The 57,671-nt window shown below is 38.4% G+C and carries 48 protein-coding genes (2 of these 48 cut by a window edge); 29 read left to right on the top strand and 19 right to left on the bottom strand.

The genetic code is table 11. From position 1 onward, the window contains the following. Positions 1–129: the end of a PhzF family phenazine biosynthesis protein gene (locus tag ACO6UW_RS01830; protein WP_032063308.1), read on the top strand. 687 nt of this gene lie to the left of the window's left edge; the window shows 129 of its 816 coding nt (coding positions 688–816); its start codon lies off the left edge, out of view; its stop codon occupies positions 127–129. Between the two features lie 122 nt (positions 130–251). Next, positions 252–3,014 (top strand): M16 family metallopeptidase, encoded by a 2,763-nt coding sequence (locus tag ACO6UW_RS01825; protein WP_057062832.1) that lies wholly within the window; start codon positions 252–254, stop codon positions 3,012–3,014. Between the two features lie 61 nt (positions 3,015–3,075). On the opposite strand, the gene ACO6UW_RS01820 is transcribed toward ACO6UW_RS01825, so the two are convergent. Further along, positions 3,076–3,459 carry a DUF3144 domain-containing protein gene (locus ACO6UW_RS01820; protein ID WP_002118682.1) on the bottom strand — a complete coding sequence of 128 codons (384 nt, stop codon included), beginning with the start codon at positions 3,457–3,459 and terminating at the stop codon, positions 3,076–3,078. 107 nt (positions 3,460–3,566) lie between these two features. Between ACO6UW_RS01820 and ACO6UW_RS01815 the strand changes: the two genes are divergently transcribed. Further along, complete coding sequence (locus tag ACO6UW_RS01815; protein ID WP_002118705.1) at positions 3,567–4,199, top strand: hypothetical protein; 633 nt, start codon at positions 3,567–3,569, stop codon at positions 4,197–4,199. Positions 4,200–4,234: 35 nt separating this feature from the next. Here ACO6UW_RS01815 and ACO6UW_RS01810 read toward each other — a convergent pair whose 3' ends face one another. Further along, complete coding sequence (locus tag ACO6UW_RS01810) at positions 4,235–5,698, bottom strand: CYTH and CHAD domain-containing protein (RefSeq protein ID WP_057062831.1); 1,464 nt, start codon at positions 5,696–5,698, stop codon at positions 4,235–4,237. 165 nt (positions 5,699–5,863) lie between these two features. Between ACO6UW_RS01810 and ACO6UW_RS01805 the strand changes: the two genes are divergently transcribed. The 6 genes from ACO6UW_RS01805 to rapA all read left to right on the top strand — a co-directional run bounded on the left by ACO6UW_RS01805 (position 5,864) and on the right by rapA (position 12,835). Beyond that, positions 5,864–6,247 (top strand): DUF962 domain-containing protein, encoded by a 384-nt coding sequence (locus ACO6UW_RS01805; protein WP_081037775.1) that lies wholly within the window; start codon positions 5,864–5,866, stop codon positions 6,245–6,247. A 115-nt stretch (positions 6,248–6,362) separates the two neighbouring features. Further along, the gene (gene thiE / locus ACO6UW_RS01800) at positions 6,363–6,974 is read left to right on the top strand and encodes a thiamine phosphate synthase (RefSeq protein ID WP_031949016.1); all 612 of its coding nucleotides are present in this window, start codon (positions 6,363–6,365) and stop codon (positions 6,972–6,974) included. Between the two features lie 42 nt (positions 6,975–7,016). Next, positions 7,017–8,315: a glutamate-1-semialdehyde 2,1-aminomutase gene (hemL, locus tag ACO6UW_RS01795; RefSeq protein ID WP_057062830.1), complete on the top strand. Its 1,299-nt coding sequence runs from the start codon at positions 7,017–7,019 to the stop codon at positions 8,313–8,315. A 62-nt stretch (positions 8,316–8,377) separates the two neighbouring features. Continuing rightward, positions 8,378–9,082: a hypothetical protein gene (locus tag ACO6UW_RS01790; protein ID WP_016146071.1), complete on the top strand. Its 705-nt coding sequence runs from the start codon at positions 8,378–8,380 to the stop codon at positions 9,080–9,082. A gap of 132 nt (positions 9,083–9,214) precedes the next feature. After that, entirely contained in the window at positions 9,215–9,853 is a 639-nt protein-coding gene (locus ACO6UW_RS01785; RefSeq protein ID WP_005307342.1) for an RluA family pseudouridine synthase, read from the top strand. A 144-nt stretch (positions 9,854–9,997) separates the two neighbouring features. Further along, the gene (rapA, locus tag ACO6UW_RS01780) at positions 9,998–12,835 is read left to right on the top strand and encodes an RNA polymerase-associated protein RapA (protein WP_005073250.1); all 2,838 of its coding nucleotides are present in this window, start codon (positions 9,998–10,000) and stop codon (positions 12,833–12,835) included. A 57-nt stretch (positions 12,836–12,892) separates the two neighbouring features. On the opposite strand, the gene ACO6UW_RS01775 is transcribed toward rapA, so the two are convergent. Both ACO6UW_RS01775 and fabR read right to left on the bottom strand, forming a co-directional pair. Further along, positions 12,893–13,909: an AI-2E family transporter gene (locus ACO6UW_RS01775; RefSeq protein ID WP_057062829.1), complete on the bottom strand. Its 1,017-nt coding sequence runs from the start codon at positions 13,907–13,909 to the stop codon at positions 12,893–12,895. Positions 13,910–14,075: 166 nt separating this feature from the next. After that, entirely contained in the window at positions 14,076–14,771 is a 696-nt protein-coding gene (fabR, locus tag ACO6UW_RS01770; protein ID WP_002118668.1) for an HTH-type transcriptional repressor FabR, read from the bottom strand. A gap of 140 nt (positions 14,772–14,911) precedes the next feature. On the opposite strand from fabR, the gene ACO6UW_RS01765 reads away from it, so the two are divergent. Both ACO6UW_RS01765 and ACO6UW_RS01760 read left to right on the top strand, forming a co-directional pair. Beyond that, entirely contained in the window at positions 14,912–15,982 is a 1,071-nt protein-coding gene (locus ACO6UW_RS01765) for a ferredoxin reductase (RefSeq protein WP_057062828.1), read from the top strand. Positions 15,983–15,994: 12 nt separating this feature from the next. Continuing rightward, positions 15,995–17,089, top strand: a complete 1,095-nt coding sequence (locus tag ACO6UW_RS01760; protein ID WP_002118415.1) for a fatty acid desaturase family protein — start codon at positions 15,995–15,997, stop codon at positions 17,087–17,089. Positions 17,090–17,136: 47 nt separating this feature from the next. Here the strand turns inward: ACO6UW_RS01760 and ACO6UW_RS01755 are convergent, their stop codons facing one another. Then, complete coding sequence (locus ACO6UW_RS01755; RefSeq protein WP_005803821.1) at positions 17,137–17,838, bottom strand: SIMPL domain-containing protein; 702 nt, start codon at positions 17,836–17,838, stop codon at positions 17,137–17,139. A 467-nt stretch (positions 17,839–18,305) separates the two neighbouring features. Between ACO6UW_RS01755 and ACO6UW_RS01750 the strand changes: the two genes are divergently transcribed. The 3 genes from ACO6UW_RS01750 to ACO6UW_RS01740 all read left to right on the top strand — a co-directional run bounded on the left by ACO6UW_RS01750 (position 18,306) and on the right by ACO6UW_RS01740 (position 22,930). Beyond that, entirely contained in the window at positions 18,306–19,679 is a 1,374-nt protein-coding gene (locus ACO6UW_RS01750) for a diaminobutyrate--2-oxoglutarate transaminase (RefSeq protein ID WP_002118718.1), read from the top strand. Between the two features lie 2 nt (positions 19,680–19,681). Continuing rightward, positions 19,682–21,214 carry a pyridoxal phosphate-dependent decarboxylase family protein gene (locus ACO6UW_RS01745; RefSeq protein WP_057062827.1) on the top strand — a complete coding sequence of 511 codons (1,533 nt, stop codon included), beginning with the start codon at positions 19,682–19,684 and terminating at the stop codon, positions 21,212–21,214. 285 nt (positions 21,215–21,499) lie between these two features. Next, positions 21,500–22,930: an aldehyde dehydrogenase family protein gene (locus ACO6UW_RS01740; RefSeq protein ID WP_057062826.1), complete on the top strand. Its 1,431-nt coding sequence runs from the start codon at positions 21,500–21,502 to the stop codon at positions 22,928–22,930. A 70-nt stretch (positions 22,931–23,000) separates the two neighbouring features. Here ACO6UW_RS01740 and ACO6UW_RS01735 read toward each other — a convergent pair whose 3' ends face one another. Continuing rightward, positions 23,001–23,486 (bottom strand): Lrp/AsnC family transcriptional regulator, encoded by a 486-nt coding sequence (locus ACO6UW_RS01735; protein ID WP_033847793.1) that lies wholly within the window; start codon positions 23,484–23,486, stop codon positions 23,001–23,003. Positions 23,487–23,620: 134 nt separating this feature from the next. Between ACO6UW_RS01735 and ACO6UW_RS01730 the strand changes: the two genes are divergently transcribed. The 8 genes from ACO6UW_RS01730 to blp2 all read left to right on the top strand — a co-directional run bounded on the left by ACO6UW_RS01730 (position 23,621) and on the right by blp2 (position 35,714). Beyond that, positions 23,621–25,342 carry an alpha-keto acid decarboxylase family protein gene (locus ACO6UW_RS01730; protein ID WP_057062825.1) on the top strand — a complete coding sequence of 574 codons (1,722 nt, stop codon included), beginning with the start codon at positions 23,621–23,623 and terminating at the stop codon, positions 25,340–25,342. A gap of 140 nt (positions 25,343–25,482) precedes the next feature. Then, the gene (locus ACO6UW_RS01725) at positions 25,483–26,862 is read left to right on the top strand and encodes an amino acid permease (protein ID WP_014207315.1); all 1,380 of its coding nucleotides are present in this window, start codon (positions 25,483–25,485) and stop codon (positions 26,860–26,862) included. A 476-nt stretch (positions 26,863–27,338) separates the two neighbouring features. Next, the gene (locus ACO6UW_RS01720) at positions 27,339–28,370 is read left to right on the top strand and encodes a substrate-binding domain-containing protein (protein ID WP_005073265.1); all 1,032 of its coding nucleotides are present in this window, start codon (positions 27,339–27,341) and stop codon (positions 28,368–28,370) included. A gap of 99 nt (positions 28,371–28,469) precedes the next feature. Further along, positions 28,470–29,849 (top strand): phosphate ABC transporter permease subunit PstC, encoded by a 1,380-nt coding sequence (pstC, locus tag ACO6UW_RS01715; RefSeq protein WP_044100411.1) that lies wholly within the window; start codon positions 28,470–28,472, stop codon positions 29,847–29,849. After that, complete coding sequence (gene pstA / locus ACO6UW_RS01710) at positions 29,846–31,243, top strand: phosphate ABC transporter permease PstA (RefSeq protein ID WP_005073268.1); 1,398 nt, start codon at positions 29,846–29,848, stop codon at positions 31,241–31,243. Before pstC ends, pstA begins: the two co-directional genes overlap by 4 nt. A gap of 13 nt (positions 31,244–31,256) precedes the next feature. Then, positions 31,257–32,159 carry a phosphate ABC transporter ATP-binding protein PstB gene (pstB, locus tag ACO6UW_RS01705; RefSeq protein WP_005067963.1) on the top strand — a complete coding sequence of 301 codons (903 nt, stop codon included), beginning with the start codon at positions 31,257–31,259 and terminating at the stop codon, positions 32,157–32,159. A gap of 149 nt (positions 32,160–32,308) precedes the next feature. After that, positions 32,309–33,271 (top strand): protease SohB, encoded by a 963-nt coding sequence (gene sohB, locus ACO6UW_RS01700; RefSeq protein WP_005067965.1) that lies wholly within the window; start codon positions 32,309–32,311, stop codon positions 33,269–33,271. Between the two features lie 253 nt (positions 33,272–33,524). Continuing rightward, a complete protein-coding gene (blp2, locus tag ACO6UW_RS01695; protein ID WP_057062847.1) occupies positions 33,525–35,714 on the top strand; it encodes an Ig-like repeat protein Blp2 in 2,190 nt (729 codons plus the stop codon). Positions 35,715–35,753: 39 nt separating this feature from the next. Here the strand turns inward: blp2 and ACO6UW_RS01690 are convergent, their stop codons facing one another. The 10 genes from ACO6UW_RS01690 to ACO6UW_RS01645 all read right to left on the bottom strand — a co-directional run bounded on the left by ACO6UW_RS01690 (position 35,754) and on the right by ACO6UW_RS01645 (position 44,073). Next, positions 35,754–36,392 carry a DUF2238 domain-containing protein gene (locus tag ACO6UW_RS01690; RefSeq protein WP_057062848.1) on the bottom strand — a complete coding sequence of 213 codons (639 nt, stop codon included), beginning with the start codon at positions 36,390–36,392 and terminating at the stop codon, positions 35,754–35,756. A gap of 79 nt (positions 36,393–36,471) precedes the next feature. Beyond that, a complete protein-coding gene (gene purB, locus ACO6UW_RS01685) occupies positions 36,472–37,860 on the bottom strand; it encodes an adenylosuccinate lyase (protein WP_002118712.1) in 1,389 nt (462 codons plus the stop codon). Positions 37,861–37,915: 55 nt separating this feature from the next. After that, positions 37,916–38,647, bottom strand: coding sequence for a high frequency lysogenization protein HflD (gene hflD / locus ACO6UW_RS01680; RefSeq protein WP_002118587.1), 732 nt, complete (start codon positions 38,645–38,647; stop codon positions 37,916–37,918). A 13-nt stretch (positions 38,648–38,660) separates the two neighbouring features. Further along, positions 38,661–39,794 carry a tRNA 2-thiouridine(34) synthase MnmA gene (mnmA, locus tag ACO6UW_RS01675; RefSeq protein ID WP_057062849.1) on the bottom strand — a complete coding sequence of 378 codons (1,134 nt, stop codon included), beginning with the start codon at positions 39,792–39,794 and terminating at the stop codon, positions 38,661–38,663. Positions 39,795–39,798: 4 nt separating this feature from the next. Further along, the gene (locus ACO6UW_RS01670) at positions 39,799–40,287 is read right to left on the bottom strand and encodes an NUDIX hydrolase (RefSeq protein ID WP_032063058.1); all 489 of its coding nucleotides are present in this window, start codon (positions 40,285–40,287) and stop codon (positions 39,799–39,801) included. Between the two features lie 99 nt (positions 40,288–40,386). Then, positions 40,387–41,145: a DUF4262 domain-containing protein gene (locus tag ACO6UW_RS01665; RefSeq protein WP_057062850.1), complete on the bottom strand. Its 759-nt coding sequence runs from the start codon at positions 41,143–41,145 to the stop codon at positions 40,387–40,389. Between the two features lie 71 nt (positions 41,146–41,216). Further along, the gene (locus tag ACO6UW_RS01660) at positions 41,217–41,759 is read right to left on the bottom strand and encodes a gamma carbonic anhydrase family protein (protein WP_057062851.1); all 543 of its coding nucleotides are present in this window, start codon (positions 41,757–41,759) and stop codon (positions 41,217–41,219) included. Positions 41,760–41,849: 90 nt separating this feature from the next. Further along, a complete protein-coding gene (gene dacC / locus ACO6UW_RS01655; RefSeq protein ID WP_002118558.1) occupies positions 41,850–42,998 on the bottom strand; it encodes a D-alanyl-D-alanine carboxypeptidase PBP5/6 in 1,149 nt (382 codons plus the stop codon). Between the two features lie 126 nt (positions 42,999–43,124). Next, on the bottom strand, positions 43,125–43,547 hold the full coding sequence (locus ACO6UW_RS01650) for an MCR_0457 family protein (RefSeq protein ID WP_081037773.1): 423 nt from the start codon (positions 43,545–43,547) through the stop codon (positions 43,125–43,127). Positions 43,548–43,701: 154 nt separating this feature from the next. After that, positions 43,702–44,073 carry an MCR_0457 family protein gene (locus ACO6UW_RS01645; protein WP_057062852.1) on the bottom strand — a complete coding sequence of 124 codons (372 nt, stop codon included), beginning with the start codon at positions 44,071–44,073 and terminating at the stop codon, positions 43,702–43,704. A 101-nt stretch (positions 44,074–44,174) separates the two neighbouring features. Between ACO6UW_RS01645 and surE the strand changes: the two genes are divergently transcribed. The 3 genes from surE (at position 44,175) to ACO6UW_RS01630 (ending at position 46,916) form a co-directional block, all read left to right on the top strand. Further along, positions 44,175–44,945 (top strand): 5'/3'-nucleotidase SurE, encoded by a 771-nt coding sequence (surE, locus tag ACO6UW_RS01640; protein ID WP_017387263.1) that lies wholly within the window; start codon positions 44,175–44,177, stop codon positions 44,943–44,945. 111 nt (positions 44,946–45,056) lie between these two features. Continuing rightward, entirely contained in the window at positions 45,057–45,884 is an 828-nt protein-coding gene (locus ACO6UW_RS01635) for a peptidoglycan DD-metalloendopeptidase family protein (protein WP_002119027.1), read from the top strand. A gap of 102 nt (positions 45,885–45,986) precedes the next feature. After that, positions 45,987–46,916: a LysR family transcriptional regulator gene (locus ACO6UW_RS01630; RefSeq protein ID WP_002118686.1), complete on the top strand. Its 930-nt coding sequence runs from the start codon at positions 45,987–45,989 to the stop codon at positions 46,914–46,916. A gap of 51 nt (positions 46,917–46,967) precedes the next feature. Here the strand turns inward: ACO6UW_RS01630 and ACO6UW_RS01625 are convergent, their stop codons facing one another. Further along, on the bottom strand, positions 46,968–49,586 hold the full coding sequence (locus tag ACO6UW_RS01625; RefSeq protein ID WP_348891881.1) for an ATP-binding protein: 2,619 nt from the start codon (positions 49,584–49,586) through the stop codon (positions 46,968–46,970). A 165-nt stretch (positions 49,587–49,751) separates the two neighbouring features. On the opposite strand from ACO6UW_RS01625, the gene ACO6UW_RS01620 reads away from it, so the two are divergent. The 4 genes from ACO6UW_RS01620 (at position 49,752) to rpmE (ending at position 53,877) form a co-directional block, all read left to right on the top strand. Beyond that, a complete protein-coding gene (locus ACO6UW_RS01620; RefSeq protein WP_017399300.1) occupies positions 49,752–51,926 on the top strand; it encodes an AmpG family muropeptide MFS transporter in 2,175 nt (724 codons plus the stop codon). A gap of 22 nt (positions 51,927–51,948) precedes the next feature. Continuing rightward, positions 51,949–52,350 (top strand): lactoylglutathione lyase, encoded by a 402-nt coding sequence (gene gloA, locus ACO6UW_RS01615; RefSeq protein WP_005067992.1) that lies wholly within the window; start codon positions 51,949–51,951, stop codon positions 52,348–52,350. Between the two features lie 133 nt (positions 52,351–52,483). Beyond that, positions 52,484–53,455 carry a bile acid:sodium symporter family protein gene (locus ACO6UW_RS01610; RefSeq protein ID WP_014207306.1) on the top strand — a complete coding sequence of 324 codons (972 nt, stop codon included), beginning with the start codon at positions 52,484–52,486 and terminating at the stop codon, positions 53,453–53,455. A 197-nt stretch (positions 53,456–53,652) separates the two neighbouring features. Then, the gene (rpmE, locus tag ACO6UW_RS01605; RefSeq protein ID WP_001200845.1) at positions 53,653–53,877 is read left to right on the top strand and encodes a 50S ribosomal protein L31; all 225 of its coding nucleotides are present in this window, start codon (positions 53,653–53,655) and stop codon (positions 53,875–53,877) included. 62 nt (positions 53,878–53,939) lie between these two features. On the opposite strand, the gene ACO6UW_RS01600 is transcribed toward rpmE, so the two are convergent. Both ACO6UW_RS01600 and ACO6UW_RS01595 read right to left on the bottom strand, forming a co-directional pair. Further along, a complete protein-coding gene (locus ACO6UW_RS01600) occupies positions 53,940–56,051 on the bottom strand; it encodes an EAL domain-containing protein (RefSeq protein ID WP_081037780.1) in 2,112 nt (703 codons plus the stop codon). Beyond that, positions 56,048–57,671 carry the 3' portion of a hypothetical protein gene (locus ACO6UW_RS01595; protein ID WP_057062854.1) on the bottom strand. The gene runs 122 nt beyond the window's last position, so only the last 1,624 of its 1,746 coding nucleotides appear in the window; its start codon lies off the right edge, out of view; its stop codon occupies positions 56,048–56,050. The genes ACO6UW_RS01600 and ACO6UW_RS01595 overlap by 4 nt, the downstream gene beginning before the upstream one ends.

Below are 57,671 nucleotides of genomic sequence, written 5' to 3'. Positions count from 1 at the left end.
AAAAATAATATTATTGCTTATCAGGCTTCTAGCCGTGGAGGCGTTTTATATTGCAATGTCCTGAATCAGGAACGTATTGAAGTTTCAGGGTATGGGAAGCTTTATATGCAAGCTGAAATTTTTCCTTAAAATATAAGGCCGTTTAAATAAACGGCTTTTTTTTCAAAACTTTACTATGAAAGTTAGTTCAAATTTCCTACTATAGTCCCACAACTATTGATTTTTTATTATTCAAATTAATTGGTATTTATATGTTTATGCAGTTTAAACAACTGACACTCTCCCTATGTATTCTTGGTTTAAGTGCTGCGTCTTGGGCACAAACTACACTAGTAAAAAGTAAGCAAAATATTGAGGAATATAAATTAGATAATGGCTTTCGGATTGTGCTTGCACCGAATGACAAAGAAAATAAAATCTTTATTAATACCATTTATTTAACAGGCTCATTAAATGACCCGCAAGGTAAAAGTGGCTTAGCTCATTTGCTTGAGCACTTGGCTTTTAAGGGGACACAAAATGTTAAAGGGGAAGAGTTCCAGCGTCGTTTAGATCAATATACATTGATGACAAACGCCAGCACCGATTATTATTCAACAAAATATACTAATATCGTTCGTCCAGAAAAAACTGCGCTTGATCAGGTACTGTATCTTGAATCTGAGCGTATGGATAAATTAGTTCTTCAAGAAAAGTTTGTTCCTTCCGAGATTGAAATAGTAAAGCGTGAACGTGAAGTCCGTATGGATCAGCCTTTTGCTGTGCTGATGGATCAAATGTGGAAGTCAGCTTACGGTAACCAATATTTAGGTCGTTTACCGATTGGTGATTTGCCTGAGCTTAAATCTATTAAGATGCCTGAACTGAACCAGTTTTATCGTAGCTGGTATGCACCCAATAATGCGGTTATGGTGATTTCAGGTAAATTTGATAAGACTGATGTCTTAAAAACAATAGATCAATATTTTAGTCCAATTGCGGCAAGAGCGATTCCTAAAACTGTACAGATTCCTGTGCTTGACTCTACAAAAATAAAAAATCGTCAATTCATGGTGAAAAAGGGTAGTGATCTGGCTAAGTTCCATATCTATATGAATGGTAAAAATACCAAAATTCAGCCGACACTTGCTTTAGCTCCTTTGTTATATACCATGCAGCCAAGTGGTCACCTATACCAAAATATGGTGGAAACAGGTATTACCACAAATGTTGAAGCTAGTACTTGGTTAGACCAAGATTTTAATGTGGTGTTTCTAGGCGCCATTTATTCACCAAGTAATGACCCTAAAAAAGTTGAAAGTTCTTTGTTAGCCGGCATTGAAAAAGGGAAGCCGTTTACTGAAGTTGAATTAAATCGTGTTAAAAGTTTAATGAAAACTCAAGGTGATCTAATCACGAAAGATGCGGTAGCACTGGGGTCACGTTTAAGTGATTACACCGTCGCTGGCGGGCAATGGGATCAATATTTTAAAGATCTAGATTCTGTAGAAAAAGTTAAGCTAGATGATGTGAATCAAACTTTAAAACAGTTCCTTGTGGCTGATCATCGTATTGATGGCGATATTTTGCCAACACCTGAAGACCAGAAAAAAGCGCAACAGCAAAATTCAAAAGAGACACCTAAAACTCTAGATCAGGTCGAAGCAAAGGCCGAGCCTTTAAAAGATCCGAAGGTATATCAACAAGAAGTTGCTGAGTTTTTAAAAACTTCAAAGCAATATGTTGAAAGCAATGAGAAAAAGATTATCCGTGGAAAACTAAAAAATGGAATGAAGTATGCTTTATTCCCAGTTGAAACACGCGATGATCGTACTTATGCAACGATTACGATGGACTTCGGAACAGAAAAATCTTTATTTAATAAAGGTACGGTAGTTGATCTAACCTCATACTTATTGCTCCGTGGTTCTGATAAATACAGTTTGCAAGATATTGCCGATAAATCAATTGATGCAGGCGGCGCGGCTTATGCAAGTGCTGACGGCAATGGCATGACCATTAATATTCAGTCTAAATCAGAAAAATTTGATGAGTTTTTCAAGTTTGTTCTTGATGTGATGAAAAATCCGAAATTTGAACAATCTCAATTTGATTTAATTAAATCGCAAAGCTTATCAAGCCTAGATCGTCCTTATACCGAGCCAGATGTGGTGGCGGGTTTAACACTTTCACGTTTACTTGAAGAATATCAACCAGGTGATTTGCGTTATCACTTCGAACCTGAATTGGCAAAACAGCAGTTGAAAAACGCAACTCAAGAGCAAGTGAAAGAGTTATATGAGCGTTTCTTTGCAATGAACCATGCTCAAATTGCCATTACAGGCGAATTTGATGCGAAAAAGATGCAGAAATTACTGAATCAGGAATTTGGTCGTTGGAACGGTAAGCAGCCATATCAAAAAATCTTGATTGATCACGTAGATTTTCCAGCACAACAAGTTCATGTTCTTTCTGAGCAGCGTGAATTTGGTAGCTACCAAAGTGTGCTTTCAATTCCAGTTGGGAAAAACCATCCAGATGCATCTGCTCTCATTTTAATGAACTATATTTTAGGGGAATCTCAAATTTCATCACGTTTGGCTCAAGAGCTTCGTGAGAAAAATGCGCTGGTGTATGGTTTTGGAAGTGGGCTGCAACTTGATCGTGACACGAATGTAGGAGCTTTGAGTATTAGTGCAAATTATACTTCGGGTCGCTCAGCACAAGTGTCTGCATCAATACACAAAGTGTTAAATGACTTGGTTAAAAATGGGGTAACTGAGCAAGAGCTTGAAGCTGCTAAAGCAGATATCATGAAGAAACGAGTTACGGCATTAGAAGATGAGCGTAATATTCATGGCATGTTAAATCTACAGCTTGAAACAAACAAAACATTGCAAGACCGAATTCGTCATGATCAAGAGTTAACTAAATTGACTGTTGCTGACGTTAACAGAGTAATTAAGAAGTATATTAAACCTGAACATTTGGTCGAAGTGATGGCTGATCAATATGGTCAGGCCGCAAAGAAATAAAGTCTTCTCGCAAATAAAAAGCCACTCAAATGTGGCTTTTTATTTAGGTATTTAAATCATATTAATGATCATGTTTATGCGCGTGAAAATCTTCATTTTTACGGAAACGTAAATAATTTTCGAATTGTTCACAATACTCATCGAAGTTATCTTCAAGCATCATCTGAAATTGCTGAAGAAGGTAAGACATGACCTGATCTTTCGCATCACGCATTTCATTACCATCTTTAAAGTTATTTGCTGCTACCCATGTATTGAAACGGGCAGTAGCAAATAACATTGCAGCACTCACTTGACCACGTAGCTCAGCTGGATCAACTTTTTTATCTTTTGGCGGGCGACAAAAATCATTAGCCTGTTTAATAAATTCATCCGCACGCTCAAAGAAAACCGCATTTAACGCTTCTTCTTCAGTAATATCTGTTGCATTAATCTTTTGAGACATGACTTATTCCCGCAAAAATAGAGCTGCTTATTATAGGCAAACGCTTGCGGAAACAAAACCTTTGACTTAGTCTGTAAATAGCCTAAGTATTGGTAGGAGAGACTAATATGCAAGATGCAATTGCGATTCAAAGTTTAAAGACAGATATTGCTTTATTACGCCAGCATGTTTTCCCACCCCAATATTTAGAGCATGTTGAAGGATTGCCGATTTATTATGGCTTGCAAGAAGAAGTCGAAAATTATTACCGTCAATGGCAAGGTCTAATTGAAAGGGCACAAGAACTTTTCCAGCCATTTATGGAAGATGAATTACCAGATGCCATTCATCTGCCAAGTCATTTAAATTTACCGCTATTCTTTTTTCACGTAGACCGAATTCGGATCAATAAAACACGTGCAAAAGAATCTAAAACTTTCCGCGGTGTAGCGAGTCTTATTGAAAAATGCGGGCAGTTTGAAACAGACCAGATATTTACGATGCAAGAATGGTTGCAAAGCGATGATACCGCGGCTTTGGTTGCTCACCGTGAATTCATCGATTTAAGAACCTATGTGTTTCAACATGGGCAAAGCGAATATACACGTTCACGGTTTTACACCAATGGGATTGTGCTAGGGGTTGAGCCGCATTTTAAACTGGTCGATGCTCGTGATAAGCCAAGAAAGCAACGCAGCGATAGCTATAGTGATCCCTTAGCAGATAACGGCGTATGGAAAGTATTTGGTAAATACCGATAAAAAGTCGCTGCTTGTTTACAGCGACTTTTTATAAATTACCAGAAAGTTTCAGCCTGACTAAAAGTTTGTAAAGCTTTTGCTGAGCGCTTTTGTAATTGTGGCTGTTTGGCTTTGACCCACCCTAGAGCAAACCAGAAAGACGGATCTTGTTCCACCACATTGTTAAAAATACCTTCTGCAATAAACAAATCGTTATATTGACCTAGGGTATTTTGCACAGGTTGTAGCTGTTTTAAATATTGCTGTACTTTTTTATTTGGATAAAGACTCGAAATAAACTCAACACAATAACGTAACTGTTTAGCTTGCTTTCTTATTTTGTGTTGTTCAGTCACTTCAAGCTCAGAGAAATGGTCAGCATTACTAATCACTTTATGATGTAACTTATCTAAACTCTTTTTAATGTATTTTTTTAATCCACCTGTTTTGCTGTCTGAATCTTCTTCTGAATAAGCAAATGCTAATAAATCGAGTAATAGCTTAATCGTGTCCGCAGAGGTAAAGATTGTTGAGAGTTCTTTTAAGGGCTGAACTGAAACGGGTAGTAAAAGTTCAGGTGAACCGTGTTGTTGAATAATAGGTAACACTTCGGTGCGAATCGCATCTTCATCACGAGTGTCTCCAAGTTTACGGAAAAGCTCGGCAATTTGTTCTTCCCAAACAGGATTTAGCTCGCTTGACCAACCTGCAAAATGCTTAAGGGCACTACGTAAACGACGTAAGCTGACACGTGCCTGATGGATATGCTCAGCTTCGGCAACTCCATCGGCAATGACAGCCATATTTGGTAAGAATTGCCCTAAACAGTTTTCGACAATCTTTTTTAGAGCCTGTTCAGCAGTAATATCTTTATTTAATGTCAGACTTTTAGCATGAACAGCAGGTGAGGCAGCTAGCCCTAGTGCTAATAAGTTGCCACGTTCGGCTTTACTTCTTACATCAAGCCAAAGTGAGTAACGATTAATCCATTGCTGCGCAAACTGAATTAGCGTTTTCACAGCCCCTTGCTTGAGTTCAAATTCGACTTCACAAATTACACTTTGTGCATCTGCTGTTTTTACGACACCATCATCTAAGCAAACTTCAATCGCTGTATTATCTGCTTCAAACACATGATAGGTGCGCTGTACATCAGTCTCAAACTGCAAACTTAGTTTTTCAGCTTGCGTTCCTAAGGCCGCATTAATTAAATCAGTTACCACTTTATTATCTTGATATAACTCAAGGTTTAAGTCAGGTTCTTGGTCACAAACGCCTAAATGAGTTTCTTCTTCAACACGGTGCAGATGACTTTGACCTGCGGCTTTAAATGTTTGTACCCATTGATCATCTTCTTTACGTAAACGTAAGGCCATGCCATTTTTTGCAAGTAATCGATCAGGAGTGTCGTAATACTTTGCCTGTAAGTGAATGTTCTTTGCTTTGTGTTTTTTTAAGTATTGCTGGACAGTTTTTTTCTTCGATTCAGGTAACTGAAACTTTAGTTCGACTTCGACCATAATATATCTCCCTGAATCAGGTATTTAGACTATCTTGAATAAGTATAATAGCTTAGCGTTAAAAATAATGGTTTTGATAGAGAAAGTTACAATCAAACATATGACGCTACACTTTTATTTAGGTGTACAATCAGGTGACGTTTTGATCAAATAAAAATCAGGAAGATGATCGTGAATGCACCAATAAACTTTAGCCATGAAGCTCAGCCAGAGTTTGAATTGCCGATTAAAAACTATCAGGAATTTTATCGTTTTTATTTAACTGAACACCGTAACATTATGAGCAGACGCTTACACGTGGTGGGCAGTGGCATTGGTCTATACTTTTTTTCAAAAGCAGTCCGTAAGAAGCAAGCCAAATATGTACTCTATGGTTTGGTAGCAGGCTACGCAAATGCTTGGGTTGGACACTTCGTGTTTGAAAAAAATAAACCTGCCAGTTTTAAACAACCTTTCTATAGCTTTATTTCTGATTGGCGAATGCTGTCTGACGTAGCGACTGGTCGATTAAGTTTGATTGACCGTAAGCACGATAAAATACCAAGTTAATTTTACTTTCTATTCTTAATATACCGATTGGTACTGTTAAGCCTATATCAATCGGTACTTATGATGATCTATAAATCCGTTATACTAGCGAAGTTTTTTAAAGCGAGAGTAGAGTATGCGCGGTTTATACCTCATTACCAACGATGACCCAATCCAACTATTATTAGAAAAACTAGATGCCGCACTCGCAACTCGTCAGGTCGCAATTTTACAGTACCGCCGTAAGAAAATAGACAAAGCAGATCAACCCGCTGAAGTCGAACAAATCAAATTATTGTGTGAAAAATATCAGGTTCCTTTTGTCATTAATGATGACTTAAAACTTGCCGCTCAGTTTGGTTTAGGTGTGCATTTAGGTCAAAGTGACGGTGAAATTACCGATGCAAAATCGCAATTACCAGAAGGCGTCATTATTGGTCGTACTTGTCTGAATTCTTTAGAGCTTGCACAAAAAGCAATTGCAGATGGCGCGACTTATATTGCATTTGGTGCAGTCTATGCGACCTCTACAAAACCTGAAGCAGGTAATGTGGGGATCGAAGTGATTAAGCAAGCAGCAGCCCAATATGATTTACCAATTTGTGCGATTGGTGGTTTAACTGTTGAAAACTCAAAACCTGTGATTGAGGCTGGGGCTGACCTCTGTGCAGTCATTAGTGATATATTAGGCCGATCAACTGCTGAAATTCCTGCCCGTGTACAGGCCTGGGCACAATTATTTTCTTAAGCTTTCAAAATTATTTTTTATATATTTAAGACGAGCATTTCCATGAGTTTATCTCCAAAGCAAGAACAGTTATTTAAACAAGCCAGCAAACACATTCCAGGTGGTGTGAACTCTCCGGTACGTGCCTTTAATGGCGTTGGAGGAACACCAGTTTTCATCGAGAAAGCAAAAGGTGCTTATTTATGGGATGTCGATGGTAAGCGTTATGTTGACTATGTTGGTTCTTGGGGGCCAATGATTTTGGGTCATGCTCATCCAGAGATTATTAAGGCTGTACAAACAGCAGCAGAAGATGGCTTAAGTTTTGGTGCACCAACCGTACACGAAACAACACTGGCAGATATTATCTGTGAAATCATGCCATCCATTGAATTGGTGCGTATGACTAACTCGGGTACAGAAGCAACCATGACGGCTATTCGTTTAGCGCGTGGTTATACTGGCCGTGACAAAATTGTGAAGTTTGAAGGTTGTTACCATGGCCACTCTGACTCACTTTTAGTAAAAGCAGGTTCGGGCTTACTTACTTTAGGTGAGGGTGAACCGACTTCGAAAGGTGTTCCTGTTGATTTTGCTAAACACACTTTAACGCTGCCGTATAATGATATTACTGCATTAAAAGAATGCTTTGCTAAGTTCGGCCATGAAATTGCGGGCGTTATTATTGAACCAGTAGCGGGTAACATGAATATGGTGAAACCAATTGACGGTTTCTTACAAGCCATTCGTGATATTTGTGATGAATATAAATCTGTATTCATTATTGATGAAGTGATGACAGGTTTCCGTGTTGCTTTAGGTGGTGCTCAATCGGTTTATAATGTTAAACCTGATTTAACAACTTTAGGCAAAATTATTGGTGCAGGTCTACCAGTTGGTGCGTTTGGTGGTAAGCGTGAAATCATGGAATGTATCGCACCTTTAGGCGGTGTATACCAAGCAGGAACATTATCTGGTAATCCACTTGCTATGCGTGCTGGTATTGAAATGTTTAAACATTTACGCCAACCAGACTTTTACAGCAAATTATCTGCTCAACTTGAAAAGTTACTTGCAGGCTTACAAGCTGCAGCTGATGAAGCGGGTATTCCATTTAAGACTCAGCAAGCTGGCGCAATGTTCGGTCTTTACTTTACTGACCAAGAAGACATTACAAGCTTTGACTCAATGTTGGCATGTGATATTGAAGCTTTCAAAAAGTTCTTCCATGGCATGTTAAAGCGTGGGGTAAACTTGGCACCTTCAGCATTTGAAGCAGGCTTTATTTCATCTGCACATTCTGATGAAGATATTGAATTTACCATTCAGGCTGCAAAAGAAACATTCGCTGAAATGAAGTAAGCAAAAAAGCCCGTGTTAAACGGGCTTTTTAATTTGAGCTATTTTTATATTTGTAGAGAACAATGTTTTATCCCTTACCTCGAAAAATCCAATTAGCTGCAAGTACTTCAAATTGGTCAATTGAGTCAGCGCAAAGTATTTTGCTCATGGTTGGGCTCAATGAGCTTAAACTACGACCAGATTGGTCTGAGCAACCATTGGCGAACCATTTGGAACTGTTGAGTAAGCGCGCTCAATCACTCGAAATTCCAATTATTTTTATTGAGACATCTCAACTTCAACAAACCATGTTGGAGCTTGGTCAGCGTTTGTCATCAAATACTCAGGCTCAAGTCATGATGGCTGGTGATTTATCGCCTTTGTTTAAACAAGTCATGCAGCTTGTTTTATCGATTACAGATCAGGTCAGTGTTGTAAATGATGCGATCTTGGCGGCTAATCTAGAGCAGCATATCCAATGGGTTGAAAAGATCAGTTTTGACCATATAAAACATTTAAATACGCAGAGCTTAATGCGGTTATGGTCTTTAAGTGCGCCGTCCTCTTATATCTTGTCAGATAAAGGAATTTTATTGGCAATTGCTGAACAGGTAGGGCGACATCCTATGGAGATCCATCCTGAAATTGATTTAAGAAACTACGGACTAGATCAGTCTGCTGTGAATTATCTGGTCGATCTATGGCGTGCAAATGGTGCGAGCTTAAGCGCTGAAGAGATAATGCAAGCACCGACATTGCAACATATTATGCAGTTATTGAAGCCTTGACTGACTATAGACCTCAAGTGATCCATAATATTTGCAAATTCTGCTGTTAATTTACCCGAACGGCATTGTAATTCGGACGTAAGCTTTTTATTATTGCCCGCTTGTTTTTCATCTTACCTTGGGAATACAACTTTGAGTGATTTTCTAAGTGAACATCTGATCTATCGTGATGATGATTTTATGGTGATTCATAAACCTTCGGACATCTTGAGTGTTCCTGGTAAGGGTGATTTACATGATAGCGTTTTGACTAGGTTGGTTGCGATTGAACCTAAAACTTTGCTCATTCATCGTCTAGACCGAGATACCTCAGGTATTTTAGTATTTGGTTTATCGAAGCGCGGTCAAAGTGCAATTGCACGTCAATTTCAAGATCGTCAGACTTCAAAAATATATGAAGCGCTTGTCGCAGGTCATTTAGAGGGTGAGGGGACTGTAGATATTCCTGTCATCTATGACCCAAGCCGACCACCTTTACATATTGTCGACGCTTCTCACAACAAGCCTGCTTTAACACATTGGCAGGCAATAGAACATTTTCAGATTCAGGGACAGCCTGTAACTCGTGTGAAATTAACACCAATTACGGGCCGATCTCATCAACTCCGTGTACACATGCAATATCTTGGGCATCCAATTGTAGGTGACACGCTGTATGCAACACCGGAGCAGCAACTTGTTCCGCGTTTATGTTTGCATGCCAAACAGTTAAGTTTTAATCATCCTGTCACAGCAGAAACATTAACTTTTGACTGTCCTGTACCGTTTTAATGTAAAAATTTTAATGCGTGATTTTTTGTAGCAAAGCGATTTAATTGGTTTTTGCTTCAAAATTTTGCTTTAAAGACTACATAAAAAGATGCAAAAATAAGCTAATTTGCATCGTACAATATGTAGTGCGAACTTGAGAGAAAGGTGGAAAAATTGCAGCAGTATGCTATTGGTCAACGTTGGCTATCAGACACAGAAACTGAGCTCGGTTTAGGTGTTCTTATTGATGTAGATGAAAGATCTGTCAGCATTTTATTCCCCAAAAGTGATGAGACACGTGTCTATGCGCGTAACAATGCTCCACTATCTCGTATCATCTTCAATACGAATGATGAAGTTCAAGATCAAGAAGGCCAGAAGTGGATCGTTGAGTCTGTTGAAGATCGTCATGGCGTTTTGCGTTACAACGTTGTTCGTACTTTAGAAAATGGCGAGCAAGAGCGTAAAGCACTCAATGAAACTCGTATTGGTGCGCAAATTCAATTATCTAAACCTTTAGATCGTTTGCTTGCAAGTCAAGTTGACTATAAAGAGTGGTATGACCTGCGTATTGAAGCAATGCTCATGCAAGCACAAATGCAGACCAGTCCTCTCCGTGGGATGGTCGGTGCGCGTGTTGGCCTGATTCCTCATCAGCTTTATATCGCACATGAAGTTGGTAAACGCTTTGCACCTCGTGTTTTACTTGCCGATGAAGTTGGTTTAGGTAAAACAATTGAAGCTGGTTTAATTATTCACCAACAGCTTAAAACTGGTCGTTCAGAACGTATTCTGATTTTAGTCCCTGATTCTCTTCAGTATCAGTGGATGATAGAAATGCGTCGCCGTTTTAACTTGCAATTCTCTCTGTTTGATTTAACGCGTACCGCATCTATTAAAGAACATGATCCAGAGCTTAACCCGTTCTTAACTGAGCAATGCATTATTGCCAGCGTTGACTTAATGGTTGACCATGATGATTTGCGTGAGCAAGCCATAGAAGCTGGTTTTGATTTGCTCGTAGTCGATGAAGCACATCATTTGATGTGGAGCGAAGAAGAAGGCGGGAATGATCGTTACGATTTAATTGAAGAGCTCGCTGAAAATACAGCAGGGGTACTATTACTCACTGCAACACCTGAACAATTAGGTGTAGAAAGTCATTTCGCACGTTTGCGTTTACTTGATCCACAGCGTTTTAGTAGTTTAGAGCGCTTCTTAGATGAAGAGACTCAATATCAGCAGACTGCAAAAATTGCTGAAGTGCTGATGTCGGATCAAGCTTTAACCCCAGAGCATTTATCTGCTTTAGAAGGCTTATTAGGTCACAGCATTGAAGACCAGCCTGACCAACGCTTTAGAGCAATTCACGAATTATTAGACCGTCATGGTACTGGACGTATTTTATTCCGTAATACACGTGAAGCCATACAGGGCTTCCCAGGTCGTGATTGTCAGCCAGCACCATTACCAGCACCAGAAGATTGGTCAAAAGATGGCAAACTGCGTGAGCAGATGTGGCCTGAAGAAGCGCAAATTGATGGTTCATGGATGCAAAATGATCCGCGTGTGCCATGGTTAATGGAAATTTTACGTAAAGATCTTAAGCATAAAAAAGTGCTTTTAATTGCGCGTAGCGGACCAGTAGTTGAATCTTTAGAAAATGTGTTGCGTTTGCATGCAGGTATTCGTACTGCAATGTTCCATGAAGGCATGAGCTTATTAGAACGTGACCAAGCGGCTGCTTATTTTGCTGAAGAAAGCTATGGCGCTCAGATTCTATTGTGTTCGGAAATTGGTTCGGAAGGCCGTAATTTCCAATTCGCCAGTGATCTAATTTTATTTGATCTACCAGCTAACCCAGATGTTTTAGAGCAACGTATTGGACGTCTAGACCGTATTGGTCAAGAAAACCGTATCCAAATTCATGTGCCATACCTTGTGGGAACAGCTCAAGAGCGTATGTTCCGTTGGTATAACGAAGCACTGAATATTTTCAGCAATATTTCTCCGACAGCGCAAACGCTGCAAGAGAATTTTATTGTTGAATTAAAAGACTGTTTACTTGCAGACCAAGGTCAAACATTTGAAGATTTGCTTGAAGAGGTGAACGTTCAACGTCAAGCCTTGGAAGCTGAACTTCAAGCTGGCCGAGATCGTTTACTTGAATATAATTCATGTCGTCCTATTGTGGCACAAGAAATTGTTCAAGCCCTTGAAGACTATGATGACAATACTACGCTACCAATGTTTGTGAAGCGTTTCATGTCATCAACCAATATCGACTTTGATGAGCAAAGTAATGGTACGGTGATTATTAAACCAACCGACCAAATGCAAGTGCAAGGTTTGGCTTTAGACGAAGAAGGTATGACAGCAACCTTCTATCGCGATCAGGCTCAGCTTCGTGAAGATGCTCAATATTTAACTTTAGAGCATCCATTCATTGAAAGTGTTATGGAAATGATCCGTACGCAATCATTTGGTAGTACCAATGTTGCTGTACTTAAATCTAATGCGTTAAAGCAGGGCTCAGTATTAATTGAAGTCTGGTTTAAAGTGGATGTTGTTGCACCTAAATCTTTGAACTTGCCATCAAGTTTACCGAAACAACTCATTCGCGTGTTGTTAAGTGAAAATGGACAGGATTTATCTGAAAAGATTGATCCAACAATTTTAAAACCATATTTACATCATTTAGATGGCAATAGCTGCCGCCAAGTAGTTAAAGCTCGCCGTGATATCATTGAGCAGCGCTATAAACAAGCGTTAGAAATTGCGAAAGTTGATTTACCGCAGCTTCAGCAACAAGCAAAAGAACATTATGGCAATAAATGGCAATATGAAATTGACCGTTTAACTTATCTCAAACAGTTCAACCCAAGTATTCGTCAAGACGAAATTGAGCGTTTACAGAAACTGCAAAAAGAAGGCTTGAGTTTACTTGATGGTTTAACTGTTACACCAGAAGCAATTCAAGTGTTAGTTGTGGTTAAGCCGTAACTCACTCAAAATGAAAAAAGCGCCGAGAGGGCGCTTTTTTTATACATCGATTTTGAGTTAGATGAGACCAGCGTCTTTTAATTCTAGCTTTAAATACGCATAAAAAATTGGAGCTGCGATTAAACCACCTAAGCCAAAAATTGACTCAAATACTAGCATTGCTAATAAAATCTCCCATGCATTTGCATTGATTTTATGCCCAATAATTTTAGCATTAATAAAATATTCAAGCTTATGAACCAAAACGAGATAAAGTAATGCTGCTCCTGCTAGTCCTAGGGAAATTGTAAGAGCTGCAATAAACGTTAAAGTGTTTGAAAGCAGATTCCCTAAAATTGGAATGAGACCAAACATAAAGGTCAAAATAGTTAAAGTTTTGGCAAAAGGAAGGTGAACTCCCCAAAGCGGCAATAAAATAAAGGCGAATAAAATAAAGAGCAGCGTGTTAATAGCTGAAATTTTTATTTGGGCAAAAACAACATTTTTAAATGAAATTGATAATTTTTGAATACGTTGGATAAGCAGTGACTTAAAAACAGGCTGAGGCGTACGGCGATGAAAACCATGTATCGCCACCAAAATACCAATAATTAATCCCATGACCATGGTCACGAAGTTATGCAAAATATCGGAACTGGTGTTTTTTAGGGTGGTGACGTTATCTTTCATAAATGCAAAGATTTCGTCTTTTAGATCTGTCACGCTATCAGGAATATAACCTGGCAGATATTTTGTGATCTCTGCTTGCAAATGAAGGAGGGTTTGATCAACCTTGCTATTAATACTATGTAATCCGACGCCTTTTAGATCGTATAGAACGAAACTAATTAGACTGGTAATGAAAAAACCAATAAGTGAGATGGTGACGATACTGAGTAAAATACTAATAAAAATACGGGCTCTTTGGCCATCAATATAACGTTCTACAACCGAACTTAAACTAATAATAATTTCATAAATGAGAAAGCCTGCAAAAAAACTTGCTAATAGATGTAATGGGATAACCGAAAGCAAAAAGATGCCCATAAGAATGTAGCTTGCAATCAGACTTTGACGATTATTCAAATTTTGCATGTTGATCCCTGAGATCGTTGGGAATATAGGAGAAAGAGCAAACGGAATGATTATTTATACTCTGGCAAGCTATTCGCTTCAATCAGTGAATTATATTTTTATTGGAAAATAGGGGAGTTAGATATAAAAATGGCCTGTTCATCAACAAGCCATTTATTAGATCATTTTAGCGAATTTTTGCTTCATCTAAATGACGCGCGCCTTCTAAAATCATCCGAATCATAATCATGGTTTGTTCAGCAACTTCTGCACGTTGATTGATCGGCAAATCAATCACTTTGGCGCCCATGTGAAACACAAGTTGAGTAATTGCTTTTGCAACAAGGTCTGGGTGATACAGGTGATTGTTATTTAACCGTTCAAGACGAATTAAATCTTCTTGTAGCTCTTGCTGAAAAAAGTTGAGCTGGCGGTCTACGGCAGCCTTATAAGAAGCAGAACCTGTAAAACTTTCACGTAGTAATAAACTTAAATTACCTTCATCGGCATCGAGTTGTTGAAGGAAAATATCGACAGAACTACGAATAATACTTTCTTGTAAGGAAGCACGTAGGCGAGCCTGACGGATAATTTTACGTAAAACGATACCTGCGCGGTCAATTAGAGAAATTGCTAATTCATCAATATCTTTAAAATGTCGATAGAAACTATTTGGGGCAATTCCTGCTTCTCGAGCTACTTCACGTAAACTCAATGAAGCAATACTTTTTTGCGGACCAATGAGGTTTAAAGCGGCCTGAAAAAGTTCTTCTTTAGTAATTGTCGCTTTTCTTCCAACAGAACGCGTAGCTGTTTTAATTTCAATGACATCTTGTTGTTGAGGTGTGTCATTCAGGTTCTGAGAAAGTGAAGATTGGGTCATGCTGTTCAATATATTTGTAAACTCTCAGGATTATAGCCTTAGAAGCTGAACTTGTGAAATTGTAATTAAAAGTACGGGTGTATATACAAATATATATACATGTGTATAATAATTAAAAAAGAGCGACAGAGCCTTCAGTTATGCAAGCAATCGAAAAGAGAAATTCTCTATTCAATTCATTGACACAAGCCATCTTTGATAAAGAAATGGCTAATTTCTGGCTACAAAAAGTTAATCCTTTATGGTCTGTAAAGCACGGCCTTGTTCAAATTGTAAAAAAAGAATTTGTCGCTCACGACATGGTGAGCCTGACGCTAAAATGTAACCGCTTAGTGAAAATGGGCGTTGCAGGCCAGCATCATCCTGTAATTGTAGAAATTGCTGGTCGTCGCTATGAACGTACTTATAGTTTGACGCAAATAGATGCGCAGCACTTACGTTTAACCGTAAAAAAAGTTGCTGATGGTATCGTGAGTAACTGGTTTATTTCTGAAAGCAAAATCGGTGATGTTTTTGAGCTTGGTCAACCTTATGGTGACATGCAACAAAACATCAAAACACCGAATTTAATTATGTTGGCTGCGGGTAGTGGTATTACCCCAATGTTGAGCTTGATTACTGCGATTAAACAAAGCCAGCAGTTAGATAAAGTTCAGGTGCAACTTTTATATTGGGTGAAACAACGTTCAGATGCAGCTTTTGTTGAATACTTTGAAAAAGTTGCACAGCAATATCCGAACTTTAATTATCAGGTTTTCTATACACAAGAAACCCCAAATGATGAGCGTTTAAATACAGAGCATTTAGCATTAGTTGATGATATCGAAAATAGCACAATTTATGCGTGTGGACCTTCTGGCTTTGTGGCGACAGTTGAGCAACTTTTTGAAAAAGCTCCAGCCGTTTTAACAGAGGCCTTTAGCTTAACAAATGAAAGCTCTGCTGATGATATTGGTTATGTGAATGTCACATTAACCCAGTCTAATAAGGTAATTGCAATTCCTAAAGGCCAGTCAATTCTGGTTAGCCTTGAACATGAAGGCCTTAAACCAACTCATGGTTGCCGTATGGGAATTTGTAATAAATGTGTTTGTAATAAATCACAAGGTTCAACACGTAATTTACTTAACGGTAGTGAAAACACTGAACCAAGCCAATTACTCAAAATTTGTGTGAACTCAGCAAAATCCGATCTAGTTATTGATCTTTAAGAGAGAACTCTTATGAATATGCCAGTGAAAGTCGAATATTTTAAAAATCCTAAAAATCGAGATTTGACTCCAGCAGAACTTGATGCATTTGCAAAAGAGCTCGATCAGATCAAGCAAGAGGTACTGGATGATTTGGGTGAGAAAGATGCTAAATATATCCGCCGTGTTTATGCTGCGATTCGTTATAGTAGCTTTTTAGGTCGTGCATGTTTGTTTGCAGGCTGGTTCCCACCAGCGTGGATTTTAGGAACAGGCCTATTAGGCTTCTCTAAAATTATGGAAAACATGGAACTCGGTCATAACGTGATGCACGGTCAATATGACTGGATGAACGATCCTAAATTTAATGGTCAAACTTACGAGTGGGATACTGTCGGTACTTCTGATAACTGGCGCCAAACTCATAACTATAAACATCACACCTATACCAACATTAAAGGTATTGATGATGACATCGGTTACGGTTTACTTCGTTTATTCCCAGAGCAACGCTGGAAGCCGGGTTTCTTACTTCAACCTGTTTATAGCATTCCATTCTGTTTATTGTTCCAATGGGGCGTAGCTATTCAGAATCTTGAAATTGGACGTGTCCTTTATAAACGTAAGAGCATGGCAAAATTCTTGGAAGAATTAAAACCTGTTAATAAAAAGATTGGAAAACAACTTTTTAAAGACTATGTTTTCTTCCCTTTAATTGCAGGTCCAGCAGCTTTACCTGTATTCACTGGTAATTTGGTTGCAAATGGTCTTCGTAATATCTGGACATTTACGATTATTTTTTGTGGTCACTTCACAAAAGATGCGGAAGTATTTCCAAAGTCTGTTTTACAAGAAGAAAGCCGTGGTCACTGGTATATGCGCCAGATTCGTGGTTCTTCTAACTTGAAAGGTTCAGAAGCATTACATATTTTAAGCGGACATTTGAGCCATCAGATTGAGCACCATTTATTCCCTGATATCCCAGCGCGTCGTTATCGCCAAATGGCTCCAAAAGTTGAAGCTGTATGTAAAAAATATGGTCTAAATTATAACAACGCAAGTCTGGCTAAACAGTTTGGACAGGTGGTAGGCCGTATCTTTAAATATGCTTTACCTTTTAAAAAATAAGTCAAAAAAAAGCCCTGATGAGTTCAGGGCTTTTTTAGAGAAACAAATTATTTAAACTGAATTGAACCGTTTGCATTTACAGTAATTTTAGACTCACCAGCTGCCATGTCTTGAGCTGGTGCAGCTTCGGCCATAGCAAATTTAGCCATGCTGGCACGCATTACAGGTTGTGGGAAATAGTTATTTGTGTTCAGGTTTAGAGTGACCAAAGTATATTGGTTTTTATTCCAAGCTTGGGTCAACATTTGAGCACGTTGTTGGAAGTTTTTAGATGCTTCTACCATTAACTCATTTTCAACTTTTTTACGTTGTTCATCAGAAACCGTAAAATTAATCGATTGAGTTTGGAAGTTTTGCTGTAATTCGTTTACTAACTGGCTAGCAGCTTTAAAGTCTTTACTTTCAAGACGGATTTCAGCGCGGCCACGCCATTCTTTTAACTTATTGCTATCGTTATCGTAAATTGGATAAGTGCTTTGAGCACCAGTTTCCACTTTTACTTGTGGATATTTACGAGAAACATTAAGTGCCTGATTCATCAATTGATTAATTTGGTTTGAAAGCTCGGCTGGTTGTTTGTTACTTTTTTCAATATATAAAGTTGCATGCATTTCATCATTAGAAACTTGGCGAGAAGCTTCCGCTTGTACATTTACAATATTGTAGTTCAAAGCATTGTCATCCTGAGCAAAAACTAAAGGGCTAAGGAGAGAACCTAAAAGAAGGGTAGAGACGGCTAAAGTACGCATAAATTTTTCCTTTAAAAATTAATATAAATTTAATTTTTTTCATTAGGAAATGTTAAACATAACTTATGCATAACTTTTGCAGATTTTGTGGCGTATTTGTAATATTCAGATCAGGTTTTTTTAAATTTTGGTAAATATAAAGTCTTTAAAAATTAAAAGCTTAAAATTAAAGTGTTTCAATGTAACTTAAAAAATCAAAGTAATATAAAAAAAGAATATTTTCTTTAGGTTGTCACATAGTATGATGATAATTCATCATAACTATTGGGATGATACATTTTTTCAATAAGATTAGATGAGTAAAGTACATAAAAGACGTTTTTTTTCTTGTAAAATTAGGTATCATCGCGCTCCTAGTTACAAGATATAAAATAAGTGTCTTTACTAGTTCTATAAAGCACCGAGTCAAAGGACCAATCGTCACCAGACTTATTTCTTTCTACCCCTATCAGAGATGGTAATCCGATATGAGCGTTACTTCCGTTAACCCTGCCACTAATGCTACTAACGAATATTATTTGACTCGCCAAAGTCAAATGGAATCAAATGTTCGTAGCTATCCACGTAAATTACCGTTAGCGATAGCGAAAGCACAAGGATGCTGGGTTACTGATGTTGAAGGTACACAGTACCTTGATTGTTTAGCTGGGGCAGGTACATTGGCTTTAGGTCATAATCATCCTGCGGTGATTCAAAGTATTCAAGATACATTGGCAAGTGGTTTGCCATTGCATACTTTAGACTTAACCACACCTTTAAAAGATGCATTCACTGAAGCATTGTTAGCATATTTACCTGGTGGTAAAGAAGAATATTGCTTGCAGTTCTGTGGTCCTGCTGGTGCAGACGCAACTGAAGCAGCAATCAAACTTGCTAAGACTTACACTGGCCGTAGCTCAGTGATCAGTTTCTCAGGCGGTTATCATGGTATGACCCATGGTGCGCTTGCTATGACTGGCAACTTAAGTGCAAAAAATGCAGTTAACGGTTTAATGCCAGGCGTACAATTCATGCCATATCCGCATGAATACCGCTGCCCACTTGGTTTAGGTGGTGAAGCTGGTGTTGACGCTTTAACTTACTACTTTGAAAACTTTATTGAAGATGTAGAAAGCGGTGTAACAAAACCGGCTGCTGTGATTCTTGAAGCGATTCAAGGTGAAGGCGGCGTAGTTACAGCTCCAGTAAAATGGTTGCAAAAAATCCGTGAAGTGACTGAAAAGCACAACATCGTTTTAATTTTAGACGAAGTTCAAGCTGGCTTTGCACGTTCAGGCAAAATGTTTGCATTTGAACATGCAGGTATTGAACCTGATGTTGTTGTAATGTCTAAAGCAGTAGGTGGTGGTTTACCACTTGCAGTATTAGGTATTAAACGTAAATTTGATGCTTGGCAGCCTGCTGGTCACACGGGTACTTTCCGTGGTAACCAACTTGCTATGGGTACTGGCCTTGTCGTATTAAAAACGATTAGCGAACAAAATCTTGCTCAAAATGCGCAAGAGCGTGGTGACTTCTTACAAGCTGAATTTAAAAAATTAGCTCAAGAATTCCCATGTATCGGTAACGTACGTGGTCGCGGTTTAATGATCGGTGTTGAGATCGTTGACGAGCGTAAACCAGCTGATCGTATTGGTTCGCATCCTGCTGACTCACAATTAGCTGCTGCAATTCAAACTGCTTGTTTCAACAATAAATTATTGCTTGAAAAAGGTGGTCGTAACGGTACAGTAATTCGTTTACTTTGCCCGCTTATCATCACTCAAGACGAGTGTGTTGAAGTAGTTGCTCGCTTTAAGAAAGCAATTGCAGAAGCATTGGTTGCAGTACGAGGCGCATAAGTATGGTGGATTTTGCAGAACATCGTAAAGCGTTACTCTGCAATGATGCACAATCCATTGCTGACTATGAGTCAGCAATGGGCGAAGCGGTAAAAGCCGTTTCAGCATGGTTGCAAAATGAAAAGATGTACACTGGTGGTAGCATTAAAGAATTGCGTTCAGCAATTTCTTTCCAACCTTCAAAAGAAGGTATGGGTGTACAAGAATCTCTTCAACGTATGATTGAGCTTTTCTTGAATAAAAGCTTGAAAGTACATCATCCACATTCATTAGCACATTTACACTGCCCAACCATGGTGATGAGCCAGATTGCGGAAGTGTTAATCAATGCAACTAACCAATCTATGGACTCTTGGGATCAAAGCCCGGCAGGTTCATTAATGGAAGTTCAGCTCATTGATTGGTTGCGTCAAAAAGTAGGTTATGGTTCTGGTCAGGCTGGTGTTTTCACTTCTGGCGGTACTCAATCTAACTTGATGGGTGTATTGCTTGCTCGTGACTGGTGCATCTCGAAAAACTGGAAAGACGAAAATGGTAATCCATGGTCTGTACAGCGTGATGGTATTCCTGCCGATGCAATGAAAAACGTCAAAGTCATTTGTTCTGAAAATGCGCATTTCTCTGTGCAAAAGAACATGGCAATGATGGGTATGGGCTTCCAGTCAGTTGTAACTGTTCCTGTGAATGAAAATGCACAGATGGATGTAGATGCTCTCGAAAAAACGATGGCGCATCTTCAGTCTGAAGGTAAAGTTGTTGCTTGTGTCGTTGCGACAGCAGGTACAACCGATGCTGGTGCAATTGACCCATTGAAGAAAATCCGTGAAATTACCAATAAATATGGTTCATGGATGCATATCGATGCGGCATGGGGCGGTGCATTAATTCTGTCAAATGACTATCGTGCAATGCTTGATGGTATTGAGTTGTCTGACTCGATTACCCTCGACTTCCATAAGCATTATTTCCAAAGCATTAGCTGTGGCGCGTTCTTGTTGAAAGATGAAGCGAACTATCGTTTCATGCACTACGAAGCTGAATACTTGAACTCTGCTTATGACGAAGAGCACGGTGTACCAAACCTTGTGTCTAAGTCATTACAAACGACTCGTCGTTTTGATGCATTGAAATTGTGGATGACAATTGAATCACTAGGTGAAGACCTTTATGGTTCAATGATTGACCATGGTGTAAAACTTACTCGTGAAGTTGCAGATTACATCAAGGCAACTGATGGTTTAGAACTTTTAGTTGAACCTCAGTTTGCTTCGGTATTGTTCCGCGTTGTTCCACAAGGCTACCCAGTTGAGTTTATCGATAGCTTGAACCAAAACGTAGCGGACGAATTGTTTGCACGTGGTGAGGCAAATATCGGTGTAACAAAAGTTGGTAATGTACAGTCATTGAAAATGACAACATTAAGCCCTGTTGTGACATTCGAAAACGTTAAAAACCTTTTAGGTCAAGTATTGGCGGAAGCTGAACGCATTAAAGATGCAATTGCTTCTGGTAACTATGTACCACCAATTGACTAATTGAGTTGATAACAAAAAAAGCTCGGTTTATTACCGAGCTTTTTTATTGCAGATTGTTTTTATTTGGATTGTGTATGAAGAAAAGAATACATGCACAAATCATGCATATTTTCACAAAACAAAAATAATTATGCATGATTTATGGGGAGCAAATTTCTTATTGTATTGATATGTCCCCAATATTTTTGGTCACATTGATATATCAATATCGTACTTACTTTAATAATCCCGTTTTAGCTGAAAAAAGTAAGTGGCTGTAATTACAATTAAGACAAGGAAGAACAAATGCAACAAGCGAATATGCTCAATGAATTTAAACTCATTATTGGCGGTCAACTTTGTTCAGGTGAGCAAGGCGAGCTAGAAATTCTTAACCCCGCTACAGGTTTAACTGCTGCACGTTGTGCAAAAGCTTCGGTTGCGCAGGTAAATCAGGCAGTGAGTGCAGCTAAACAAGCATCTAAAGCTTGGCAGCAAGTTTCTCATGATGAACGTAAGTCGATCTTAAACAAGATTGCAGACGGCATTGAAAAGCACGCTGAAATGCTCGCAGAGTTGGTAGTGCTTGAACAAGGTAAGCCACTCGCGCTTGCACAAATGGAAGTGCAGGGCGCAATTGGCTGGACGCGTTACGCGGCTGCTATGGATTTGCCTGTAGAAGTAATTGAAGACAGTGAAACCAAGCGCATTGAACGCCATCGCCAACCATTAGGAGTAGTAGCTTCAATTACTCCTTGGAACTGGCCACTCATGATTGCAGTTTGGCATATCATGCCTGCATTACGTGCGGGCAACGTGGTCATTAGTAAACCTTCTGAATACACGCCACTCTCAACTTTGCGTTTATGTGAAATCATTCAGCAAGAAGTTCCTGCTGGCGTAATTTCAATTGTAGTTGGTGCTGGTGAGATTGGTGAAGCATTATCTTCTCATCCAGATGTGCAAAAAGTCGTGTTTACGGGATCAACTCGAACTGGTCAACACATTATGGCTGGTGCAGCTCAGCAGCTAAAACACTTAACTTTAGAGTTGGGTGGTAATGATGCGGGTATTGTATTGCCAGATGCAAATATCGATGAAATTGCAGCTAAGATTTTTAACATGGCGTTCTTGAATGCTGGTCAAACATGCGCAGCGTTAAAGCGTCTGTACGTGCATGAAAGCCAATATGAAGCTTTATCTCAAAAGTTAGCTGATATTGCAAATGCCCAAGTTGTGGGTGACGGAATGGCATCTTCTACGACATTTGGTCCAGTACAAAACCAAATGCAATATAACAAAGTGAAAGCACTTATTGCCGATGCCATTTCTCAAGGAGCAAAAGCACTTTCTGGGCAACAGCAGCTACCAGAGCAGGGCTACTTTATTGCACCAACTATTTTGACTGAAGTTTCTGATTCTTGCCGCGTGGTGCAAGAAGAACAGTTTGGCCCTGTGTTACCTGTTTTAAAATATACCGATATCAACGATGCAATTGCTCGTGCCAATGATAGTGAGTTTGGTTTAGGTGGCTCAATTTGGTCTTCTGATATTAAAGCAGCACAGACTTACGCTAGTCAGCTTCAATGCGGTACTGTTTGGATTAATACCCATGCTGAGGTTCTGCCTCATGCACCTTTTGGTGGCTGGAAAATGTCTGGTTTAGGTGCTGAGTTTGGTTTAGAAGGTTTACTTGAAAATACGATCGGGCAAACAGTTCATATCAGTAAAGTCTAAATATTAATTTTAAGGCGGATCTAGTATCCGCCTTTTTATTTTCACTTTTATGTGTGAAAAGCTGAGCTGTTTATTGGGAGTGATGATAGCTCATGCTTTTAGATTTGATTAAAAAATGATTCTGTTCTTTAATTTTTTTAAGAACGATGTAAGACTTTATATGCCCAATAAAATTATAAGAAAGCAATCTTTCAGTCACAAATTGAGAAAGCTGTTCTAAGTTTTCAGCAACGACTTTTAAAATAAAATCTGCATCACCACTAATTGAAAATGCATCCTGAATGTTGTCTTCAGCTTCAATGAGCTCCTGAAAAGCCTGCTGTGATTTTGCCTCGTGTGTTCTTAGATTAATATGTATCATCGCTGTAACTTCGAGTCCTAGCGCCTGCTGCTGGATGCGTGCCGTGTAGCCTAGAATAATACCTTTTTGCTCAAGTAGCTGCCTTCTTCTTGAACATTGCGAAGCAGATAAACCAATTAAATCTCCTATTTCCTGATTGGTGAGTCGTCCATTCTTTTGTAGTGCCTGAATGATTTGCCAGTCGAACTTATCCATTGCATAAAATCCTTTTATGATACACAAATCATGTATTTTTATTAAAATGCGTTTTCATTATGCACGAAATCTAAAAGATAGATGAAATATTATTTTTCTATGGAATAAAAATTGGTCTCAAAGGATATAGAGCAATGTTCATAGAAATCGGTGAATTTTTAAATCTTCGTTTAAAACAAATGGGTATCCAACATCTTTTTGGTGTACCTGGTGATTTTAACCTCTCATATCTAGAACAAGTTGAAGCAGACCCACAACTCGAATTTATTGGAAATTGTAACGAATTAAATGCTGCCTATGCAGCAGATGGCTATGCACGAATTAACGGTTTTTCTGCCTTGGCAACCACTTATGGTGTAGGCGACTTAAGTGCGATTAATGGTATTGCAGGCGCCTATGCAGAAAATGTACCTCTTATTCATATCTCAGGAATTCCACCGTTACATGCGGTTCAAAAGGGCACTCTCATACACCACACGCTTGTCGATGGTAACTACGACAATATTATGAACTGTATGAAAGAGTTTACAGTTGCCCAAACTCGTTTAACTCCAGCAAATGCAGCTTTTGAAATTGACCGTGTATTACGTCAGTGTTTTCTGGAACGCCGTCCTGTACACATTCAACTACCTGGTGATATTACTCACGTTAAAATTGAAGTGTCTGAGCGTCCGCTCGACCTAAGCTATCCAGCTGTTGAACCTGAATTATTGCAGAGTGTGGTAAGCAAACTCTGTGACATTATCGCAAATGCTCAAAGTCCTGCACTTCTTATTGATAATGAAGCTTCAGTTTTTGGTGTAACTTCACTTTTAAATGATTTATCTCAAAAATGCTCAATTCCATTTGCAGGCATGAATACTGCAAAAAATATTATGGATGAAGGTTCACCTCGTTACATTGGAACTTATGTGGGTGGGGCAAGCCAACCGCATGTGAAAAATATCATTGAACAATCTGACTGTTTAATTGGTGTTGGTGCACGCTTTACCGATGTAGGTTCAGCTGTATTTACTCATCAAATTGAGACCAAGAACTACATCGAAATTAAATCTTATGGCCTAAATATTTTTGGTCAGGATTTTCCGGGTATTGAAATTGGACAATTACTTGTCGAGTTAAATAAAAAAGTTGCCCCACGTAAATCAACAACACCTCTTCTTGAAAAACAACCTCAGAAAGTAATTGAAGCTCCAGCTCAACAAAAGTTAAGCCAAGATGTGCTTTGGAACTACATTTCAGGGTTTTTAAAAGAAGATGATGTGATTATTGGTGAAGTAGGAACATCAAATTCTGCTTTGTCAGGTATCAAGCTTCCTGCCACAGCTAAATATATTGCTCAGCCGCTTTGGGGTTCTATTGGTTACACCTTACCGGCTTTGCTTGGTAGTTTGTTGGCTGCTCCTGAGCGTCGTCAAATTCTATTTATTGGTGATGGTTCATTCCAGCTTACGGTACAAGAGCTTTCTACGATTATCCGTCACGGTTTAAAACCAATCATTTTCTTGCTGAACAATGGCGGCTACACCATTGAGCGCCTAATTATGGGTGAAAACGCGGCCTATAACGACGTGCAAAACTGGAAATACACTGAAATTCCTGCGGTATTTAATGGTAAAAAAGGCCATACAACTTATGTTATTGAAACCGCTGGACAGCTTAAGAGTGTTTTAGACAACGTTCAGCAAAATGATCAGTTAACTTTCATTGAATTAAAACTACCAGCAATGGATGCGCCGGTAAGTTTGAAAAAATTTGCTTCTGTGATTGCTCGTTTTGACTACGGTGATCGCGGTTACGAAATTTTAAAGGAGCGTTCACAACCGATTAAATGTAAGGATGCAATCTCTTTTTAAATAGAAGACAGGACAAGTCTTCTCAAAAATTAAATGGACTCATATTAAAGCTACTTATTTCCGAAGGCCGGGTTCTGGCCTTCGGATATGGTGCTGAATAAAGGTGTACAGGAAGTGACACCAACATTGGAGATAATGTTATGGATGCAAACAATAAGCACGAGTTAAAACAAGGCTTATCCAATCGGCATATTCAACTCATCGCACTCGGAGGGGCGATTGGTACAGGATTATTCTTAGGTCTTTCACAAACAATTAAATTGGCTGGTCCTTCAATTTTATTAGGATATGCAATTGCAGGAATTATTGCCTTTTTAATTATGCGCCATTTAGGTGAAATGGTTGTTGAAGAGCCGGTCAGTGGTTCTTTTAGTTATTTTGCGAACAAATATTGGGGCAAAATGGCGGGTTTTATGTCTGGCTGGAACTATTGGGTATTATATGTACTCGTCAGTATGGCTGAATTGAGTGCGATTGGGACATTTATACAGTTTTGGTGGCCTGAAATTCCGACATGGCTGACTGCTTTATTTTTCTTTATTTTAATTAACGGCATTAACTTGGTAAATGTCCGCTTTTTTGGGGAATCCGAGTTCTTATTTTCCTGCATTAAAATTGTTGCCATTTTAAGTATGATTGGTTTCGGAGCTTATCTTTTACTTTCAGGCTCAGCAGGTCCGCAAGCGGGTGTTGCAAATTTATGGCAACACGGTGGTTTCTTCCCGCACGGGATTCACGGTTTTGTCATGGCTTTAGCTGTCATTATGTTTGCATTTGGTGGCTTGGAATTAATTGGTATTGCTGCAGCTGAAACGAAGAAACCTGAAACGACTATTCCTAAAGCAGTAAATCAGATTGTGTACCGCATCTTGATTTTTTATATCGGTGCAATCGGTATTCTTTTATGTCTTTATCCATGGAACATGGTGGCAGAAGGCGGCAGTCCATTTGTTATGATTTTCCAGTCACTCAATAGTAACGGTGTTGCGAACGTTCTGAACTTTGTGGTCTTAATTGCTGCTATTTCAGTTTATAACAGCTGTATCTATTGTAATAGCCGTATGTTGCATGGTTTGGCAGAGCAGGGTAATGCTCCTGCAATTTTGAAAAAAGTAAACAGTCGCGGTATTCCAGTTCCAGCAGCAGTTGTTTCTGCATCTATTACAGCAATATGTGTGGTCGTGAATTATCTGATTCCTGGTCAAGCTTTTCAGCTCTTCATGATGCTTGTGGTGGCTGCACTTGTCATTAACTGGCTCATGATTTCAGTGACGCATTTGAAATTTACTAAAGCAATGAAATTGCAAAGACGCCAAACTAAATTCCAAAGTATTATGAGTCCTTGGAGTAATTATTTAACCATTAGCTTTGTATGCTTTATTCTTATTATTATGGCGATGACTCCAGATATGAGATTGGCAGTTATTTTAGGGCCAATCTGGCTTGCTGTTTTAGCTGTGATGTACTTCTTAAAATATCGTAAAAAAATGGTTGTTTTGCCAGAAGTACAATCGAATTGATCCTTTAAATTGACAATGATATTGCGGTTATCAGCCTTAGGGTCGGTAACCCTTTATCTCTTGTCATATTATTTTCATGTTACAAAGAAATTATTTTTTCTAGAAATTTTTAATAATAATTTTAATGACAGAAAATATTTAAATAATAAAATTAATAAATCACTAAATTACCGTTTTTTAATATATTTATAATACCTTTTGTTTTTATATTTTATAAAAAATAAAAATTTAATATTTTTAGATAATGTCATAATATAGATTGATAGAGAGGATAAAATAATCTCTATATTTAAAATAACTAATTGATAGTACATAAAAAATATTAATGTGACAGTTAACAATATCGAAATCATTAAAGCGTCATCATACTGTAACTTAATTGTCATATTTTCTATTCACAATGCAGCTATCGAAGAGCGTACAAGCACTCAACAAAAAGTGACGTACAACCTATTGCATTAATGAGAGAGAACAGAATGCGCTTAAATCCACGTCAAATCGCAATTGCGTTAGCAGTAACTGGGGCAGCTGTAACAACGACTGCAAATGCAGCTCGTGATACGATTCAAATTGCTGGTTCTTCAACTGTATTACCATTTGCCAGCGTTGTAGCTGAAGAGTTTGGTAATACTTTCCCTCAATTTAAAACTCCTGTAGTTGGTTCTGGCGGTTCTTCTGCTGGTTTGAAACAATTCTGTCAAGGTGTTGGCGATAACACGATCGACGTTGCTAACTCTTCTCGTAAAATTAAAAGCACTGAAATCGAAGCTTGTAACAAAGCTGGTGTAAAACAAATTCAAGAAATCAAAATCGGTTACGACGGTATTGTATTCGCGTCTAACTCAAACAAAGCAGCTTATAAATTAAAACCTTACCACGTGTTTGCTGCTTTAGCTGCACAGTTGCCTTCAAAAGGTAAATTGGTTCCAAACCCATATACAAACTGGAATCAAATTGACAAAACACTTCCAAATGAACCGATTACTCTTGTAATCCCTGCATCTAACCACGGTACTCGTGAAGTTTTCCAAGAGAAAATGGTTGAAGCTGGTTGTGAAGCATATGAATACTTCAAGAGCTTAGATAAAGATGCTCAGAAGAAAGCATGTTCTACTTTCCGTAAAGATGGCCGTGTAATTGAAATCGCTGGCGACTATACAGAAACATTAGCGCGCTTAAAAACTTCTCCAAGTGCTGTAGGCGTGTTTGGTTTAAGTTTCTATGACATGAACCGTGACAAGTTACGTGTAGCAACAGTAAACAACGTTGTTCCATCTGAGAAGACAGTATTAAATGGTACATACCCTGTATCTCGCCCATTGTACTTCTACGTGAAAGGCGAACACTTAAAATCAGTTAAAGGCTTACCGCAATATGTAGAATATTTCGTAAGCAAGAAAGCAACTGGTAAAGGTTCTAAAGCTGAACGTGATGGTTTAATCGCGATGTCTGATGCTGAACGTGCAAAAGTTTTGGCTGACTTTAAAGCAGGTAAAACTGTTAAATAAGTTAGTTTGAATGAAGGCTGGTGATCTTAAGAGTTCATCAGCCTTTTTGTCTAACTTGTTTTTCCAAATTATGACAATTGAGAAAACAGTGGAGAGTACATGAATCTGCTACTTATCGGTGTGTTGTTAGCCCTCGTGGCAATTGCATATCAACTTGGGCTGAGAAAGAGCCGTAACATAGCAGGTAAGGGAAGCAACTCGGCGACGTTACATTCTCGTCCTGGTTATTATGGCGCACTGGTTGGTCTTTGGTGCGGTATCCCTGCTTTTTTAATTTTGATCATTTGGAACTTGGTTGAACCAAGTATTTTAAATCATATTATTTTTAATAATATTCCGGCCTCTGTAAGTGCATCTCTTGATGAAGCGGGCAGAAGTGTACTGATTGATCGTGTTCAATCAATTGCTTCAGGTTTTGGTGTAAGTGATAAACCAGCTGCTTATGAATTAGCTGCTGCTCAACAGTTTGCAAAATTTCAAACCATTGGCTCTTTTGCCAAATTTGCTGTTGTAATTTGTGCTGCTTTATTAGGGTTGGTTTGGGCAAAGAAAAAAATCAGCCAACAATATCGTGCTCGTAACCAAGTTGAACGTGCCATTAATGTTGGTTTGATTTTATGTTCTGGTGTTGCGATTTTAACCACCATCGGTATCGTAATGTCGATGTTTGGCGAAGCAATGCACTTCTTCCGTTTTGTCAGTCCAATGGACTTTTTCTTTGGTACAGAATGGAATCCGGGCTTTAGTACTTCTGGTAATGCTGAAGGCAGTTATGGTTTATTACCATTGCTATGGGGTACGCTCATGGTCAGTGGTATCGCTCTACTCGTTGCTGTACCAGTTGGATTAATGATCGCAATTTATTTAGCTGAATATGCTTCACCATGGTTCCGCTCATGGGCAAAACCAACAATTGAAGTCTTAGCTGGTATTCCAACAATTGTTTATGGTGTATTTGCCATGATGATTATTGGACCATTCTTTAAAGCAGCGGGTGCATATGTTGGTTTAGAGATTAATGCGACGAGTGCTTTAACTGCTGGCTTTGTAATGGGAATTATGATTATCCCGTTTGTGTCATCTTTGTCTGATGACATTATTACTCAAGTCCCGCGTGCACTACGTGACGGTTCTTTAGGACTTGGTGCGACTAAGTCTGAGACAATTCGTCAAGTCGTATTACCGGCAGCTTTACCGGGTATTACAGGCGCTTTCTTATTGGCAGTCTCTCGCGCTGTTGGGGAAACCATGATTGTGGTTTTAGCAGCAGGGAACAGTCCACTTTTACACGCAAATCCATTTGAAGCTGTTTCGACAGTGACAGTAACTATTGTAAAACAGTTGACTGGAGATACAGACTTCTCAAGTCCACAAGCATTGGTTGCATTCGCGCTAGGTTTAACACTATTTGTTATTACCTTGGGATTAAATATTGTAGCACTGTACATTGTGCGTAAATACCGTGAGCAATACGAATGAGTACATCAAATACATCGTCTCCTATGGATCAGAACGTATTTGATCCGAAAACTGCTGCCGAAACACGTGAACGACGTAAACAGGTTATTGAAAAATCCTTGGCTAAACGTCATCGTAAAGAAAAAGCTTTCCGTTTTGCGGGTTTCTCGGCAGTCATTATTGGTCTTGCATTCGTTGCTCTCTTGTTCGGTAGTATCTTGGCAAAAGGTTTACCTGCTTTTTGGCAAACCAGTATGAATGTTCCAATTTACTTTGACCCTAAAGTGATTGATGCAGGACCAGTACCTGTACGTACTCAAGGTGAGACACCTGCGCATTACCAAGAACGTTATGTTGATTGGCAAACTAAAATGGGTATGGTTGATTGGGATGGCATCATTGTAAATGGAATGATTGCTAAAGATCCTGCACTTGCATCACAACGTGACTACCTGAGCAGCTTATATGCAAGCTCTGAAGCTTATCGTCTACGTGATATGGTTTTTGCAGATCCATCACTCATTGGTAAAAAAGAAAATATTACCTTCTTGGGTGATGCGAACGTCGATGTTTGGTTAAAAGGTAATATTGATCGTTCATTACCAGATGATCAGCAACAACTCGATCCAGAAGTGCGTAAGCTCGCAGATGAATTAAAGGCGAAAGGTGTTCTTGAAAGTACATTTAACTTGAACTTATTTAAGAATCCTGACTCTCGTAGTTCTCCAGCAATTAGTGGTCTTGCAGGTGCATTCATGGGTTCATTATTCATGATGCTGATTGTGATCATCATTGCGATCCCAATTGGTGTTGCCAGCGCAATCTATCTTGAAGAGTTTGCTCCAAAAAATGTTCTTACCGACATTATTGAAGTTAACATCAATAACCTTGCTGCTGTTCCTTCAATTGTATTTGGTCTACTTGGTGCTGCAATTTTCATTGGCTGGATGCATTTGCCTTTATCAGCTCCGTTGGTGGGTGGTTTGGTTTTAAGCTTAATGACACTACCAACAGTCATCATTACCACGCGCGCTTCATTAAAAGCAGTGCCACCTTCTATTCGACAAGCGGCACTTGGTTTGGGAGCTTCTAAGTTCCAAACGATTTTCCATCATGTTTTACCGTTGGCATTACCGGGCATTATGACAGGTGCAATTATTGGTGTTGCACATGCGCTTGGTGAAACCGCACCTTTACTTTTAATTGGAATGAGTGCATTCGTTGCAAGTATTCCAGCAACTCCATTTGATCAAGCAACTGCTTTACCTGTACAGGTTTATTTATGGCAGGGTAATGAGTTGCGTAACTTCTTCGAAGGCCGTACTGCTGCTGCGATTATCGTACTACTTGCATTAATGATTGGTTTAAACAGTCTTGCAATTTGGTTACGTAAAAAGTTCGAAGTGCGTTGGTAATAGAGGATAAATCATGAATACTATTGATATTACGAATTCCTTAGAAAAGGATAAGTTAGTGAATACTGAACAATCTCAATTTACAGATAAATCGCTGAATCATGGCACTTCGTATGTTTCGCATTTTGAACCACATACTTCAAAAAAGCAGAACTCAAACGAAATCAAAATTAGTGCACAAGATGCCCATGTTTATTATGGTGATTTTGAAGCTATCAAAGGTATTGACCTAGATATTTATCAAAATGAAGTGATCGCATTTATTGGTCCTTCAGGTTGTGGTAAATCAACGTTTCTTCGTACGTTAAATCGTATGAACGATACGATTGATGGTTGCCGCGTAACAGGTAAAATTACCCTCGATAACCACAATATTTATGACCCAAATCTAGACGTTGTATTATTGCGTGCTCAGGTTGGTATGGTGTTCCAAAAGCCAAACCCATTCCCTAAATCTATTTTTGACAACGTGGCTTATGGGCCTAAACTTCACGGTTTAGCGCGTGATAAATATGACCTTGAAGAAATTGTTGAAAATAGCTTACGTAAAGCTGGTTTGTGGGATGAGGTTAAAGACCGTTTGAACCAGCCAGGTACAGGTTTATCAGGTGGTCAGCAACAACGTTTATGTATTGCACGTACCATTGCTGTTAGTCCTGAAGTGATTTTAATGGATGAGCCGTGTTCTGCACTCGATCCAATTGCAACAGCAAAAGTAGAAGAACTTATTTCTGAATTGTCGAATCAATACACAATTGTGATTGTGACTCACTCAATGCAACAAGCGGCACGTGTTTCTGATCGTACTGCTTATTTCCATTTAGGTGATTTAATTGAAGTCAACTCAACTGAAAAAGTCTTTACTCAACCTGACCATCAGTTAACGGAAGCGTATATTACTGGTCGCTTCGGTTGATTAATAAACAATAAAAGAAAAAGAGCCATGTGCTCTTTTTTTTTATTTTATAAATGAAAATGACTCTATTTTGCAAAATCGCTATTGAATTTTAATCAAAAGGACCACATCTTAAGGCTATAAAGATAAACTTATGAGCTTAGAATTTTATGTTATTCCATTTGCCTAAACTCCCTGCGGAAATACGTGTCAGCCATTTAAATGCACGTGTCAATGAACAGAGAAAAAAAATTGCACAAACTACAGCAAGCCGTTTAGAACTTTTACAATTAGCTCAACAACTTGCTAAAGAGGCTAAAATTCGCCGTAAAAATAATCAGAAGATTTTTGTTTTAGATTTCAAAGGTGATATTCAAGCTTCGGCAGTTGAAAACTTGCGTGAAGAAATTACCCTGATTTTAGCAACTGCTAAAGCAGGACGTGATCGTATTGTAGTTCGTCTTGAAAGCCCAGGTGGTATGGTGCATGGTTATGGTCTAGCAGCAGCTCAGTTGGTGCGTTTACGCGATGCAGGTTTTCATTTAACAATTTGTGTTGATAAAGTCGCTGCAAGTGGTGGCTATATGATGGCATGTATTGCAAATGAAATTATTGCAGCACCGTTTGCTATTGTGGGTTCAATTGGCGTGGTTGCTCAAGTTCCAAACTTTAATCGTCTTTTAAAAGAACACAATGTGGATTTTGAGCTTTACACAGCAGGGCAGTATAAGCGTACAGTCACCATGTTTGGTGAAAATACGCCTGAAGGTAAAGCGAAGTTCGAAGAAGAACTGCAACAAACTCATGTCTTATTTAAGCACTTTGTAGAAAAGTATCGCCCACAGCTTAATGTTGATAAGGTGGCGACAGGTGAGCATTGGTATGGTGAAGATGCCCTAGATCTGAACCTTGTTGATAAATTACAAACATCTGATGAGTATTTATTAGCTTTATTACCGCAACATGATGTTTATGTCATTAATACACGTAAGAAAGCGACCTTAGGTGAAAAGCTGGGTTTACAAGCAGCGCAAATGGCAGATAGTTTGATTCCTACTGTAATCGGCAAAGTAATGGAAAGCCTAGCAAAGGCGAACACGACGCTTGTGCAGGTACGTGATCCAAAACTATAAGTTTATCTAATTCAAATGTTATAAAAGACCAGCTTAAATGCTGGTTTTTTTATAAAGTTAATATTCAAATTTGTCTTATTAAATAGGTTTAGATTTTTAATGGAAAGTAAAAAATAAATGTTGATAAATATAATTTTTGAATTGTGATAAACACATGGTTTTGATATTTTAAACAGCAATAAAATAGCTTTTAAATGAAATATTTAAAAAGTTAGACATTTAAAAATATAACTGAAATTTAGGACAGGAAATAATGACAAGAATAATTGTAGCATCCAAAGAGGGTTTGGACGTTCTGCAAGATGGTCAGCTCAATAAGGTCGTGTTAAGTAAACCTTCTATTATTCAAATTGGTGTAAGTCAAAAAGATATAGCATCGGTGGAAAAACAAGGTGGAAATCTAGTTGTCCATTTAAAAAATGGAGAGACTATTGTCTTAGAAAATTTCTTTAATGAAGCAACGAATACAACAGAACATTCACTTGTTCTTCCGACTGAACATGGAAAATTTATTGAAGCACAATTTGATGCTCAGGGTAAGGTAATCGACTATACAGGTTTAAACCATGTCACAGATTTAGCCTATACCAGCACGAGCCAACCAGCCTCAACAATGGCGGTTGATGATTCCCCAACTTTTTCGATGGGTAACGTGCTAAAAGCAGGTTTGGCGGTTTTAGCTGCTGAAGGCTTATATCTTTGGGCTTTTGATAATGATGACAAAGATGATTCTTCAGGACCTGTAGATATCTTAGCTCCTGCTGCACCGACTGCTACTGTTGCGGATGATACCGTTACGGTTACTGGTAAAGCAGAAGCAAATGCAAAAATTTATATTAAAGATGCTGCTGGTAATACGGTCGCAACGGGAGTTGCAGATGCAAGTGGAAATTTTACAATTAAACTCGATAAGCCTTTAGCAAATGGGAATAAATTAAATATTTTAGCTGAGGATGCTGCTGGTAATATTTCTAAACCAGGTGTTGTGACTGGTAGTAAAGATACAATTGCTCCAGATGCTCCCCAAACTCAGCTGAGTGATGATGGCTCATTGGTAACTGGTAAAACTGAAGCAAATGCAAAAATCACTGTTTATGATGCTAGTGATAATGTACTAGGCACTGTAACTGCAAATAAAGATGGTATTTTTTCTTTAAAGCTTACTCCTCCATTGACGAGTGACGCGGGTGGAAAAGTTATAGCTGAAGATGCTGCAGGCAATAAATCTGAACCAACTAAAATTATTGCCGGAAAGGATACTTTCGCTCCGGATGTACCTTTAGTTGAAGTCAATAAAGAAGGTACCACGGTCGAAGGACAAACTGAGCCTAATGCAAAAGTTCAGATAAAAGATGCTGATGGTAAAGTAATTGGTACGGGTACCGCAAACGCTCAAGGCGAATTTCAAATTACGCTTTCTCCAGCATTAAAAGAGTCACAAAAGGCAACAGTTATTGTTGAAGATGCAGCAGGTAATACCTCTAAACCTTTAGAAGTTTCTCCAAGTTATGACTCTATTGCACCTGATAAACCTGTTGCTCAAATTAATGCTGATGGAACAACCGTAACAGGTACAACCGAAGCAAATGCAAAAGTTGAAATTAAAGATACGACAGGTAAGGTCATTGGTACGGGAACGGCAGATGCAAATGGAAAATTTACAATTACGATTTCGCCTGCTTTAACTGATAACAAACATGCTTCAGTTTCGGCTATTGATAGTGCAGGAAATAAATCTGAGGTTCTTGATATTATTGGTACTAAGGACACAACACCACCTGCAAAACCTGTTTTAAACAGTGTGGATGATGATGTTGGTGCTCTAAAAGGTGCGATTACTGCTGGTTCAGAAACTGACGATGCAAGACCAAAGCTCACAGGTTCAGGTGAGGCAAATGCAACTTTAACCATTTATGATAATGGTGTTGCTATTGGGATTGTAAATGTAAGTAGTAGTCGATCATGGAGCTTTACACTCGATAAAGACTTAGCAATTGGTAAACATACGATTACTTTAACTCAAACAGATGCAGCAGGCCTTACAAGTGAAGTGAGTTCACCATTTACGTTTTATGTGGTCGCTCCAAAGGTTACAAGTTTAAGTGAGGTAGCTGTTGATACTGCTCATACAGAAACTGTATCTGTTGCTGATAGTGTTGGGTTAAATACATTAAAGTTAGTACAAAGCACAACAAATGAAACGGATAGCCAGCAGCAGAAATCTGTGCCAATAGATGATTTGTTAAAAAGCTCTACGTCTAGTGAACCAGACCCAATTGAAACTCTTTTATCTTCAGCGGCATTAAAGCCTACTCAGGTAAATGATCAGAGTGATATGACTACGAACGCTAGCAATACCACTGCCAATCTTGAGTATGTTTTACCTGATACGACCTCTTCGGTTTTACAAAGCCTTTTAGAACAAACCTATCCTGTTGTCTAAAGTGATCTTGAAAAAAGCGCTCATTGAGCGCTTTTTTATTTATGAGTTATTTGTTTTGGATGGAAGCATCAGTGCAAGAAGTCCATAGAAAATTGTCCCAATAGTCGCTAACAGCATATCTTTATGGGCATCCCACATATCGCCTTGTTGCCCATTATAATTTTCGGCTTCTTCCGGAGATAATCCAATAGCAATTGCCCATTCAATAAGTTCATATAAAACACTTGATGCCATTACAAATTGAACTACTAATAAAAAAAGACTGAATGGCTTTACTGATGGTAACCACACTTGAAACACGCGATAAGTAAGAGGGTAAAGAAAAATACCATAGGCAAGATGAACCAAACGATCATACATATTACGGGACCAACCCATATATTGATCTAAGTTAAAATTGAATGCTTGTTGTATCCAATCATTGTATGGAACGTATGAATACAGGTAATGTGCGCCAACAATATGGATGAGCAAAAACAGCAGATAGAAAGTAAAACTTAAAAAATCGAGTCCAATCTTCTTAAAAATAACAAAGAGCAAAATCAACATAAACACTGTGCCCGCTTGATGAAGTAAATAGGCTTCAAATTCAAGAGGCTGAATAGCTGAAATGACAATCGCAATCAAAAGCAAGCCAAGAGCAATATAGTGTTTAAGTTTGAATTGTTTTTCGATCATTTTATGAAGTCTTTATTGTGATTTATATGAGTGTAATAAAAAAGCGAAGCCTAAGCTCCGCTTTTTGTAAACTTTTTAATTAAATTTTGCTAATTAAATCGTTAATTTGTTTCGCTTGTTCAGCTGCATTACCTGTATAAGTTGCAGGAGTAAGTTCAGCTAAGCGCGCACGTTCTTCGCTTGGTACTTGAGAAAGTTCATCACCATTTACGAAATTAACCATCATGTCACGAGTCATTGCTTGACCACGAGTTAATGCTTTTAATTTTTCGTATGGTTTTTCAATGTTGTAGCGACGCATTACAGTTTGAATTGGTTCAGCTAAAACTTCTTGAGCTTGGTCTAAATCTTCATTTAAACGGTTTGCATTTAACTCAAGTTTACCAACACCTTTTAAGCACGCATCGAAAGCAATTAAGCTTTGTGCAAAACCAACACCCATATTACGTAATACAGTTGAGTCAGTTAAGTCACGCTGCCAGCGAGAAATTGGTAATTTTTCACCTAAGTGAGCCAATACTGCATTTGCAATACCTAAGTTACCTTCAGAGTTTTCAAAGTCAATTGGGTTAACTTTGTGTGGCATGGTTGATGAACCAACTTCGCCTTCTTTCAATTTTTGTTTGAAGTAACCTAAAGAGATGTAACCCCATACGTCACGGTTAAAGTCGATTAAAATCGTATTGAAACGACGTAACGCATCAAACAACTCTGCCATGTAATCATGTGGTTCGATTTGAGTTGTATAAGGGTTGAATGTTAAACCTAAAGATTCAACAAAAGCTTGTGCGTGAGCAGCCCAATCAACATCTGGATAAGCAGAAAGGTGAGCATTGTAGTTACCTACAGCACCATTGATTTTGCCAAGTAACTCAACGTTTTCAAATTGTTTGATTTGACGAGCTAAACGGTATGCCACGTTCGCCATTTCTTTACCCAAAGTTGTTGGGCTAGCAGTTTGACCGTGTGTACGAGACAACATTGGTTGTTCAGCGTGAGTCGTTGCCAAAGCAGAGATCGCATTAAGGATTTGCTTCATGCTTGATACTAAAACTTCACGACCGTTTTTAAGCATAAGCGCATGAGACAAGTTGTTGATGTCTTCTGAAGTACATGCAAAGTGAATGAATTCACCTGCATTTTGTAATTCAGCAATACCTGCGATTTTCTCTTTTAAGAAATATTCAACAGCTTTTACATCATGGTTAGTTGTACGCTCAATTTCTTTAATGCGGTTAGCATCTTCTTCAGAAAAGTTGCTAACAATTGCATCTAAAGCTGCATTTGTTTCGTTTGAAAAAGGTGCAACTTCAACAATTTCCGGACGGTTAGAAAGTGCTTGTAACCAACGCACTTCTACAGTGACACGAGCATGGATTAAACCAAACTCAGAAAGAAAAGGGCGTAGCGCATCACATTTGCTGGCATAACGTCCATCTAATGGTGATAGTGCGGTTAAAGCGTTCATAACGATTCCTTAATGTTGGAATAAACATAAAACTAAAAAAATCTCGTTTATAGTCTTAAACGACTTGGTACTGTAAACGAGCAAGTGCTTGAATATCCTGTAGCAATTTACGTTTGCTAAAAATCATGTTCCACGAACTACCGCCGAGTTGCCGCCATAAATGGGCCATTTGCAAGCCAGTAAACAGACAAGCACGGATGCGGTTAGTATGGTTGGTATCTTTAAATGCTTCTGCATTACCACGAACTAAAATGCGTGGGTTAATCTGGCCAGCCGTATCAACATAAGTTTGCGCCAAATTAGCTAAAATGCTTGGGTGTAAGTAGTTATTATCAAAAAAAGACAGCTGTTTTAAAATTTTCTGCTGAGCTTTTTCAATGATTGCGACATATTCAGGGTTGCTATAAACCTTTTTTTCTAGCTGTAAGAGCGACATCGCATAGGACATTGGCAATTTGGCCGTGCCCATTTTTGGAAGGCGAGACTTAGGCATGTTCGAAAAAGGTTGAGTAATACAATTTTCGAGTGTTTTAAGCCCTAAAGAGATATCTGCTAATTGATTAAAAAAATCTAAGGTTTGAACACCATTGTTGGCTGTAGGGCGAATATTTAAACTTGCTTTGATTAATAGTTCAAAATAGAAATTACCACTTTCACCAATACTTTGCTGACCCGTCATGGCTGTCATATGGGTGAGCTGAGTGGCCTGAAATACCCCAGCCAAGGCAAGGGCACGGTTTTGGCGAACATTCAAGGCTTGTGATTGTTGAAATGGTAACTCCACCATGCCATTCATTCCCTTAAATAAAATTTGGTGTAGGGGCATTTGTATGGTGAATGACACCCCCGCCTAAGCAAACTTCATCTGAATAAAATACAACGCTTTGACCCGGTGTAACAGCACGCTGAGGTTCATCAAACTCAACGCGAACACCGTGTTCAGTGTTTTCATCAATAAAAATTGTACATCCCTGATCAGGTTGGCGATAACGCGTTTTAGCTGTACAGCGTAATCCTTCAACTGGAATATTTTGTTCACCAGCTACCCAGTCAATTGACTCACTCCACAGTTGAGTACTTTGCATGAGTGGGTGTTCATGTCCCTGACCAACAACGAGGCGATTACTGGCCAGATCTTTATGTAGTACGAACCATGCACCTTCAGCTGCACCTTTCAAACCACCTAGACCAATTCCGCCACGTTGACCGAGCGTATAGTACATCAGACCGTGATGTTCACCAACTTCTTTACCTGTATCAAGTACAATTTTCCCAGGCTGAGCGGGTAAATATTGTTTAAGGAAGTCATTAAAACGACGTTCCCCAATAAAACAGATTCCTGTTGAGTCCTTTTTCTTGGCTGTAGCAAGATCAAGTTCTTCAGCAATTCTGCGAACTTCAGGTTTTTCGATTTCACCTACTGGAAATAATGTTTTATTAATTTCTCTACCATGAACGGCATGTAAGAAATAGGTTTGGTCTTTATTGTTATCTACACCACGTAATAATGGTGCGTATGCTTCGCCTTTAGAGTTATATGCAGTTTCACCACGGCGTGCGTAATGACCCGTTGCGATGAAGTCTGCACCTAAAGTCATGGCATGATCTAAAAATGCGCGGAATTTAATTTCTTTATTACATAAAATATCTGGGTTTGGCGTGCGACCAGCAGCATATTCAGCTAGGAAAAGTTCAAACACTCGATCCCAATATTCCATAGCAAAGTTTGCTGTATGCAGCTTAATACCGATTTTATCAGCTACTGCTTGGGCATCGGCTAAGTCTTCCATTGCCGTACAGTATTCCGTGCCGTCGTCTTCCTCCCAGTTCTTCATGAAAAGACCTTCAACTTGATAACCCTGTTGAAGTAAAAGTGCTGCAGAAACAGAAGAGTCTACACCACCAGACATACCGACGATGACACGTTGTTGCATAGGACTAGGCATCCAAATGAGAAGTTAATGAGGGAGAGAAGGGGTGCTCATAAATAAGCGATAAAGGATAATGGTGGCCTTTCATAGCATCTTCAACTGCTTTTAGCACAAGAGGACTGCGAGCACGGGCAGATTCTTTGAGTTCATCCGGTGTCATCCACACAGCAGCGATAATACCTGTGTCGAGTTGAGGATCACTTTCAACCTGAGTTACATGCGCTAGAAAACAGAAACGGTAATAAGTGCGATCGGGAAACATTGGCGGGGTATAAGTATAAATACCAAGTAAGGCATCAATTTCAACATGATGGCCTGTTTCTTCAAGTGTTTCTCGAATGGCAGCTTCTGTTAATGACTCACCACATTCCACATGACCAGCAGGTTGGTTAAATACTGTGTGTACAAAACCTTCGCTATGCTCTTCTACAAACAGATAGCGTCCGTCTTTTTCTACGACTGTAGCAACAGTGACATGAGGAGTCCATGCGGCCATAAAAAAGCACCATGATTTAAAAGACGTATAATACGAAATTTAGGGGTTTTTGGCTACGATAAGATTTTTATAGATTACAGTATTATTTTATAAATCTTTTTACTCATCAAGATTTGTTATTTGCCATGAATTATTAATGGAGTCTCTCTCAGCAGTTTGGCCGTAGTCAAGATCAAAAACTTCATTTAAGCTCGAATCTATTAATATCATTTGTTCTAAGGCGACAAGACGAATATCTTCAGGTTCTTGATTACCTGTCAAAAATTGCCAATCTCCATCATGATCATGTACAACTCTTAAAATAGGTTGATTGAACTCCAGACACTGTCGAGTGGTGAAAACCCCTAAATTTTTTGCCTCTCTAAATTTAAAATCAGCATTTCGATCTAGTAAAGGCTGATCATAAATAAACTCTTCTTGATATCCATCTTCCCAAGGAAATTTGTCATTGCGATCAGTCCAGACTAATTGTAAAGCTGAGAATTTATTATGTTGGTAATAATTTAACGCCCCTCCAAAATAATCATCAATATTCCTGAAGTCTACAGGTAAAAACTGAGCACGACTTTCTTTAAAAAACTGATCATCATAATCTTGATAGGAGGTAATTTTTTCGCCATTTTTAATTAAGTTTGCTACATCATTAATAATGAGATGAGCTAGATCCGTAGGTAATCCAAAACAAATAATTTCAGGATGCTGATAACTCTCATATAAACCCACACTGTAACTGAAAGAAGGTAAATAGTTCGTTGCACTAATTCCCATAACTTGTAATCCATATTTTTCAATATTGATTTTGATTTGGTTTATTAGCTCATGTTCAGTAGGGCAATTATGGGTATTATCTAAGCTCATTATTTATTTCTCAAAGGTTTCTTATTTTTGTAAGTGGAATATATGTATCAATTAAACTAAAAATAGCAAAGTTAGACTTCACTATTTTTATGATTATTTTGCACTTTTACATAATGTCTTGCTGAATAAGGAAGAAATGCGAGTTCTTTTTCAGTCAGTGGGCGCACTTGTTGTACGGGGCTTCCTACATAGAGATAACCGCTTTTTAAGACTTTGCGAGGCGGAACTAAACTTCCTGCACCAATCATTACATCATCTTCAATAATCACGTCATCTAGAATAACGGTATTGATTCCGACTAAAACACGGTTACCGATGGTACAGCCATGTAAAGTCACATGGTGTCCAACCGTTACATCTTCACCAATAATCAGAGGTGAGCCATTCGGTTTGGCATCATTTTTATGGCTTACATGCAACATACAATGGTCTTGTACGTTACTGTTTTTACCAATTTGAATACTATTTACGTCACCACGAATGACTGCAAAAGGCCAGACAGAGACATTTTCAGCTAAGCTAACGTCACCAACTACAACAGCCATTTCATCGATATAACAGGTTGTATCTACTTGAGGGTAGTGTTCAAGATAAGGACGAATGTTCTTTGCCATAAGTAGTATCAAAATAAAATTTAGTCGAATTATAAAATAAAAAAGCACTCAGGCTAAATAGCATGAGTGCTTAATTCAACTATTCAAAAATTAGAATAAGTTGCTGAAGAATTGCTTGATATGGTCGATTAAACGAGCAAAGAAACCTGCTTCTTCAACTGGCTTTAATGCAACTAAAGGTTTTTCAGCAATTACTTTGCCATCTAGGCTAGCAACAAGTTTACCCACAACTTGACCTTTTTGAAGTGGTGCATTTAAGTTAGGTTGAACCACTAACTGAGTTTTAATGCCATCAGCTTTACCTTTAGGCATAGTCACACTAAAGTTTTCAGCTAAACCAACTTGAACTTCATCTTCTTTACCAAACCAAACTTTTGCTTTTGCAAGAACCTGATTGGCTGGTTGAACATTTGCAGTTTCAAAGTTTGCAAAGCCCCAAGCCAGTAACGTACGCGTTTGGTCTGCACGTTCAGACATGCTTGGAGTACCAAAAATCACTGAAATTAAACGCATTGGACCGCGTTTACTTGAAGTAGTTAAGCAGTAACCTGCTTCATCTGTATGACCTGTTTTTAAACCATCTACACTTGGGTCAGTGTAAAGCAAGGCATTACGGTTACCTTGTTTAATACCATTAAAAGTAAATTCTTTTTCAGAGTAAATTGGATAGTATTTTGAACTGTCTTTAATAATATGTTGTGCTAACACAGCCATATCTTTTGCAGTTGAATAGTGACCTTCAGCAGGCATACCGGTAGAGTTAATAAACTGGGTGTTCACCATGCCGATACGTTTTGCTTCCTGATTCATCATATGAGCAAACGTGCCTTCATTTCCGGCAATATGTTCAGCCATTGCTTTTGATGCATCATTACCTGACTGGATAATAATACCGCGGAGCATTTCTAGAACAGTTGCTGTACCATTTAAAGGAACATACATACATGATTCAGAGCTACTTCCTTTACACCATGCAGACTCGTTCATACGAACCTGCTCATTTTCAGTCAGTTCACCTTTTAATAATTTTTGTTCAATGATGTAGCTTGTCATCATTTTTGTCATAGACGCAGGTGCAAGCTTTTCGTTTTCATTTTTAGAAGCGAGAATTTGGCCTGTCTCATAATCCATTAATACATAAGACTTATTATTTAATTCTGGCGGAGCTGATAAGACAGTTGCTGCATAAGAAAAACTTGGTAAGAGGAGTAGTGCAGCAATAGCGCTTTTTCGAGTCATTCTAGGTAATTCCAATATCTTGTATGAAGCAGAAGAGCCTAGCATTTTAGGATAAAGCAAAGCCGACTTCTACGGGAGAAGTCGGCTTTTTCAAACAGTATTGTAACTCAAGAGTTTTTTACTAATTTAGTTTTGCGATTGATATGCTTTCACGTCTTGGCAAACTAATGTGTTTTGTTCATCACCGGCAGCTTTCGCATCGCTACGTGCTTCTTTTAAGTATTTCTTGAAAGCTTTGTCTTTACTACGTTTTTCTAATGCAGAAACAGCATCAGTTTCATTTGGTAGGTAGTCTTTAACTAAACGTTCATAGCCTTGAGCAAAATCGGCGTCTTTTTTACCAATCAAACTTGGACAAATTTCAGAAAGCACTTGAATTGCAGCTAATTCTTCAGGAGTCGTGCCTTGTTGTGGAGTAACCTCAACAACATTTTCATTTTCGGTTTTCTTTTCAATTGTTTTCTTCTTATCAGCAGCAAAACCAGCTGTTGCCATGCTCATAAGTAAAACCAAAGAGAGCGATTGAACTAAGCTTTTCTTCATAAACATCGATAACCCAAAATAAAATTTCTAAATATGCCGTTAGCTTAACCAATTTAGAATTTAAAAAAATGGAAAAAATGTATTGTTATGTTGGTTTTCTGCTTAATGGCAAACAGAAAACCCAAAATGAATAAGTTTCTAGATCACAAAAGAGTAAGATCTATTCTTTATAATTAACGATCTCTTCACAGAGCTCATGTTGCTCGTGATGGTCCATTTGTTTTGCCGCAAGACGTGCTTCATTTAATAAAGTTTTAAATTCAGCATCGTTTTGTAGAGTCGTTAAGGTCATTGATTTATTTGAATAACCACTTAAATACATCGCAATAATTTTTTGAGCGTTTGACTCAAGTTTTTTATTTGTTCCGACAAAAGCCGGGCAGATTTCCTGCAAAACTTGCGTTGCGGCAATGTCATCTTTAATTAAGCTATCAGCCTCTTGTGTTGAGATATCCTCATCTGCAAAAACCACCTGCGTACACAATGTGATACTGATCCCCAATACCTGAAAAAAAGGAGCGAAAGTTTTCATTTTTTCACAATTTTATAATGCTATGGAGGCATAAATATATATAATTCAACAAATAATTCAATTGTGAAAACCTTTAGGTTTATTTGTAGAGAAAGATTTTAGTGAATATTTTGATAGCGAATGATGACGGTGTTTTTGCGCCAGGTATACAGGCTTTAGCTGAAGCATTAAGACCACTTGGACGCGTGGTTGTGGTTGCACCAGAAAGTGAAAGAAGTGGTTTCTCAAGTGCATTAACATTGGATCGACCATTACGTCCCATTCAAATTGCCGAAGATGTCTGGGCAGTGAATGGTACACCAGCAGATTGTGTTTATTTATCCATGAATGGTTTGTTTGATTTTGAATTTGACTTGGTCGTGAGCGGAATCAATAGTGGTGCGAACTTAGGTGATGATGTTTTATATTCGGGAACGGTAGGGGCCGCATTTGAAGGTCGTTTAATGAAACAACCTGCAATTGCTGTGTCTTTAGCGGGTCCTGATGTACGTGCTTATAACGATAAAGAAGATTATGCTCAGGCTGCTAAATGGGTACATGATTTTATTGCAAGCGGATTACCAGCTTTGCCTCCGCGACATATCTTTAATATCAATATTCCTGACGTGCCGCAGTTAAAAGGAGCACAGATTACTTATCAAGGGCGCCGTGCTCAATCTAAGCCTATTACCAGTCATGTCGATCCACGCGGCCGTCAAGTTTACTGGATTGGACTAGCAGGTGAGGCGGTTACAGATCCCCAGCGTGTTTCTAGCCAGATTCAATCTGATTTCTTTGCGGTTGCAAACGGTTATGTAAGTGTTACTCCTATTCAAATGGATGCAACAAATTACGCTGTTTTAGAAGATTTACAGATCAGTTTGAGTCAATAATTTGCCTCGAATGTTATAACTTTGTGAATAAAGAAAAAGAGGAACGTGTTTCCTCTTACTTTTTTGGTACTCTTAGCCGAAATGATTTGTAGCATTTAGTGAGGGAGATCAATGCATTTAATTGGGCAACAAAGCAGAGTGCATATCCAAAAAGACAAAATAATGAAAATTATGTTGTTGTCTGTGGCTGTAGGTTTTACCGTTGCTATGGCAGGGTGTGCTTCTAAACCACAAATTAATAATAGTTCTCGCTATGCAATGGCTCCTAACTATTACACAGTTCGTTCAGGTGATACTTTAAGTGGTATCGCAATGCGTTATGGCCTCGACTATATTAGTATTGCCGAAATGAATGATATTGCTCCACCATATCGTATTTATGTTAATCAGTCTTTGCGTTTGAAGAAAGGTTCTTCACCAAGAACAGTATCTACGCAAGTCATGGCACAACCGGAGCAAATCAAACGTCAAACCATTGCTCTACCAACCACACAACCTGTTACACCAGTAACTCAGCCTACAACGACCGCACCGTCAACGAATACCACAGTGACTTCGGTTGCACCAAATTCTAGTTTACGCTGGATAAAACCGAATAATGGGCCAGTGATTCAAGGGTTTAATTTGGCAAATAATGTCAAAGGAATCCGTTATGGTGGAAATCAGGGTGACCCTATTTATGCCGCAGCAGATGGTCAAGTTGTCTACGCAGCTGATGGCTTAAAAGAATACGGCAATCTGGTTTTAATTAAGCATATTGACGGCTATATCAGTGCCTATGCCCACAATAGCAAGATGTTGGTGAAAAGTGGTGATAATGTAACTGCTGGACAAAAAATTGCCGAGATGGGCTCTACTGGGGCTTCTCAGGTCATGCTTGAGTTCCAGATCCGTTTGGATGGAAAACCAATTAATCCTATAAATCTTTTACCAAAATAGCTAATGCATAAAACTTAGGTTTCCTCGTATAATATAATTGGTTGCTTTCATTACAACAATAAGCATTTTTTTATAAATTTAGAATTAGATTTGAGGAAACCTATGTTAGATCAGCTTCGTGCGATGGGTGTTTTTGCTTGTGTGGTTGAAAAAAGTTCATTTAGTGGTGCGGCACGTGAATTAGGAATTACAACAAGTGCGGTGAGCCAGCAGATTCGATCCCTTGAGCATGAAATGGATGTAATTCTATTACATCGCTCCACGCGTAAACTCAGTTTGACAGAAGCCGGACAGGCTTTTTTTTCAAGCTGTCAAGAAATGTTGGCGGCTGCTGAAAGGGGGAAAATCAGAATTAATGAGTTGAGGGATGACTTAATTGGGGATTTGCGTATCGCAACTACTCCTGATTTAGCAGTTCAGCACCTCATTCCTGCGTTATCTCACTGGATGTCAGCTCATCGCGGTTTATCTGTGCATTTTGAAGTTGGGCATCGTTATATCGACTTAATTGAAGAGCGAATTGATATTGCAGTGCGCATGAGTTCTACGCCGGTAGAAGAAAGCAGCTCTGTCATTCCGATGGCTTTTGTCGATCAGATTTTGGTAGCTTCTCCAAGTTATCTGAATCAATCTAGTCCAATTGTGCATCCTAATGATTTAAGAGATCATGAGTTATTATCAATTAATGTCATGAATGACGCGCACCATTTCCATTTTCAACATGTAAAAACGGGTGAAACACTTAATGTTGAAATGCAAAGCCGTTTGCAAAGCAATAATTTACAAGTTGCAAAAGCGTTATGTCAGCAAGGACATGGTATTGCAAGAATTTTATATTTAGATGCTCAAAAAGAGTTAAAAAATGGTTCTTTAATTGAACTCATGCCAGATTGGAAATTACCAACTTTTACTTTGTATGCAGAAGTTGCCAAGCATGACCAACAGCCAATGAAAATTCAGCGCTGTGTTGAAGCACTTAAACAATATTTTAGTCAGTTAGCAGGAGGACGAGCGATCCAAATCGTTCGTTAATTTTGCCACTCTAAAAGTAAAAAGGGCCTGTATTTGACAAGCCCTTTTTTATTACTTCTGTTTTAAGGTTGCGACTTCTTCTACGCTTTCTTGTGGTAGGTCTTCCGCCGTAAGCTCTTCATGCTTCTTAATTTTTTTCTTATTTTTCTTTTTCTTCTTTGGCTCCTCTTCAATTTCTGCGCCATCTTCAATGGCTTGCCAATATTCGAGTTGCTCCATTACAGCAGCATAAATAGAGTGTTTACTGTACTTACCTTTTTTGTCGAGTGTACCGACAGGGCGGGCCATTAAAATCTCAAGCGCCTGATCAATCGTATCAATTGCATGGATATGGAATTGACCACTTTGTACCGCATCAATTACATCTTGGCGTAACATCAAATGCTGCATGTTTTGACGTGGAATAATGACACCTTGTTTGCCAGTTAAACCTTGTAATTTACAAGCATCATAGAAGCCTTCAATTTTTGCATTTACACCACCAATTGGTTGAACTTGGCCTAACTGGTTCATAGAGCCGGTAATTGCCCATGATTGATCAATTGGTATTTGGCTAATTGCTGAAATTAATGCAGAAAGCTCGGCAACTGTTGCACTGTCGCCGTCTACTTGCCCATAACTTTGTTCAAAGGCTAGAGCAGCAGAGAAATGTAAAATCTGTTCACGACCAAAGTGAGCTTTCAAGAAGCTAGACATGAGCAATACGCCTTTGGCATGCAGTGAACCGCCAAGTTCTACACTACGCTCAATATCAAGAATATCGCCACCACCTTGATAGACTGATGCAGTCAAACGTGAAGGTAAACCAAACTCAACATCTGCATAGTGAATAACAGAGAGGGCATTAATCTGACCTAAACGATGACCAGAAGTCTCGATTAACTGAGTTCCACGCGATAAATCCTGCCAGTAAAGCTCTCTTAAATAGCCTAAGCGATACTGTCTGTGTTGTAATGCCAAGTTAATGTGCTGGTCAGTTACAAGCTTTTCATTAGCTTTAAAAGCATGGTGATGTGCTTCGCGAATGAGGTCGCCCAAAGTTGAAGCATGTAACGACAGTGAGCTTTGGTCTTCTGCCTGACGACTTGAGTCGGTAAGTAAAGCTGCTAAAGCACTGCGGTCAAACGGAAGTAATTTATCCGCTTGTACATAATCAGCAATTAGCTGCATGTAGGCTTGTTCATTTTCGTCATTACGTTGCAGAGTATCGGTAAAATCTGCACGAATTTTAAAGACACTGCCAAGCTCTGGTTCTACTTCTAAAATTTCATAATAAATTTCAGGTTCTGCCATAAGAACCACTTTAATATCAAGCGGAACAGCAGCAGGTTCTATCGAGATAGAGCCTGTTAACGTCAGCATATGTTCAAGAGAAGAAAGCTTGAGCTGACCTGATTTTAAGGCACGCTTTAAACCTTGCCATGCATAAGGCTGTTCGAGTAATTGCTCGGCCTCAAGCATTAAAAAGCCACCATTCGCTTGATGTAGAGCACCTGGACGAATGAGCGTGAAATCTGTGGTAATTGTGCCGTTGTGAGTAAGTTGCTCAACATGACCAAGCAAATTGTAGTGCGTTGGGAAATCTTCAAAAATAACCGGTGCGCCACTGTTTGGTTTGTTTGAGACAATTACATTGGCCTGATAACGTGCAGGCACACGATTGAACATTGCCGGAGCAAAGTCGTCTTCTTCTTGCTCTAAAATGAGTTCAACATTATCAATTACATCTTGAGCATATTGTTTTAAATAATCTTCAAGGCCTTTGACTTGACCGTATTTATTTAAAATTAAATCCATGCGTGGCTTAACCACTTGGGTCGCGATGTCTCGATTCAACACAGAGACTTTGTCACGTGCATCATCTTCTAAATCACCTAAATGCAAACCAAGACGCTCGAGCTTTTTATCCATGTAGCGAACATTCGCTGCAATTTCAGCACGTTGCTTAGTATTTAGAGCATCTATTTCTGTTTGAGTCAGTTCTTGCACCTGATCATCTTTTACTTGTACAGGTACAAAGCCATGCTTTTCATTACGGGAGATGAGTTTTAAGTCGAGTTCTTCACCTTCTTTGGTTAACTCGACAAGCGCTTGTTGCTGCTCATCTCCAGTTTCCTCACGGATACGCTCAATACGGTTATGATAGGTCTCGGCACTAAAACGGCGTTCAAGCTGTTTTAAAATAATTTGCCAAGTTTGATGAAGGGCATGTTGAAACTTGGTTCCTTGTCCAGCAGGGAAGCGTAGAGCAAGTGGTTGGCGTGCTTGTTTAAAATTATAGACATATACCCAGTCATTTGGAGTAGGCATTGTTTTCGCATGTTGTTGGAGTAAACGCTTAATCATGGTGCGTTTACCCAAGCCTGCTGTCCCTACTGCAAAAATGTTATAGCCAGAGTAGGGTAAAGAAATCCCTGCTTCTACCGATGCTTTGGCACGGTCTTGCCCTAAAAAGTTGTTAAGCGGTTTTATACGTTTTGTAGAAGCTGGAATTTTTTCAAAATCTGGAATATGTGTAAGTTGTTCGGGTTTTAAGGCTGTTTTATCCAAAGTCATTTTTATATCAGGTTGCTCAAAAGCTGAAGGAAATGCATTTATTGTGACGTTTGTGGTGTTTGTTTTAGCGAGTGATAAAGTTGAGATGGTCACTTGATCAAGTTTTTGTGTCACTGTTGATATCCAGCAAAAGAAAACGAAGGTTGAAGCTTAAAGGTATACAGGTTTAGCATAAAATATCAAGCAAACTTGCCGTTTTTATCGCCAAAACAAAATTGATTGCATAAAGAATCTTGAAAGGAATTGTAAGAAGGGTTTGAATAGGCACATTTATAATTTATGGAAAATAAAAAACGAATGAGTGCTGAATCAAAAGGGTGGAAAAGTTCCTTTATGGCCTTCTTGGATCGCCGAGCAATTATTATGTTGTTTTTAGGCTTTTCATCAGGAATTCCCATATTTCTAATTTTTTCAACTTTATCATTTTGGTTGACTGAAGCTGGAATTAACAGAAGTACTATCACCATGTTCTCTTGGGCAGCTTTGGCTTATTCGTTCAAGTTTATTTGGGCACCTTTGATAGATAAATTACCACTTCCTTATTTAACAAGAAAAATGGGGTTAAGACGTAGTTGGCTATTAGTTGCACAAATTTTGGTTATCTGTGCAATTTGTTTAATGGCATTTACAAATCCCTTACCGAATACTTCTGATTTTGGCTCATTTTCAAATCTGACTATTATGGCAGCAGCTGCTATTTTCCTTGGCTTCTCTTCAGCTACTCAAGATATTATTGTTGATGCTTATCGTATTGAATTGACTGAAGATCCTAATGTGCAAACTGTTTTAGCTTCAACGTATAATGCTGGATATCGTACTGCTACAATCATTACACAATTAGGTGCGTTATTATTTGCAGCTTCACTGGGTACAGCTGTTGGTAATTATATATATGAAGCTTGGCGAACTACATATTTATTAATGGCAGGCCTCATGGGTATAGGAATAATTACAACATTATTTATTCATGAGCCTGAAGTTAAACGTATTCAACATCACTATCAAGCTAAAGACTATTTTCAGTTATTCTCAGTTTTTGTTATTTCAACCATCGTTTTTGGGATTAGCTTTTACCAAATTGGTTTAATTTTTGATTCGTTTTCTATCGAAGATGCTTTTTTAAACTTTCTACTTTTAGTTATTAAATTTTTAATTAGTATATCAATTGCGGTGATTGTAATTTTTGGGTTAATTAAGTTTGGTCTAATTAATAAGAAAATTGTTGTAGAAACATGGTTGTCACCTTTACTAGATTTTTTTAAGCGATATGGATTAAAAGTTGCTTTAGCAATTTTATTGCTAATAGGTTTTTATCGTATTTCAGATGTCGTTGCTGGTGTAATGGCTAATTTATTCTATTTAGACTTGAATTTTGATAAAGAGGAAATTGCTTGGTTTAATAAGTTCTTTGCGATCTTCTTTGTCATATTGGGTGGTTTTCTCGGAGGAATGTTAGCGCAACGCTATAATGTAATGAAAATGATGTTGTTAGGAGCAATTTTAGCAAGCACTACCAACTTGATTTTTGTTGGATTAGTTAAATCTGGCGCTACTATGCAAAATGTTCAAGTTCATATAGGGGATCACACTTATACAACAAGCCCTGATGAAGTGGGAAATTGGTCACTAAAATTCCCGAGTAATACATTGACGTCAGCTCAGAATGAAGTCTCAATTAATTCTCAGCCTGTAGGCTATGCTGAACCTTTAAAGATAAACCTTCCATTAAAAGTATTTAACTCAGAATCACAACCAGATATTTATGTTCAAGCAATTGGTGGAGATAATCTTTTATATAAAGATGAGCTGAAAAAAGATGTAATTCTTCATGGTAGTTTATTGAATCTACCTAAAAATGGTGAGCTAAAATCCGTTAGTATTTTATTGAATTCACAAAATAAAATAGAAGGTAAGATTAAAGGTAGTGATTGGAATGTTATTATTCCTGGAAATGATCTTGCTAAACTTAATTCAATACAAGTAGAAGCAAATTATGAAGCCAATAAGCAAATACATACTTTAACTTTAAACCATTCTTATCAAAAGCAGCTAGAAGAGAATCAACCTCGTTATCGTATGAATTTATCCGATATTCCAGCGATTCCGATTGATAAAAATATGGATATCGAATTGAAAGGAAAAGTAGTTGTTCCTTATAGCAAAGTTTGGTTAGTAATGGGCATCATATTTGATAACTTAGCCTCCGGATTAGCTGGGGCAGTTTTTATTGCATTTCTTTCTAGTTTAACTAGTGTGTCATTTACCGCCATGCAATATGCTATTTTTAGCTCGCTAATGCTGTTGTTACCAAAAACGATTGGTGGTTACTCAGGTACAATAGTGAATCATATCGGTTATTCAGGCTTTTTTACGGCTACATTTTTGATGGGATTACCAATTTTATTACTCGTGATTTGGGTGGGTAAGTTGTTGGCTAATCAATCATCAAAATGAAAGTTTCCTAGGAGATAAATATATGCGAATGCTTCATACAATGTTGCGAGTAGGCAATTTAGAACAATCTTTAAAGTTCTATACCGAAGTATTAGGGATGAAGTTACTTCGTAAGCGTGATTATGAAGAAGGGCGCTTTACACTAGCATTTGTTGGCTATGGCGATGAAGAAACCAATACCGTGCTTGAGCTTACCCATAACTGGGATACATCAAGTTATGATTTAGGCAATGCCTATGGTCACATTGCCATTGGTGTTGACGATGCCTACAAAGCGTGTGAAGAAATTAAAGCACGTGGTGGCAAAGTTGTTCGCGAAGCGGGTCCAATGAAAGGTGGTGTTACCGTTATCGCATTTGTTGAAGATCCAGACGGCTATAAAGTCGAATTGATTCAACAAGATGCTAATGCGACAAATAACTAAAAATTGACTGTGATGCTTTAAGAATTAGTTCTTAAAAGCCTAGCTTTATTTTTTTAGCCCAGTATGATGAACGCTTGACCAAATGGTCAATTTATCAACTGGGTTTTTTATTTATCTAGAATAATCATAGGATATGGCTATGCTGAAGTTATTGGCTCTTGATCGATTTACAGTTTTGTTAGTTGGAATGGTACTACTAGCAACATTTTTTCCAGTCAGTGGTCAAGCAGCTCAATATTTCAATACACTGACCACAGTCGCGATTGCAATCTTATTCTTTTTGCATGGCGCGAAACTATCACGTGAGGCTGTAATTGAAGGTATTTTGCATTGGAAAATGCATTTACTGGTCTTCGCATTTACTTTCTTTATTTTCCCTGTAATTGGTCTGTTGGCTAAGCCAATTTTATTACCTCTGTTAGGTCAACAGCTGTACTGGGGTTTTTTATTTATGTGCTTTTTACCCTCTACAGTTCAATCTTCTATTGCATTTACATCAGTGGCAAAAGGGAACGTGGCGGGAGCGGTGTGCAGTGCATCTTTTTCAAACTTGATTGGTATGTTTATTACACCAGTCTTGGTGAGCTTTTTTATTTTAGGCCAAAGCCAACATGGATTTGATCCGACGACTTCAATTATACAAATTACATTATTACTATTAGTGCCATTTATTTTAGGTCAATTATTACGTCCTTATATTTTCCCTTATATGGCAAAAGTTCCGAGTATTGTTAAAGCATTTGATCAAGGCTCGATTTTGATGGTGGTGTATGGCGCATTTAGTGGAGCAGTAGTTGCAGGGCTTTGGCATCAAGTAAGTTGGAAAACTTTACTCATTCTAACAATTGCGTGTTCAGTACTTTTAACAATTATTATGCTATTAGCACTTTACCTACCGCGTGCTTTAGGTTTTAACCGAGCAGATCAAATTACAGTTTTCTTTTGTGGCTCCAAAAAGACCTTGGCGAGTGGTGTTCCGATGGCGCAAATCTTATTTATTGGCCAACCATTAGGCATGATCGTGTTACCTATTATGATTTTTCACCAAATCCAGTTAATGGTGTGTGGGGTGATCGCAAATTACTTGGCTAAATCCCAAGATTAATTCGCAAAAGAAAATTATTTGACGTATAATGTTGCCCACTTGTTGTGCTTAGCTCTAACCCTAGAGGTTTCGGTGGGCCAAAAGAATGGTCTGTTGTGGTGTTGATCTGCTCATTTTGAGCCTGTCCTCAACTTAAGTTGAGAGTGATCAATTGCGATGACAGCTTAAGCCTTTCTTCCAATTAGGAGTAATCGACGATGCGCGCCGATATTCACCCAAAATATGAAAAATTAGTTGCAACTTGTTCTTGCGGTAACGTAATCGAAACTCGTTCTGCTTTAGGTAAAGAAACTATCTACCTTGACGTATGTTCAGCTTGCCACCCATTCTACACTGGTAAGCAAAAGAATGTAGACACTGGTGGTCGTATCGACAAATTCAAACAACGTTTTGCTGGTATGTCTCGCTCTATCAAGCGTTAATACTGCAACACGAAACAAAAAACGGGCTTTATGCCCGTTTTTTGTTTTTCAGTACAAGACCATTATTGGTCTTGTACGTCGGTTAGTCGATCAAGTTTTTTCTGGAAATAGCGACCTTGTAAGAAACGCGTTTCCACATTCCAAGCGTTTGCAAATAAGTTCATATCATCTAGATCACTAAGTAAAATCCCGACTGGTTTTACAGTCAAATAGTTCAAAACCTTTTCTTGTAAGCGTGTTAGGCCATCATCTGAGTTTAATAGCTCAGTTTTCTTCGATTGCAGCTTTAAATATTGAACGTCTAGTTGTTGCAATATTGATTCGCTATACATAGAAGAGCTGAAATCCCGAATCGAAATTTCTGCGCCGTGTTGACGCAGGCGAGCTATGTGTTGCTGAGCAATTGCAAGATGAGGCTGAATTGCTTGTTCTGAAAATTGTAAAACCAGTGGGCTTTCAAGCTTACTACCAATAATAGTGAGTAATTTCGAAATGAGTTCAGGGAAAGATTTATCTTTGAGCAAGATATCAATATTCAGGTTAATAATCAGTTTAGCTTTCGGGTACTGAGTAATAAAGTTATGTAGTTGCTTACATGCCTCAACCAAAATCCAGCGATCTAATTGAATAGAAAGTTCACTGTCTTCTCTTAATTCAGCCAAGTCATTTATGTCATACCATTGTTCATCGCTAATAAAACCGCTAGTCACCTCATAGTTATGGGTTTCTTGATCGTGTTTATCGTAGATTTGCTGATATTTTAAATGAATTTCACTTCGAGCTAGCTGCTGCTTTAATTGCTGCAATAACGAAGATTGCAAAGGAGCATCGACTTGCTCAAGGCTTAGATCAAGCGATATAGAAGATTTGACAGGCTCAGGAGCGATAATATCGATGGTTGGTGCCAACTCAATTTCTGCCTGCGCCTTAGGTAACTCTTGCTGACTTGTTTGAGCAAGTAAGCTTGTAAAGCTATCTTCATTTAAAGGTTCAGTAATTGGGGCATAGCTCAGCTTAAATTGGATCGAGTAGTTAAGCTCATTGATCTTTAATAAATGCTCTTTTTGCAAACTTTTCAGACTAGTCAGTTGGGAGTTAAGGACTGTGCTGTTTTCAGCTTGTAACACACCAACATATGCACCAAGTTCGATATTAAAAATCGGCATTTGCGCGTGTTCTTTTAAGAAACTGTGCAGCTGATTGAAATATTGTGCAGGAGTTTGCCAATCTTGTTGAAATACTCGCTCTGGGCATTGATTTAATTTAAATAAAATTAATGCGTTGGCTTGAGCAGGGTAGGTCGATAGTTGTCGATTAATTTGTTGCCAAGGCGTTTGTACACCATAACTCTTTTCTGAAAAAAGTGTATTTGCAGGTGTTTTTAAATCCAGTTGGTAGTCAATGGTTAACTGTACGGCATCTTCTTCCTGACTAGGAATAAACTCTAGTTTTAGAGCATTGTTACCTGCGATTGCTGCATGTTGACTCTGAATTTCAAAACGTGCCTGATCAAATTGGCCTAATGAAATTTTCTTAAATCTTTGTTTAAAAACATTTAAATCATTAGGTTGTAAAACATCTAAGATTGGCAGGCCAATAATCTCGTCTTCTTGCTTAAATCCAAAAAGGTTGAGGTATTCTGTATTTGCCTTAACATGCATCCCTTCTTGAAAAAGGGCAACTGCTTTATGGCTATTGTTGACCAATGTTTGTGTATGGGAGTGAATTGTTTCTAGCTCATTTGTTAGGCGTTGTTCAGTTTGCAATAAGTGGCTATACGACAAGGTCCGAATAAGAGTGATATAAAAATAATCTAATGGTTCTAATGTAACTACATCATAGATACCTTTTTGAATATAAGCCTGATATTGCTGAGGCTGATAATCGTCGGGCTGTAATAATAAAACAGGTAAATTTGGCTGCTCAGATGCTTGAATGAGGGAGAGAGTTTGTTCAATTTTTAGGTCATAAGCACAACCAAAAATAATAGCATCCCACGGCGTATTTAACTGTTTTTCAAAACTTTTTAAATCATCAAGTAATAATGCCTGAACTTGATAATCATTCCCCAATAATAAATTTAAAATCTGGTTATAACGTAGCTGGTTGTCATCAATAATGAGTAAACGTGTTTCAGTACGTTTTAACTTTTTAGATAATAAAGAGTTTCTCACTTTAGTGCTTCCCATAAATCTTGAGTGCTAGAGTTATTACCCTTTTTCATCATGAACTGATCAAGCAGACCTTGTTGCTGCTCATTCAAAAGCTCGAAATGAAATTGAATAAAACTTTGCGTAATGAGCTGTGCTTTGAGTAGATACACTTTGATTTCTTCTGTCCCCAATCGTAAATGAATTGTTTGTTGCTCTCTAAAAATTTGAGAGCCCGGTAAAATAAGCGTATTTTGTATTTCTTCTAGATTTTGTGTTTGTAGTAATAGTGCGGGATGATAATTGCGAGTATGGCGCTCAGCTTGAATATGCACTGAACAAGGGAACATGGCTTGCGACAAAATCTCTAAACCTAACTCTAGGGATTTTTCTGTCGATTGTTTAATCCAGCGAATCACACCGCCACGCCATTGTCCATGCAAAGTTTCTTTAACTAAAATGTATTCACCAGTTCTTAAGTTCTTTGGTGCTTCGCCAGACCATTTAATACGATATCCATTGACACTAATATCGAGAACGGTGGTTTGATAAATGGTTTTGCTTTCACGACTTAAGCGTTGATAAGAGCTGGTTTGTTGTTCTTTTTTCTCTAAGTTGGATAAAACTTTAGACTCGCTTTGTAAGTTATAGTTATGGTTAAGCTGTAGCGTTTCTTCAAAGTTTTTTGCTTTTGATAGATAGAAATGGGCAGTGCTTAAACCAAAACAAATTTGGAGCTCTGCATTGTACTCATAACGTTCATGACGACGTTGAGCCGTGGTTCCTAAAATCGTTTGAACATGAAACTTTAAAGCTGGGCTTAAATAAAACTTTTCATTTTTAGAAATATATTGAGCATTTTTATGCATGGTTGCAGTGACATGCTCAAGTAAAGCTTGCGTACCTATGAAGATGCTTGGGTTAAAGTTAGAGCTACGCTTTGTATTATAAACAGGTGGATGGTCCTTATTTGGGTCAACCACATATTTCGTTAATGCGGTATCTTTCGGCAAAATATGAATCATTCTTGCCCAGTCAAAACTACATTGAAATAATGCCTGAATTTCTGACTGACGAATCTGGTTGGTATTTAAAATATCCAGCAAAATCAACTGAGCATAAGCTTGTGTAATATTCGCTAAAGGGTGTTGTATGCCCTGAATATGATTGATATTGATGAGATGGTATTTGTATTGAACCGCGGTTTCATACAGCTGATGCGCTATTAACCATTGACCTTTAAGGGGCTCGCTATAAAGCATATGCTGCTGATAGAGGAGATTGGTTAATTGTTGCAGGGCATGAAAAGTCGATAAGATACGCGCCGTTTGCAAATTCTTTTTTTGCTTATAGGCAAAGAGTGAAAACTTTTGATGCTGTAGTTGCTCATGACTATTTTGCGCAATATTTAAATAAATACTGGCGGAATAGCAGCGGAGCAACATCGCTAACTCAATAATGTGCTCATTACGATCTGTACTAATCACGCCTTGGTTAAAGAAGTTTTTCTCTAGGCTGGCGAGTACATTGTTAATGGTCGGATGAAGCGTTTGTATGAGGTCGAAACGTAAGGTTTCACTACATTTTAATTCATTGAGCTCTAAAATAGCTGTGAATAATGCTTTTGACGTATCACCGAGTTGC

The organism is Acinetobacter sp. JADD-222 (assembly GCF_049310645.1).
The sequence above is the reverse complement of the archived record's forward strand: the minus strand, read 5'-3'. Positions and strand labels throughout refer to the sequence as shown.

Bases quoted from the DNA above. Each gene is read 5' to 3' on its own strand.
- ACO6UW_RS01810 (WP_057062831.1), bottom strand. From the start codon at position 5,698: ATGGTCGAAGTCGAACTAAAGTTTCAGTTACCTGAATCGAAGAAAAAA.
- thiE (WP_031949016.1), top strand. From the start codon at position 6,363: ATGCGCGGTTTATACCTCATTACCAACGATGACCCAATCCAACTATTA.
- fabR (WP_002118668.1), bottom strand. From the start codon at position 14,771: ATGACCCAATCTTCACTTTCTCAGAACCTGAATGACACACCTCAACAA.
- pstC (WP_044100411.1), top strand. From the start codon at position 28,470: ATGAATCTGCTACTTATCGGTGTGTTGTTAGCCCTCGTGGCAATTGCA.
- mnmA (WP_057062849.1), bottom strand. From the start codon at position 39,794: ATGCAACAACGTGTCATCGTCGGTATGTCTGGTGGTGTAGACTCTTCT.
- ACO6UW_RS01820 (WP_002118682.1), bottom strand. From the start codon at position 3,459: ATGTCTCAAAAGATTAATGCAACAGATATTACTGAAGAAGAAGCGTTA.
- ACO6UW_RS01775 (WP_057062829.1), bottom strand. From the start codon at position 13,909: ATGCAAAATTTGAATAATCGTCAAAGTCTGATTGCAAGCTACATTCTT.
- ACO6UW_RS01815 (WP_002118705.1), top strand. From the start codon at position 3,567: ATGCAAGATGCAATTGCGATTCAAAGTTTAAAGACAGATATTGCTTTA.
- pstA (WP_005073268.1), top strand. From the start codon at position 29,846: ATGAGTACATCAAATACATCGTCTCCTATGGATCAGAACGTATTTGAT.
- ACO6UW_RS01760 (WP_002118415.1), top strand. From the start codon at position 15,995: ATGAATATGCCAGTGAAAGTCGAATATTTTAAAAATCCTAAAAATCGA.
- ACO6UW_RS01645 (WP_057062852.1), bottom strand. From the start codon at position 44,073: ATGAAAACTTTCGCTCCTTTTTTTCAGGTATTGGGGATCAGTATCACA.
- ACO6UW_RS01610 (WP_014207306.1), top strand. From the start codon at position 52,484: ATGGCTATGCTGAAGTTATTGGCTCTTGATCGATTTACAGTTTTGTTA.
- ACO6UW_RS01790 (WP_016146071.1), top strand. From the start codon at position 8,378: ATGTTTTATCCCTTACCTCGAAAAATCCAATTAGCTGCAAGTACTTCA.
- dacC (WP_002118558.1), bottom strand. From the start codon at position 42,998: ATGACTCGAAAAAGCGCTATTGCTGCACTACTCCTCTTACCAAGTTTT.
- ACO6UW_RS01755 (WP_005803821.1), bottom strand. From the start codon at position 17,838: ATGCGTACTTTAGCCGTCTCTACCCTTCTTTTAGGTTCTCTCCTTAGC.
- ACO6UW_RS01650 (WP_081037773.1), bottom strand. From the start codon at position 43,547: ATGTTTATGAAGAAAAGCTTAGTTCAATCGCTCTCTTTGGTTTTACTT.
- pstB (WP_005067963.1), top strand. From the start codon at position 31,257: ATGAATACTATTGATATTACGAATTCCTTAGAAAAGGATAAGTTAGTG.
- ACO6UW_RS01750 (WP_002118718.1), top strand. From the start codon at position 18,306: ATGAGCGTTACTTCCGTTAACCCTGCCACTAATGCTACTAACGAATAT.
- ACO6UW_RS01735 (WP_033847793.1), bottom strand. From the start codon at position 23,486: ATGGATAAGTTCGACTGGCAAATCATTCAGGCACTACAAAAGAATGGA.
- ACO6UW_RS01635 (WP_002119027.1), top strand. From the start codon at position 45,057: ATGCATTTAATTGGGCAACAAAGCAGAGTGCATATCCAAAAAGACAAA.
- sohB (WP_005067965.1), top strand. From the start codon at position 32,309: ATGTTATTCCATTTGCCTAAACTCCCTGCGGAAATACGTGTCAGCCAT.
- ACO6UW_RS01665 (WP_057062850.1), bottom strand. From the start codon at position 41,145: ATGAGCTTAGATAATACCCATAATTGCCCTACTGAACATGAGCTAATA.
- gloA (WP_005067992.1), top strand. From the start codon at position 51,949: ATGCGAATGCTTCATACAATGTTGCGAGTAGGCAATTTAGAACAATCT.
- ACO6UW_RS01805 (WP_081037775.1), top strand. From the start codon at position 5,864: ATGATCGTGAATGCACCAATAAACTTTAGCCATGAAGCTCAGCCAGAG.
- ACO6UW_RS01660 (WP_057062851.1), bottom strand. From the start codon at position 41,759: ATGGCAAAGAACATTCGTCCTTATCTTGAACACTACCCTCAAGTAGAT.
- ACO6UW_RS01745 (WP_057062827.1), top strand. From the start codon at position 19,682: ATGGTGGATTTTGCAGAACATCGTAAAGCGTTACTCTGCAATGATGCA.
- ACO6UW_RS01690 (WP_057062848.1), bottom strand. From the start codon at position 36,392: ATGATCGAAAAACAATTCAAACTTAAACACTATATTGCTCTTGGCTTG.
- ACO6UW_RS01630 (WP_002118686.1), top strand. From the start codon at position 45,987: ATGTTAGATCAGCTTCGTGCGATGGGTGTTTTTGCTTGTGTGGTTGAA.
- ACO6UW_RS01725 (WP_014207315.1), top strand. From the start codon at position 25,483: ATGGATGCAAACAATAAGCACGAGTTAAAACAAGGCTTATCCAATCGG.
- ACO6UW_RS01740 (WP_057062826.1), top strand. From the start codon at position 21,500: ATGCAACAAGCGAATATGCTCAATGAATTTAAACTCATTATTGGCGGT.
- ACO6UW_RS01670 (WP_032063058.1), bottom strand. From the start codon at position 40,287: ATGGCCGCATGGACTCCTCATGTCACTGTTGCTACAGTCGTAGAAAAA.
- ACO6UW_RS01825 (WP_057062832.1), top strand. From the start codon at position 252: ATGTTTATGCAGTTTAAACAACTGACACTCTCCCTATGTATTCTTGGT.
- ACO6UW_RS01720 (WP_005073265.1), top strand. From the start codon at position 27,339: ATGCGCTTAAATCCACGTCAAATCGCAATTGCGTTAGCAGTAACTGGG.
- ACO6UW_RS01620 (WP_017399300.1), top strand. From the start codon at position 49,752: ATGGAAAATAAAAAACGAATGAGTGCTGAATCAAAAGGGTGGAAAAGT.
- rpmE (WP_001200845.1), top strand. From the start codon at position 53,653: ATGCGCGCCGATATTCACCCAAAATATGAAAAATTAGTTGCAACTTGT.
- hflD (WP_002118587.1), bottom strand. From the start codon at position 38,647: ATGGTGGAGTTACCATTTCAACAATCACAAGCCTTGAATGTTCGCCAA.
- ACO6UW_RS01765 (WP_057062828.1), top strand. From the start codon at position 14,912: ATGCAAGCAATCGAAAAGAGAAATTCTCTATTCAATTCATTGACACAA.
- ACO6UW_RS01730 (WP_057062825.1), top strand. From the start codon at position 23,621: ATGTTCATAGAAATCGGTGAATTTTTAAATCTTCGTTTAAAACAAATG.
- blp2 (WP_057062847.1), top strand. From the start codon at position 33,525: ATGACAAGAATAATTGTAGCATCCAAAGAGGGTTTGGACGTTCTGCAA.
- purB (WP_002118712.1), bottom strand. From the start codon at position 37,860: ATGAACGCTTTAACCGCACTATCACCATTAGATGGACGTTATGCCAGC.
- hemL (WP_057062830.1), top strand. From the start codon at position 7,017: ATGAGTTTATCTCCAAAGCAAGAACAGTTATTTAAACAAGCCAGCAAA.